Source organism: Pleionea sp. WD8-19, from assembly GCF_055326765.1.
On record NZ_JBUZOU010000021.1, the window covers coordinates 1 to 57,671 of the forward strand.

The window sequence follows — 57,671 nt, forward strand, 5'->3', positions numbered from 1 at the left end:
TACGTGGCGGATGTAGCCGGTAACCAGGCGTACAATGCTAACTATTATTTCCAAACGGCGATCAGTGTGGATAATCAAGTACCGGAAGTGGTCTCCGTAGTACCCGCTGATGGTGCGATGGATATTGGTCCGCATAGCGACGTAGTGATCACTTTCTCGGAGTCGCTTAACAGCAGCACCATTAATAACATTAATTTCGTGGCGCACACCAATGGCCAGGTGATCCGTCCGCAGGTGTATCATTCTTATGATGGACGCACTGTGACGCTGAGAGCACAGTGGCCAGCGGGTTCATTAATTTCAATCGTCATTACCGATGACGTACGTGATTTGGCGGGCAATGCTTTAGCCGATTACGTCAGTGTTTTCTCAACCGCCGTTGTGGATACGGATACATCACGACCCAGTGTGGTGCGCCAATATCCGGTGAACGGCGCCAGTAATGTGGCCGCGAACAGTCGCATTACTTTGTATCTGAACGAGCCAATGAATGCGGCAACTCTGGATGAGGCGTTCCATGTGTCACAAGACGGTGTGTTGATCGAGGGCAGTCTTGCGATCAGTGGTGCCGGTCGAGCCTTGGTGTTTACGCCGAGCGATGCGTTCTTACCAGGCAGTTTGATCCAAGTGTATCTGGAAAGTCTGGCACAGGATGACTCAGGCAATTCGGTGAACAGCTACCAGGGCAGTTTCCGAGTAGGTACGGGCGATCGATTAGGGGTGCGTCCAGCTCCTGCCGCTTATAATCCGACGGCGAACGCTCAGAACACTCCAATCAATCCGAGTATTGAAGTCGCTTATAACCAAAGTTTGAATGCCGATAACCTAGCGCAGCAGGTGTTTTTATACCAAACCAATGGTGGGGGTAATGTTCCCGGTACTGTGGAGCTGGAAGAAAATAACCGTTTGTTGCGTTTTGTTCCTGATAGCCCCTTACTGCCGAACACCCGTTATCAGCTTCAGCTCAGAAGTCAGATCACCGACAACGAGGGTGAAACACAGGGAGGCTACCGTTATTTGTATTTCACGACAGGAGCTTCGGAGCTGAGTGATGACCAATCGCCACAAGTGTTAGCGATGAGCCCTCCGGATGGCACCACAGAAGTCAGTTTGAATCCGCGGTATCATGTGCGTTTTGACGAAGTCATCAATAAGTTGAGTTTTACTCATACGCAAGCGGAAGTGCAATTTGCGGCCGGAGGGCAGGAACTGCTGTACACACCGCACGCGCCACTGGCTGAGAACAGCAGCATTACCGAAACCTTAACGGGCATCGAAGATGTCGCAGGTAATCTGATCACCGACTACAGCACTCACTTTGAAACGGCAGGAGAGCCAGATGTCGAGCGGCCAGGCGTGCGTTCTGTATTGCCGGGCAGTAATCAGACCGTGCCGGTCAATACACTGATACGTGTGGATATGCAGGAGCCGCTGGATCCTTTAAGTGTTGGCTCAGGCAGTATCACGGTACAGGACACCAACAACAACTGGGCCGCGGTAGCAGGGCAGGTCAGCTTAATGGCTGATGGTCGTACTCTGTTCTGGGTTGCGGACGATGGTTTGTTACCGGGCCGACGTTATTACCTGCAAATTAGTGGGCTCTATGATCTGGCCGGTAATGCGGCATCGAGTCGAGCTCACTACTTTAACACCGCATTGGAAACCGATAGTGAAGCACCGCAAATTGAAACCACGTCTGTAACCGATGGTCAGGTTGAAGTACCGACCAACGCTCGTATTCGAGTGCGCTTTAATGAGCCGGTGGATCCGATGACTCTGGCGCAAGTGGTATTGCAGGTTAATGGTCAGCCACTTGAGGTTAAACGGGTGATGAGTGAGGGTAACCGCTTGTTGAACCTGATCCCAAAACAACTGTTGCCAGCGCAATCTCAAGTTGAATTGCAGGTGGCAGGCGTCAGCGATCTGGCCGGCAATAGCTTGGCGGTGCCACTATTACTGACGTTTACCACTGAAGTTGGTGTGGATGTGCGAGTACCTGGAGTTGTCAGCTACTCACCGACGGACAATCAAAGAGATGTAGCGCGTAATTCACTGGTTGAAATGCGTTTTAATGAACGGCTTGATCCGGTAAGTCTGACGAACGATTCTTTCTACTTGTATTCGCAAACCGAAGGTCGACGGATCGACGCAACAGTTACGTTAAGTGAAGCCGGCTCGCGAGTGACGTTAACCCCGGCAGAGCCGTTACCGGCGGGCCACCACTTCCGAGTGCTTGTGGGTTATGGCAATGGTTTGTACGACTTATCTGGAAATGTATTGTCGCGGACGAATCGATACTTCTACACTGGCAACGATACCGATAGTCAAGCTCCAGTAGTGATTACTCATAACTTGATTGGTGAGAATACAAATGTACCCATTAATGCATCTGTTCGTATACGGTTCAATGAACGATTAAATGCGGTGTGTGTGAATGAGTCATCGGTTACTCTTTACCGTGGCGGTGTTAAAGTTAATGGCTCAGTAGTGCTGTCTAGTCTTCAAAAGATAATTTTTACGCCTTCCACCAATTTAGATCCCGACACGAGCTTTCAATTAAGACTCACTAATATTTGCGACTATTCTAGCAATAAGCTGGAAAACTTTACTCTTGATTTTACTACCGGGGCATTGGCAGATACTGTTCGACCAACTCTTGTTTCCATTGATCCTGCACATACCTCAACTGATATCGAGGTTACATCAAAAATAGTGTTAGCCTTTGATGAAGTGCTTGACCCAGTTTACGTGCTTGATGAAATTGAGAATAATGGTATCCGTATTTACACAAGCAATAATTTAACGGGCAGTTGGGAGGTAATTGGAAACCAGATTGAATTTACGCCTGCCAATCCATTACCTTTTAATACACGAATTAATGTATTCTTTAATCGTGTAAGCGATCGAGTCGGTAATCGTAGTTGGAGTGCTTCCAGGTACTTTTTTACTCGAACTAATTAGGTGAAGCTAAATTATGAAAATTAAACTTTTTTCGAGCATAATCGTTATTTTGGTTTTATTGTTAGCTTTTGGATTTTATTTGTCAGATCAAGATCAGTCTCAAGAAAGTAAGACGTCTAAAACATCGTTGACTGAAAGTAAAATGACTGAAAAGCAAGGCGCTTTAATTATGGACCCCAAAGCGCCACCTACAAGTAAAGAAGAGATAGCAAAACATAACGCTAACTTGGAACTGACCTTTAATGACTCCTTAATTGAGCAGGTGGAGAAAGACGCGCAACAGTTGATTGAATTGTACAATCAAAATTTGACTGATCGGGTAATGCGAAAGCAAATAGAGCAGAAGAAAAAGTTATTGATTGAAGACTATAAGAAGGAAGTTTTACTTAAAATTAAAAAAGAAAATGCCATTGCATCGTTGAAAAATTGATCTTTGGCGTATTTATAAGTGAAACTGTTTAATAAATTGTAAAAAGAGTATAACGATTAGAGACAAAATTTAACATAAAAATCGGAGTGCAAAGCCGCATTATGAATTTAACTAAGATCTTTCATTGGTTAATCTTTGCGGCTTTTTTTTTGCTAGTTCTTATCGTTGTTTTTATGGATGCCATTCCTCAAGACCAAAATTATCATAATTTTGCTGACCAAAATGCCTACTTGTTGGTACCTAACTTTTTCAATGTTGTATCAAATTTACCTTTTTTAGCCGTTGGAATATTAGGTGTTTGGTATTTAAGTCGACTAAAGGGTAGTAAGTTAATCTCGGAATTGAAATGGCTTTATTTAGGAATTTATGTAGGCGCCTGTTTGATTGCTATCGGCTCTGGTTATTACCACTTGGCTCCAAGTAATGAAACGTTGTTATGGGACCGTTTGCCGATGACGATAAGCTTTATGGCTTTTTTTGCGGTAGTGATAGGAGAGCATATATCAATACAGCTTGGAAGAACGTTCTTTTTTCCTATGTTGCTTATCGGTGCTGGAAGTGTTTTGTACTGGTATTGGACAGAAACTCAGTTTAGAGGTGATCTACGGACCTATCTACTCGTGCAGTTTCTACCTATGTTGATTACGCCATTTGTTTTATGGTTTTACAAATCACCTTTTGATAGTCACCGTGGTTTTTGGTGGTTGCTGTTTTGGTATTTAATTGCAAAAATATTTGAGTACTTTGATGTGTTCGTTTATGAGTTAACAAGATTTCTTTCTGGGCACACTTTAAAGCACTTGTTTGCCGCATTAGCGCTTTATGTTTTACTGACTCATATTTTAAAGCGAAGGAGAGTCTAGCGCTAGGATAAATAATCTCGACTGAAACTCTCAAGCGATGGAAGAAATTATGAGCTTAACTTCACACAATGAACAAAAATAAAATTACTCGCTTTGATGTAAGGATTTATACTCTGAAGGAACTAAGCCATAATAGGCTTTAAAGCACTTGGTAAAATAATCTTGCGATGAAAAGCCAACATCAAACGCCACTTCTTTGATATGCGAGCCTTTTAATAATAAAGTAGCTCCCTGCTGTAAGCGATAGGTTCTAATGTAATCTGAAACAGATTGCTCAAGCAGCGCCTTTATTTTTCTTTGAAGCTGGCGTTCAGACATGTTGAGTTTGTCAGCTAAAATAGTTGTATTTAGATCGGAGTTTGCGTAAAGGGATGCCACTTGAGATTTAAAGCTGTCAAGAAATTGCTCATCTTTTGACTGGACACCTTCCAGCTTTTCTTGATGCTCCTGATTCAATGTATTGCTCATTCGTTGGCTTAATATTTTGCGAATATTGAGTATATTAACGCATCGTATAAGGAGCTCTTGACTATCGAATGGTTTCTGCAAAAAGTCGTCAATATCAGACTTCCATGCTTTTAATCGAGTTGACCGGTCATTTTTAGCGGTAAGCATGATAATCGGTATGTGAGAAGTCTTTATGTCGTTACGTAACACTTCTGCGACTTCTAAACCCGACTTTAAAGGCATCATAAGGTCCGTGATGATGATATCCGGTACATTATTCAACGCTTTTTCGATGCCATCGGTACCATTGTTCGCAAACTGACACTGAAAGTGAGAGTGAATGGCTTGAGCAATGTAGTTTTGTATATCAATATGATCTTCAATAATGAGTGCCGTGGGTTTAGAAGAATCTACGCTATTTTCCGGTGATATTTCTTCCCAATGGTTCGCCTCGTTCATCTTAAGAATATCCAGCTCTTGTTCTAGAGTATAACTGTTGTTTAGTGGGCTGTGCTCTTTTATCGTATGATTACTAGAGCGGGTGCATAGTGGAAAGCAAACAATAAACTCAGAACCATTTTCAATTTCACTGTTTAATGAAATAGAGCCTTGGAATCGCTCGACAAGTTCTTTAACCAGCGCTAATCCAATGCCTGCTCCTGGTATTCTTTCTTGCTCGTGGTTGTCAACTCTATAGAATCGCTCAAAAACTTTTTCTTGATCCGTGGGTTTAATGCCAACACCAGAGTCCTTCACGATAATTTGAATCGTATCTTGGCGCTTACGGCATTCGAGTGAAATTTTTCCGCCCAAAGGGGTATATTTGATGGCATTGGAAAGTAAGTTAATCAATATTTTTTCGAAGGGTTCTGGTGGTACGTTCGCGAACAACTCCTTCTCAGAATAAACGGATGTGGTAATTTCCTTTTCTTCAAATAGAGAGCTTAGGCTATTGAAAATGGAAACAGAATATTTTTCAATATCGATAACTTGAGTTTGGTTCTCCGGATCGATGTCGAGTCGTGAAAGGTCGATTAACTGGTCAACCATGCGCAATAATCGGTTGGTATTATAAAGAACCGGGCTTAGTATACTTTGAGTCAACTTTGATTTTGATTGGGCGATGTGTTGTTTTATCGGTCCTTGAATCAATGTTAACGGAGTCCGAAATTCGTGTGATACATTGGCAAATAATGTATTTTTTTTGTCTAAAAGAGATTTTACTACTTTTTGTTCATTAGCGAGTTCGATGGTTCGAGCAGCTACTGTTTTTTCTAATTCGATAGCACGCTCTTTAAGGACTTTCGTTCTATAAAAATAAATTGTGAGTAACGCAGAAATGGACAGAATGATATAGAGCAATTTTGCCCACCAAGTGAGCCAAAGGGGTGGAGGAATGTATATGGACAGTTCTTTTGTTGGTCCCCAATTATTTTCCGATTGACCTGCTCTAATTTGAAGCTTGTATTGTCCGGGTGATAAATTGGTGTAGGTTGCAAGTCGACGTTTATAGTCTGTTGAAACCCATTGATCGTTATATCCTAGTAATCGGTATTGATACTCATGATGTTTCGGTGTGACAAAGTCAAATCCTGTAAACTCAAAAGTTATAAGCTTTTTGTTATAGGGGAGTTCAATACGATTTTTATAGATTACCGACTGATTCAATGTGCTGGAAACAGGCTTGTTAAGGATGGTCAGCTTTGTAAACGCAGCATGGGGAAGTAAAAATTGAGACGAGATGTTTAAGGGATTGAAGTCGTTAATACCGTTATTGCCGGTGAAAACGATTCTTTCTTTTTCGATATTAAATGAACCACCGGAATAAAATTCGCTGCCTTGAAGTCCAAGGTGATGAGGAAACGAGTGAACGGTATTATTTTGAATTGAAAGCTTAAACAAGCCATTGGCTGTCGCTCCCCAAAAATTTTGTTGATGGTCCATCGCTAAGCTGAAAACGCTATTACTCGGTAACCCGTCTGTAACGCTATAAGAGGTGAATCGGTTTGAATGTTTATTAAAACGCACAAGTCCAAGCCCTGAAGTGGCTAACCATACGTCTTCTTTGCTCGAAATTAAATCGTAGATTGTTGCGTTTCGCTCTAAATCACTTTCCATATTAAAATTGATGAACGTCTTCGATCGAAGGTTCAGCATTCCTAAGCCACTATTGTCTGAGCCTAACCAAAGCGCTTGATCATCTATTGCTAACGAAAGTACAACATTGCTAGGCAATGAACTAGGGTTATTTGACTCATGAACAAAAGAATTGAAAGTTTGTTGTTCCGGTTCGAATAAGTGCAGTCCACCACCATCCGTTGCGAACCAAAGGTTTCCCTCTATGTCTTCTTCAATATCCATTACGTAATCGGGAATAGTGCCATGAGTTTCATTTGAGGAAAGGGTCTGAATGATATTTGATTCCGTTGATAATCGGTTAATTTTGCCATCGATTGTACCAATCCAAATGTTTTTACGACTGTCTTCAAACAGAGAAAGTACGCTGTTGTCGGAAATAGAAGAGTTATCTACAGTAAAGTGTTTACACTCGTAACCTTTGGTGATTTTGTGAAGTCCAGTATTTTCTCCACCTAACCAAAGCGCTCCAGAACGGTCGATAAGCGCTGTATAGATGCGATTATTCGATAAACAGTCTTTATTATAGGGTGAACTTTGATAGAGTCCGAAGTGTAAAGAGCGTAAGGAGAATCGATCAACTCCACTATCATAGGTACCTACCCAAAGGTTTTGATCGCGATCTTCAAATATTTTCGTAGTTAAATTAGAGGACAGACTATTGAGTTGATTATCTTGGTGATAATAGTGATGAAATTGTAGGTTGTTAATATTAAGGAAATCCAAACCATTTTTGGTGGCAATCCACAGTCGATTATTTGAGTCTTGATGAAGTGATTCAACTAAATTGTCGGCAATGGAGTTTCGATTGTAAGGTTCGTGAAAAAAACGTTGGGTCACTTCGTGCTTATCTGAAAGCAAATATAAACCATGATAAGTTCCGATAAAAACTTCACCTGTCTTTAGAGGCGAAATAGAAGACACAATGTTGGAATTGCTGTCACCACTATTCGAAGAATTCATGGTGACTTTTCTGAAAGTGGAATTAGGTTCTTTAATGTAAAGCCCTTTGTTGGTACCAATATAAATAGTATTCAAATGCGTTTCGATAGACGTAATTTTATGAAAGGGAGCGAGAGAGTTTGATGATGGGTTTTCCAGTTGAATTGGGGCAAACGTTGAACGCTCGATATTAAACTCAACAAGTCCGAAGTTTAAAGTGCCTAACCATAGGGTATTTTGAGAAACCTGATGAATGACCGATATGTTAAAAGGAGAGTTGAAGCTGAAATGAGATTTATCGATGCCAATGCGTTTGAAACTGTCCAGTTCTGGAAGGTAACGGTTTAACCCATTGTCTGTACCGATCCAAATCCGCGCTCGATCATCAATAAAAATAGACTTTACTTTACTGCTCGATAGAGACTGTTCATTTTTAAGCTGTGAATAGTAGGATTTGATTTCGTGACCATCATATCGATTCAGTCCGTCATCGGTAGCAATCCAAACAAACCCTAAATCGTCTTGGACGATACCATAGACTGAGTTATTGGATAAGCCGTCATCGGTTGATAAATGTATAACGTGAGTGAAGGCTTCATTAGCAAGAGCCAGAGAGGTGGAAACCAGTAATAAAATGATCGAACATTGGTTAAAGAATCGAATCATGGCCTTCTGAGTCTGGGGAACAAACGACGTCCATTGTCCCAGACTCAGAATGAAAGTTTCAAGCGTTAGTTAATATTCCCAGTCGAACTGGTTTTGCGAGGGCGGCCGCTTCCTCCGTCATCGTTGCACATAATTCTTGCACCAGTAATTTTAAGTGTTGCGAACATTTCATCACCTTGTTCGTGGAATTCCACTTCTTCACTGAGATCTAACAATCGATACCCTTGATGTTGACACACGTTGTAACCATTCGTATCAAAGTTGATTTTTTCTTTATGCTTGTTTTCGTTTGGAGAACAGTAAGGACGAGGGCCGCCCGTAACAGGAAATGAGTTTTCAGGGCATTCGGGATTCGAATGTGTGCCTTGAGAATCTTGGCACACAATAGTTGTCGTATCACCCGAAATTAATTCTTTGAATCCATCGTGACGATTGCACACTTGAAATCCACTCATATCAATGCTGGGGTGATTTCCTGCGGTGCTACAATAACTTCGAGTGGTAAACCCTGAAACAAACTCTGTTCCTTCTGGACACCACTGCTCTTTCTTGTGACAGCTTAGAAACATGAGCCTGTTACCATCAGTATCCATTCCATTAGTGCAGTATTCAACATAGCTTATATCATTGTTGCAGATGAGCGTTTTGGTACCGTCAAAGTTGTTTCTTAGTTCTCGGGCGCCACCTTTTGTTGAGCACATTGAATTGCCGTGAATATCTTCGTCCATAGTTTCCGTTGTATTTTGTGTTTGAGAGTATGCGCAGAAATTTTGCACAGTTAATCCGTAAATGATCTCGGACGAGTTTGGACAATTAAAGTCACTTACTACGGGTTTCTCTGACCATTCATAGTATTTATTCGGGTCTTTATTTGGTGAACTATCGTATTCCGGTGAAAGGGCATATTTAGTTTCTCCTGTAGAGACAATATCGTCGTTACAATAGAGCGTTTTGCTTCGATCGGCTCGGGTAAAGATATTGAAGAAGCCTCCACGGTTTTCGCATCGATCTTGACCTAATACATCGATAGAGTCACCAGTAAAGGTGCAATAGAAGTTGGTGGAAAAACCGTAAACGCGTTCACTCCCGGTTGGGCAACCTGCGAGTGCAGAAGCATTGACCATCGTGTCGATGGTATTTTCAGAAATTGACTCGTTATAGACACGCACATCACTTAACATACCGTTTACCGGGTAATCCGCTGAATTGCTCCAAGGATAAATTTCACTGCCAATATAGAGGGGCGATTTGACATTATCGACGATGGACGTTGCTGCATACGCTTCATTGTCGAGTTTTCCGTTAATATACAGCTTTAACCAAGTTCCATCGAAAGTAGCTGCGACGTGAAACCAGGTTTTACCGTCTGTAGGGTATTTGAAGTTTGACGCCACGCTTGTTGAAGTATCATTGTTCAGCATGAGCCGAACGTATCCATTTTCGGAAAGGTACATCAGGTATCCACTGTGGGTATCGTAGGATTTTACAATCAGTCCTTGGTAGGCGCGTTTATTCGTTTTAACCCAAGCCATTAATGTTAGCTGCTCATTGTTTGTTAGTGGTGCAAAATCGGGAATGTGAGGTAGGCCCGTTTTTGAACTGGCGGAAGGCGTACAAAAAGGAAACGACGTTGAGTCATTAAGTTCATCGCAAAGTTGAGTGTGAATTGACGATGCGATAGCTGCATTGAATGATAGGAGTACCATTAAGCTGCGTATTATATTTTTAACTTTAAAAGTAAAGCCATTAATTAGAAACATACTCAGTCGCCTTTCTTTTTACCATCTCATTTTTAAATGTGCATCGCTGTTTGTTCAACGAACTGTAACATGAGCCACCCTTACAAGCTCAGTGAGAACGATGTAAATATTACACGTTTTCATTTTCTTTCTGAGCTCGATAGCCTATGCGCAATGCGCTCCTTTACGTTATTAATGGTAACGTTCCAAGATAAAAAAATCATTCTGTAGCCCCAAAAAACATCGTTAAAAACCCTATTAAAAACAATTGGATAGGATTGGTGTCGCTGAGTTACGATAGTTTGTCGCTGAATTATGAATTGAAAATTCCGTGTTGTTTTAAGGTAGGTCAAACGCAGTAAAGTGGAACACGCGAAGTTAAAGTAAGCCTTCTGTTTTATCAATGCGAAACACAAAGTCGGTTCACTCGGTACTCAAGCTTGAATGAAGTTTATCCACCTTATTGTGAGTCATCATCAGCGGTGTTTTTACTCAGGAGTAGTCTAAATGATGTTTGAACGAATTTTTATGCGACTTTTAGTGGCTGGCGCAGCCCTGTTTTTGGGCGCTTGTGGTGGTTCAGGCAACAGTGCTGATGCCAATCGGCAACCCATAGCAAATGCGGGTATCGATATTTCTGTTATTGAAAGTATTGTTGTTGAGTTAGACGGTTCGCAATCTTCCGACTCAGATGGTCAAATTGTGAACTACGAGTGGGCTCAAACCAGTGGCGTGGCTGTTCAGCTCAATAGGGTTCACGCATCGAAAGTGAACTTTACTGCTCCAATGACGACCACAGAAATCACTTTGACGTTTAAGTTGACCGTTACGGATGATAAAGGAGCGACATCATCAGATACCTTAGTAGCTACTATTCTTCCGATTAATTCCCCACCACTGACATTCATCGATGGTTTAACAGAAGCATCGGAAAAAACAGAAATTCAACTGGATGGATCTCAATCCTTTGATACGGATGGAACGATCGAACATTATTTTTGGGAACAACTGGAGGGGCCAACTGTGGAGTTGCAAGCCATAAACGCTTCAGCAATACAGATAACACTCCCCGACGTTGATAGTGATACTCAGCTCTTGTTCCAATTGACAACAACAGACAATGAACAAGCGTCAAGTTCCGAAACCATGAGTGTTACCGTAAAAGACATCACTTTGGCACTTCCTCTGCTTTCTATGGAGCGTTTGTCAGCTCCTGGTCGATTACAGCTCCGTTGGCAAAATGATCCTAATGCAACTCACTACAACCTTTACTCTGCTAAATCACATAATGTGAGCCCTGACAATTATTCAGAGTTAGAAGGGGGGCAGAAGATTGAGCGTGTAGTATCACCTTTGGTTTTACCGGCAGCACTCAATGACTATCAGGAAACTTATTTCATCCTTGAAGCGGTAAACAATGACGGCACTGAAGTGAGCGAAGTAATGTCACCGCGTTTCGATAGGGTTATTTCTGCTCGTTTTCAATCCTGCGGCGTGAATGAAAGCGGGGTAGCTTGCTGGCGTTCAAGAGCGTTAGGTCAAGCGCGACAAACACCTTCCCTGTCCAATGTTTCGTCTGTCAAAGTTAGAGATGAGATGGTGTGCGCTATTGCTGATGGCGAAGTGCATTGTTTTGGTAATGGAATCTACATTGAAAATAACGAAGCACGTTCAATGGAAGACGTCCCTGAGTTATCCGATCCCCAGTCCATTGAACTCGGAAATCAACACGCATGTGTTGTTGATGGAGGAGAACTGGTCTGTTGGGGAAGTTCTGAAGATGGAAGGAGCACACCTCCGGAAGGTATTGTTAGTCCTTCACAAATTGCTGCTGGGTATGATCATACGTGTGCGTTATCGGGTAGTCGTGTTGAATGTTGGGGGAATAATCAGCACGGTCAGAGTGATGCTCCGAATGTTCAAAATGTTGAAAAAATAGGTTCAGGAAAAAGGTTTTCGTGTGCATTTAATAGCGACGGTGTTTTTTGTTGGGGAAACAATCAAAAAGGACAACTGAATGTACCGACTAACATCGGTTCTATTCAAGACTTAATTGTTGGAGAGGCGCACGCTTGTGCTTTGGATAATGGACAAGTGAAATGTTGGGGCGATAACAAAAATGGGCAACTTAATATTCCAGAACTGAACCAACCTACCGAGTTACGGTTAGACGGATATTTTAGAACCTGTGCCAAGGATGATGGCGCGTTTGTATGTTGGGGTTCCATTCCGTATTACCCTGAAACGGAAATTGATTTATCGGGCGCGGAAAAAATTGTTTCGAGTAACACGTTTAATTGTGCGCTTATCAATGAAAAGGTGCGTTGTTGGGATAGTTTAGGGAGTGAGCTCGATTCCACGCCCGACCTAAATAATGTCACTGACTTAGTGGCAGGCACTTCTTTTATGTGTGCCATAAGCAACCAATCGCTTACTTGTTGGCAAAAAGCGGCTCTCTGGCCGCATGTTCCACAATTGAATAACGTAATCGATATTGAGGTGAGTGGCTATACGGCGTGCGTTAAAACATCAAGTGAACTGGCTTGTTATAGCGCCGATTATCGAAAGGATAAATTTACAGTTCCTGTTACCAATCCAACAAATGTCACAAATTATTCTTTGGGTGAGTCCGCCTTATCTCGTCCATCGGTGTGTGTGATTGAAAATGGCGAAGTGAACTGTTGGGAGGAAGATTTTTTTACAGGGGAATGGATTGAACTGTCGGTACCGGAATTTTTAAACCCCACCCAAGTTCGTATAGGAAATAGAGAAGCTTGTGTAATGGACGAGTTAGGTGTGCATTGTTGGAACCTTGGTGAGCACATTAGTAAACGAACATTGGATGACACCATAGGCAGTACACAACTCATTTCCGGTTTACAACACTTTTGCGTTTTGCTCAGTGATAACTCACTAAAGTGTTGGGGTAATGAATTTTCTACAGATGGACAATTGGAAGCACTTCCTTTTGAAAATCCAACTTTGCTTACCGCTAACGATTATTCCAATTGTGTTAAAAGTGCATCAGGTTTTCTTTGTTGGGGTAGGGGGTTTTATAACAGCTATGGATGGCGCTCTATTCCTAAGTGAAGATAAATGGAGGTGGGTGGAATGGTGACGGTGCTACTGCAATTTGTAGCTAGGTTAATGTCAATCGAAAATTTAAAAGTGGTGACGACAAATGAAAATTAAAAAAGAGATTTTAATTTACTTGGTAGCGAGTCTAACTTTCTCGCAAGCAATTGTTTCTGGAACACTTGAAGAAAATAGGCTCTTTCTACATCAGCAGAGCTCTAATTACAACCGTATTACAACATTAAATGATTCTAAGGGAACAATTGTTCGACCAAAGCAGTCATACGATGAGAGCGCGTCTAAAGAGTTTATGGCTAATATTCGAGAGCTGCGTTCTAGAAATCAAAGCCAGAAAATAATTCTCTTTGGTAGCGACCTAGAAAAACTCCCGCCAGTTAAATCCGATAATATTTCTTATTCAGAACATAATGATAACCCGTGGCGACTAGACAGTTATCCTCCCGGAGAGTACGAGATTCGAGAACCTTCAGGTCAAGTTTATACAGTGAAATTAGAAAGTTTGAACGGAAAAACTAGAATTGTTTCCCATGAAGGTGAAGTATACCCGTTTTCAAGAGTAGAGATTCGAAATGATGCTAAAGCACTATTAAACTGGAAAGTGAGCAATCCGATGCTTGCAATTAAAGATCATGAAGGAAAAGTAAACTTAAGCCCCGATGATGCAGGACATATTTTACGCTCAGCCGATGGTGGTGGTTTTCATGCATTTAATGGATTTAGTCAAGACGCCTTTTACAATGAGTTCGGGCCATGGCGTCAGTGGGAACGAAATCTTAAAGCGATGCTCAATGGACTTCGGAATAGCTCCAAATCTTTATATGTAAAGCGTCAATTTGAATATTCTAATTATTTTAAGCGCCCAGATAAAATTAACCTTGAAGTTAAAGCTTCAGATGCCATTGTTTTTGAACTCAGTAACTCGATAGATAATCCAGAGATTAGCGATGAAACCAAGGAAATGAGTCGGATTAACCACGTTATAAATCGAGCAGATTTAAAAACCATATTAGAAGCTCGACCTCCTTTCAGTCTGGGAACATTTACACAATCAGCTCCTCGAGCGACAATCTACAATATGACCAAAAATGAAGCGCTTCATGAGATGGCAAAAATTCGAGAAATGATAGGAATCTCAGATATCTCACTTTTTAACTCGCCATTAGAAAGCGATGGAAAATACTATATTTTTGTGGATGCGGTTACGCCAGATAGAAATTATAGGAAGGAATTTTTTGACTTTGTAAAGGGAAGTGGAATCGAGGTTTACTTTAATGATGGTATTTTTGATTCGTCTGGAAGATTAATTGTAAAAGGAAGGAATGCAACTATTAATAAAGAAATTGAAAGCAAATTAACTGAGCTTTCAAAGTATAATGTTAGCTTTTTTAATGAAAAAATGCCTAAAGACACATATAGTAAACTTAATAAGTACTATAAGGAATTAGTTGAATTTCGAGCTTATACACAATCATTTATAAGCAATTCTTACGACTTCATTGGCCTTTGGAAAGAAAATTTTAGAACGTTTTTGGAGGGAGCAGTTCGAGAAAATATACTTGATTTTGAGGTTGCTAAGGGTCTGTTTTTTTCAGCGGGTTTCATTTGTGCTAATGCATCAAGATCGATGGTGAAGCTATCAAGTGAATCTGCATTATCGAAGTTTAAGTCCTCTCGAGCTGATGCGCGAAATTTAAAATCAGAATCATGTGAGCTGAATATTGGGAAAGAGTCTGATGAAGAATACGTTAAACGAATTAAAAAAGAAGTAGAAATAATCAACTCAAAAGCATTAGGGGTAGAAGTAGCTCTACATGCTATTTCTGACCTGGAAACAATGCAGAAAAAAATATCAAAGGAAGTGAAAAAATATGGTGAAGATTATGAGTTGGTTGCTAATAGTGAGACTTTTGACTCCTCCTCTAACGAGTTTACGGCAAGCCTGGTAAATAAAGAAAACGAAAGCGAAAAAGAAATAAAAATCTCAATCTCAAAAGATGAGCTGATGACTCCAACGATCATTGAAGAAGCAAAACATGTTATTGGAAAATCAAGGAAAGAAGGTACCGGGGTAGGAAGTGCTGCGTTTCTTGCGTACGGCACAATTATGGGAATTAATGGTGCGGTAGAGCAGTTTAAAAAAGGCGATATTGGTAATGGCACCATATCGATCGCTCAAAGTGTTCATGGCATTTTGTCGAGCTCTGAGAATTACAACACTTTAACTAAAAAAGCTTATAAGTCTGCAGCACGCGGATTATCAAAAATATTTTCGCAATCGACTACGGAAGCCGAACAAGCAGCTAGCATGCTGAGTTCGGAAGTGAGTTCTAAAGTCGCTTCCTTTGGTGAGGGTGCTGTAGAAGATATACCGGTAATTGGTACAGCTTTTGGCATATATAATATTACTCAGGATATAAAACAACATTCCGTTCAAGGGTACATTGATGAGGGGTTAGATGTTGCTATTACGGAACTGAGTATTGCTGCGGTCGCTTTTCCACCAATGGAAGCGGTTACTGCTGCACTTACTGCAATTCGAATGAGCTTTGATGGGTTTTACTTAGATATCAGCTCTGAATTAAAGTCACTTCCTAAAGATGCTTCTACAAGTCAAAAAGTAGGTGCTGTATTCAAGGGGTTAGGTGAGGGGATAGAAGACTTTTTTACATTTGGTGCTTTTGGTCAAGAAATTCGACTTAATAGAGCACATGAAAAATTGGAAAAACTACTAACTAGTTTAGAAAATCCAAATAATTACTTTAAAGTAAGCTGTGAAAAAAAGAATACGAGTGATAATGAATGTGCTAATGGATTAATTAACTTTTCTAGTGGTAGTGCATCATGGAATGGAGGAGATATACTCTTTAAACTCGGGCAAGACGGAAAGTCATTTGATGTTTCCTTTAATGTCATTGATAGTGATGGCTCAGAGAGATCAACTTCTGAGCATAGAATTCTAGACTTTGAGCTTAATAATATAATAATGGGTATAGGAGAGTCTCATCAAATAGTTACTAAGGAGCAGGAAGCTAAGTTTTTGTTTTGGACTATTGACTCTGAAAAGGTTATCGACCGGATCAGTAAAGACGATTCTTCTTCATCTCAAAAATACATTGGTAACGATCATAGTAACCAATTTATTGCTATTCAAGAACAACCTAAAGATCTTGATTATAAAATCAGTGAACTTCGATATGAGATCGATGGTCGAGCTGGTGATGATGTTTTTATCAACGGACCACAAAGTATATTTGTTACAGGAGGTCAAGGGCGAGATACTTATGTTGTTAATAAGACTACGCATGATTTAGTAATTAATAATTTTTCGAAGGATTTAGAAAACGATACACTTATATTTTCAAATCTAAATTTCTCTGAAATTTCTGGATGGCGTTCACGTCCAATGGATGATGATGATTTTCTTGCTCATCATGAATTGTTTAGTTCATCTAACTCCAGATTTAACCAACTGACAGAATGCGAAACTATGCCTTTTGATTTCGATTCTGAGATAGGTAATGACTTGGTATTAACTGGTAATGTTGTCGTTAAAAACTGGTTTCAGTCAACATGTTTTCAGCATATGACATTTCTGACTCAAGATAATGTGATTTTTAAGTTTGATGAAAATAATCCTGAATCTAAACCTATTCCTGAAAATATTCTTAGAGCTAGCGGTTGGTCACCACGGAAAATAGTCATTGGTGTAGACTTTACATCTTTTCAGCCTAGCAAAGGTAGTGACGGTGTTAGAATATCACTTTTAGAATTATTTGAACCTTCTCATCCGGAAGCAAAAAAAATCATCGGATCCAACTACGATGATATTTTAATTGGAAACTCTAATTGTAATTTTATTTCACCTGGTAAGGGGAAGGATATTATTAAAGGTGGTAATGGAGGTGATATCTATCAGCTGCAGTTATTAGATTATTTGACTGATGCTGATGGTTATGGTCAGAAAGTTATTAATAATTTTGCTGCTGATAAAGTAGTAGATACAATTACTATTGATATCGAATATGATGATTTAATTTCATATATTGATGGATTGGATTTGAAGCTTAGTGTATTTGGCGAAGATATTGTTCTTATTCAAAACTGGAAAAAAAGTCCTTTGTACAGGCATGTTAATGTTGTAAGTAAAGATGGTGTTGTATTTAACTTCAATCGGTTTGGAGAGAAACAAGTACTTAGTCGAAACTTCAGTGGCAGCAGGCATGGAGTCGAGTTTCACTCTGTTAAAGATGTTGAGCTAGTCAATCTATTTGGTTCTAATTATGGAGATAAACTATACGGAAATGATAACGATAATATTATCGTGTCTGGTGGTGTGGAAAATGCCGGCTTCGATTACTTGGTCGGTGGTAAAGGTAAGGATACTTATTTTGTTGATAAAGGAAAAGTACACATTGATAACTACTCAAATGAAGAAAAGTTAAAGAGTGATGAAGTATATTTGGCTTCAAACTATTCGGATTTGAGTGCTCACTTGTCAGGAAATCACCTTGTTTTAAGCGGACCGGTTCGACAAGATGAAGCAATCATTAACGATATTGAAGTAAGTGTGCTGAATTGGAGTTTAGGTAAAGCGTATCAACATTTGATCATTAGAACATTGGATGGTTTTCAGCTCGGCTTTAACAATGAAAATTTTACTTTAGAGCCTTGGGTGCTGAACTATGATTCACGAAAGTGTCGCTTATTTAAAAGTGCGGAAATGCCAATAAAGGTAGGCTTGGTATTAGATCGATTATCCGAACACTCTCAAACAGAGCAGTTTGAAAACCTAGAGAACAAATGCATCATTTACGATGCACAAAACTATGCTCCAAGTCTTCGAATTTATAAAGGTGCATCTGAAGCAAAGAATTTGATATCAGTTTCTAATGGTGTGAACAACCAAATCAGTGGTGGGAAATATGCTGATTTGTTGATAGGAGGAGACGGAGATGACACGATTAAAGGATTTAGTGGCAATGATATTCTTATTGGCTCGGTTGGACGAGATACAATCAATGGTGGCCTAGGAGATGACTATATTGATGCTGGCGATGGTGATGATTTTATAATTGGTTCGGCAGGTGCAGATACAATTGATGGAGGTAATGGGAAAGACACCTTGCTGTGTGAAATTCGTAAGAATATTGGGTGTACGGTAAACCTTCAAAGTCAATATATGTTGGTCGATAATTATACATCCGGTATTTCCAGTATTGAAAATGTGCAAGGTAGCGAATATTCCGATTTTTTGACGGGCGGTATGCAATCGGTACTCAGTGGTCGAGGCGGTAATGACATTCTAATAGCGATTTCCAGTGGAGACTACCTCATTGGTGGTGATGGAGAGGATACTTATGATCTTTCGAGTGCTACAGGTACTGTTTTCATCGATACGGCTTCAAAGGATAAAGTAACGGATATATTTAAACTTGGTGTTAGGAAAAGTGAGGTGGAGTTCGTTAAGCAAGGAAATAATTTTATTCTCAATGTATCGAGTCAAACTCCAGGCTATCTGGAAAAAGTTGTATTGATCGATTGGTACCTAGATCATAAACACGTCAATGCTGATGGCGAGCCGATTACTAAATTTAACTTTATAGATGGAGATTATAGGCCAACACATGAGAAAAAAGTTTGTTTGCAATTAAAAAATAATAGTGATCTTAAGTGTTATGAGCCTGGAATAGTAAATCTTACCGGAAAGGGCTATGAAGATTTAACGAGTATTGAGATTCCAGCAGGGTTACGTGTGGTTGTTTTTCAGGGAGAGTTTGAAGGCGATTATCTTATTTTAGACGACATTAGTGAATTACCTAATGATTGGCACGGCAGGGTGGTTTCTTTAATTATTGAAGAGCAAGCATTTTCAGAGCCGTATCTTTGTTTCTATGAAGATAAACAATTTATGGGTAAGCGAGACTGCTTTAGAGTGGTTGACGGCGGTGCTCATAAGATAAGCATTTCCCAAATAAAATCAGTCACAATGCCTTATCCATTGCTTGTAATGGTTGGGAGCGAACGTCAATATATCATTGGTAGTCAAGCGCATCTGCAAAGTACGATTTCAATGTCTTCCGTAGAGCAATCTAATGCATCTGCATTTATCTATGACCCATTGGTGAGTAAGAGAAAAGAGCTGCTTTCCACGCCACAAGCTATCATTAGCAAAGACCAACCTTTCTGTTTAGGAAAGCAAACGGATCCGAGTTTAGTAGAAAGTGTCGTTGGTTATGATTCTTGCTCCGCTTCGTTAGATCAATCATTCGTTTTTGAGCAAGTGGAAAGTACAATACATACTTATATAATTCGAAGTCAATCAAACCAGCAGTGCATCCAACATAATCACTTTAATGAGAAGCTAAGTGAAGCTTCGCTTATTGAGTGTAGCTTATTAGATGAAAGCCAACATTGGACATTAATTCCCGGTGAGCTCGGATATTTTAAGATAGTACCTACAGGCCGGTCTGAAAGTAATTTCTCATCATTGCAGTGGTTGATTACAGCAAGAGATGCAAACCTTCAAATAATGGATTCAAGCGGTTGGAAGCAAAACTGTGCTATTTTTAATGATGATAAAATTGATTGTTGGGGAAGTTATTTAGACTCGGGTTCAATTAACTTACCTTGGGGAGAAGAAGCTAAGTCAATCTCTATGAACCAAGATGGCTCTACTTGTATTCTAAAGATGGATAATACGGTTCTTTGCTTTGATTCAAATCAGACCGAAAGATCAAAGTGGCCCTCCGGACAAAAAGTTAAACAAATAGCACATTCGGGTGAACGTATTTGTACATTAGATTGGAGTAATTGGATTTCTTGTTACCATACACCTATAGAGTATTATGAAAACTTTGAAAGTGAGGAATTTGAGCCAGTGCTTACCAGTACGACTCTATCTATTGATGATTCAGTCGTAGAGAGTTCAAGAGATATTTTTGGGACAGAAAATGTATTATTTCATAAACAGTATGGTTGGGTTGTTGAAGGTGTATTTCAGGTAAGAGAGCCTAACGGAGCGGAATTTGTTTTAATTGATAAAGGCGATAGAATTGTTGCGTTTAGTCTTAGTTCTGAGGGGCAATATCAACTTTCTCACGAAATCGATTGCCAGAAATCGAACGAATTCAACTCAATCAGCTGCATTCGATATAACTACTTTACGACGTCTTATTTTACTAAAATTAGAGCGATAGATATTCAAGTAGAAGGAGATGATGTTTGTTATATCACCGAAGATTCATTACTTGAGTGTTATGACTACAAAAATATTGGGAATCACCATTATCGTAGTTTGCGATTCAATCAGAGGCGCTTCGAGACTAAAGATAATTCATTATACGTAAAAGAGTTTATGCTTTTTAGCGAGCATGAATGCGCTATATTGCTTGATGGAACTGGCTTATGTTGGGATCAAAATGGTGTTAGGCAAGTAGGACTTGTAAGTGACATTAGTAAGGGAGATGACTCGAATCAATGTTTCTTAAAACCTTCAGGAGAAATCAAATGTGATTCCTTTGCTGAACCACAATCTTCTGAAGTACCAACGGTTGCTCATGATCTTATCATGAATGATAAATATGGATGCTACGTCGATCATTTATATAAAATTAAGTGTTGGGGAGAATATGAAGAAAATGGCGGACATGAAAGTTTTATAATGCCTCCAGATAAAAAGGTTCGGCATACCGCATCCATGGTTTCGCCGGATTTTGGTAAAAAATTTGGTCCGGTTCTTGGAGACTCGGGAGAAGCAATAACAACTGGGTTAACTTGCCCGAGTTCAGTAATTGGTTTTAAGTTTAGACGTGACTACTCTTCGAGTGGGAAGGCTCCGACTTACCTTGAAATATCTCCAATTTGTTCAGGGAATATCTCGCCAGATTACATAGCAACAGTTAGTGCAAGTGAGCATGGTACTAGTATGCTTTGTCCTAAAAATATGTTTGCTACTGGTGTAGTTGGAGAGTTCAGTAATAGTAAAGTTAAAAATTTTGGTTTGTACTGTCAGGATTATGGAACGGTTAATTTTGCTCGTGTCACTGCTGAGTATAAAGCCGAAACTGAACCTATGATAAGTGAATGGTACTGCCCAGAGAATTATAAATTATCATCTATTAATACTCAGCAAGGTCACAGTTCAATACAACCAGAGTGTGTTAGTGTTGATTGGTCTGTAAGCGAGGACGAGTTAGAACCAAGTACAGAAATGATGACTCCAGTGTTCAATGATCAAAACAGTTGGTTTCAGGTTGGAGCTTTTACGTATGATTCATTGATGAATAAGACACTCGATTTAATCCTTGAAGGAAAATGTGGATTAAATCCGATAAGCTGTTGGTTAGTTATGAGCGCCTCTGGCAATGGTTTTGGACAATATTCTAATTGGAATCGAAGCATGTACAAGGGAGAGTATACAAGCCAGTTAGGTATTTTAAGCAGTGATGTCAATGGAGATGGGCTACAGGATATTGTTTACCGTGGAAAATGCAATTCACCTGGGGTCGATTGCTGGAGGACTCATATTTCCGACGGATACAAATTTGAAAGTGCAGAAAACTGGGGAATTCATAGCAGGTTTGGAAAAGAAACGTTAGCTTTCGGTTTAAGATCTGGGGATTTTGACGGTGATGGATACGGTGATATCACTTACCTTGGTCAATGTGAAAATAGAGATGATACTTGTTGGCGAGTTCATCGCTCAATGGGAAATAAGTTCGAACAGTCAACAGATTGGGGTGACGGAATATACCGTAGTAAAGACACTTTTAAGCTTGGTTTTCAGGTGGGTGATTTTAACGGTGACAAATTATCCGATATTGTTTATAGAGGTAAATGCGGAAGTCCAGGAGTAGAGTGTTGGAGGGTGCAACTGTCGACTGGAGACGAATTTCTAAGAGGTAAAAGTTGGGATGCTACAACGACTAATAGGAATTTAAGCGCTCAGACTTTTGAATATGGATTGTTGTCAGGTGATTTCAATGGAGATGGATTATCGGATATTTTATATCGAGGAACTTGCGAAGCCGGAGTACCTTGTTGGCGTGTTCATTTATCAACTGGAACTTCATTTACTGAAGGGCAGAATTGGGGTAGTGATCATGATGAAAACGAAACTACTAAGCGATTAGGGATGAAAGTTGGAGATTTTAACGGCGATGGATTTGATGACTTGATGTATCGTGGATTGTGTAAAGATTCTGCTTGTTGGAAAGTAGTAAGTTCAGATGGAAGTGGTTTTAATTCTATTGAATGAGATGTAATCAAGTAGCATGGCAGGTCAGATGGTCTGCCATGTTGCTTTCAAAATTAGCATTAATGATACCAAATTACGTAGTTGCTTACAAAAAATTTGAGTGCAATTGAGTTCTGCCTAAGCAAAAGCTTAATGGATGAATGCCTACATAATAAAAATGCGAGCTGGCATATGTTTGTTGCAATAAATAGCCTTCGAAGCACTCATAGTGTAATTCGCGATATCTACTATATCCAATGTCGATGTATTTTAGAAAGAAACTAAAAGTGTAGCTCAAATCTGTATGAATGTTGGCGCTCTATGAGTCAGGTTTTACTTAAATATTTACAACTAGCTAGATTATTTGCGAATTGAATTAGAAAATTACTAAAACATATATAAGAGGTAAGAATGAATAGATTATTCTTTATTTTAACGCTAATTGCTGTTTGTATTTGTCAAGGGGTACATTCGAAAGTTCCAATTTTCTCTGAGGTTTACTGGCCATTTGACAGAAGTTGGGAAGACGAGATTAACGGACGTTCGCTGGAATTATCAAGTGGTGTAAGTCTTGAAGAAGAGTCAGACAATAAAGGTTATTTGTTATTTTATAAATCAGGGCTAGGAGTCGAAGCTGATCTTTCTGAGGAGATATTGATTTCTAAAGGCTTAGTGCTGAGTTTTAGGTATAGGCTAGACGCCAATCAAAGCGCTTTAGATTCTTGGCCACGACTTGTAGGCCTTTATGATGAAAACGGAGATGAACTCGCATTAATTTATGCGAAAAAAGCTGATGGAAAAGTTCGAGCGAGAGAATATGAACAGGATGGAACAAAAAGGTGGCAGGGAGATGGACAAGATACCATGAATGGCTTTTGGCACAAAGCAACTCTAGTAATGAATAGCGACGCAGGATTTGTTTCATTATATATCGATGGAAAGCTCGCTCAAAGAGATCCTTGGAATAATAAAGACACGAGAGTTAATAAAATTAGGCTTGGCGAAAGAATGCTTGGTTCGATTGACGACGTCAGGATTTATAGTCAAAACTATTCAATAGCTGACATAGAATTAAAGGAGGAAGAGCAATTAGATATCAAAAGCTTTCTTACTCAAACTATCGATCTTTCAAGCCCCGGGTTAGAAATGATAAAGGCGACTCTTGATGTAGATAAGCACTATTTAGCCATTAATTATTGGAGAGATTACGTTGTAAGAAAGCTGCGTAAAGAGAAATTGCCTCACTTTGGTGATAAAGATACATTGATGACTGAAAAGAAAACTGTTGTCGCGGATAAACTTATTAAAAATAACGATATTGATAGTCATCTTGAGGAAAGCTATGAGCAATGGAGATATCGTTTCAGAGATTATTATAATCTCTCTAGTGATAATTCAGATGATTTTGACTGGTTTGCTAAGCCAGACAAAGATTTGGAAACGCTAAGTCCAATGGCAGCTCATACATACGGTCAATTTTACTATTTTAGTTTTTTAGCTTCGAAGTACTGGAGTAGTGGTAACATTGAATATGCGAATAAGTGGTTTCAAATCACAGCGGATTTCGCTGCTAATCATAAAAGGCATTTGGATGAAAAGCTTATGCGTGACTCAAGCTTTTTAGATGATTATTATAATGTTGGCGTAGGTAATAGTCGCTGGGATAGCTCCTCGTCCTCTTTACTTTCTCAAAACGCAAGGGTTAACAATATAATTTCAGCGCTAGGTATTTTCTCCAAATCACCCAAAGACTTTGAATCTGTTTTAGGAAAAGATGAGCTATGGGAAATTGCGCTTGAAGAAGATAAAACGCCGGTTACTATTGAAACACTGCAGTTATTTGAGCCTATAGCATTAAAAGATATTGTTTATTCTTTAGTATTCGATCACCCAAAAGCTATTGTCGAAAAATATATTGATAATGGAAAAGGTTCTCCGAATCAGAGGCTCGAAGGTATTAAAGCACTCTTTAATATTGGGAATAACTTTAGAGAAATTAGTGACTCTCAATTATTTATTAATGCAAGAAAAGGACTCATTGATTATATTAGAAAATCAATCTATGATAATGGACCATTTTTGGAAGACTCTCTTAACTATAACCTTGGTGATGCCAATGATATACAAGTTATGCTTGATTCACTAATCGACGCGGCGTGTGAAAGTGATACACAATCTTCAGGAAATAAATATATTACTAGTGAACAATTATTGTTAGCCTGCAGAAAACTTGATAGTTTTCATAAGTTTCATAGATCGACTCAAACTCCTACGGGTGGAGCACCTCAGATCGGAAATAATAACATAGCAATTGCACCTAAGATTTGGACCGACACGTTGCTAGCCGAAAAATGGAAAGAAAGTGTTTATAAGCGGTTTACAGAGAAAGTTCACAAAAAATGGTTGTTAGATTACGTCAATCCGATTAATGATAGTTTCAGCTCAATTAATTATCCGTACGCGGGTTACAGTTTCTTAAGAAATGGTTTTGATCAAGACGACTCCTACTTATTTTTAAAAACAAGTCGCGCTAATAAAGGGAAGAATAATCATGACTATAATTCTATTCAGGTAGTGTCTAAAGGAAGACAGTTTTTGGTAGCTGGAGGGCCTCCAACCTATAATAAACACAGTGAAAGCGATAAGTTGAAATGGAAGCAGCTGAAAGACTATTTCAACGGAAAATCAACCGAAAAGGTTAATTCAATACTCGTTAACGGTGAAGGTCAAAGTAAAGACCAAGAAGAACGGACTACGATATATGGTACACCACTTCATGCACGGTGGCATACATCCGAGTTTTTTGACTATTCAGAGGGATTATATGACTTTGGTTACGGCCCTTCTGAGTCGATCGACCACTCTATATCACATCATAGGAAAATACTATTTTTACGAGATATGGATTTGTGGTTAGTGCTCGATAACATGATTGAACAAGACGGTAGTTTAAGTCCGATTAAACGAGAGTTTTCGCAAGTCTGGAATTTTTTACCTTTCGTAGAAGGGGAAGAAACTATACCAGGATTTAAACATGAACAAGTTGTTATAAGTGCAGAATTACAAGGTATTTTTACTAATGATTCTACAGACTCCGATGAATCAAAAGGCATATATACACCAAATATATTTTTGCACCACTTCGGAAGCTACGGTGATTCGTTGAATTACAAAAAGTACTATGGTGGACAAGATATTTCCGAAAATCCTTCGATGGAAATCAATACACCGAGCAAAACTGCCGGTTGGTACTCTCCAAACAGCGGTGAAATATATCCTGCAGTTGACATTCATACAAATTGGTCCGGAGTAGGAAGCCAGTTATTGATGACCTTAATGGTACCATCATCGTCGGAGTACGATAGAGTCTCGGAAATCGAAAGAAAAGTAGAAGATGAACACTTCTACTATATAAAAGCTTTGCTATGGATGGATGATGGGGTGCATGAAGTCAGGGCTTTTTCATCTATAAATGTTGAGCATATGGCAAAAGGAAAAGTATCATATTTTAAAGGTAAAGATTTGATACTCCATTATTACCCTGATGATTCGATTCGTGGTGTAGCCATCGATGCTTGTGAGTTGGAGTTAGATGGTTCCCATGTTGAAATTACTTCACCGAACTTTGAGTTTTACTGGAATGGTGAAGAAATACTCGATGTTGTGGATATTCATTATCTAGATCAAAGTACAAGTCAGGTTAATTGCGATTAATATATGAGCTATCTAGCAGCTAAAGGAGGACAGGAAAAGGCCGAGTATCGACCATGTTGTGGGCGATACTCTTTAGTAACTATAGAAGAAACCGACAAAGTCCACAACTTCAAAGCTTCACAAACCCATCGACACCGTGAGCCACAAAACGAAGTTGAAAAATAGTGGTTTCGATCAATTGTTTTTTTCGCTCCATACTGGCGTCTAAATACTCTGCACCGTTATTAAAGGTTAATGTGACCAAAGCTTCAGCTTGAATACGTGCGATTTTTTTAGGAAGAGAAGCGGACTGTTGTAAATACTCAGTCAGTTCTGCTGTGAAGTGCTCCACCTCGCGAGCAATGGCATCGCGAAACGCTTTTGAAGTACCGCTGCGTTCGCGAAGAAACAAGCGAAAGATATTCGGGTTTTCTTCCACAAATTCCATAAAGGTTTCAACCGATACCTCAATAATGCTAATGTTTTCATCGAAGCGTTTGCGAGCGCTGCGCATTAATTGACGAAGCGTTACGCCACATTCATCCACAAGTGTTAATCCGAGTTCTTCCATATCTTTAAAGTGACGATAAAAGGAGGTAGGAGCGATACCTGCTTCGCGTGCGACTTCTCGTAAACTTAAATTGGCGAAACTTTGCTCGGCACTGAGCTGTTTGAGAGCGGCATGAATAATCGCCAAACGCGTTTTTTCCTTTTGTTGGGCTCGGATCCCTGTCATAAACTACCTAGTAAGATTGTCTTGCTTGTCAATTATCATAATCCAAGTTATTGAAAATGAACAGTTAATTGCAAGGGCGTGATTTAAATGCTTTTAGAAATTGAAATGCGGGTTGGCAGACTTTATAATCTTGATTCGAGCGAACAAATGTACGCTGAATATTATTAATTACCGAGTTTTTCAATGCTACTGTCTCCAAAATCTCAACCTTCTTTAGAAAATAGCAAACCTAAAATTATCTGGCTAAACGTTTTGGTGTTTACGATTACTAGTTTAGTCGCACTTGTCGGTGTGCCTTTATACGGTTTTGTGTATGGTTTCGATATTTATCATTTAATCGCTACCGTTTTGTGTATCGGTTATTGTGGTATGTCAATTACCGCAGGCTACCATCGGCTTTGGTCGCACAAAACCTATGACGCACATTGGGTTGTTCGGGTAATTTATGCCATTGGTGGGGCGTTTGCGGTTCAAAACAGTGCTTTGCACTGGGCATCGGATCATCGAGTTCACCATCGATTTGTTGATAACAATGAAAAAGATCCTTATTCAGCAAAAAAGGGGTTTTGGTATTCGCATATTGGTTGGATGTTGCGCGAATATCAGGCACATCGTTACGATGATTATTCCAACGCAAAAGATTTGCAGAGAGATCCGATTGTGATGTGGCAACACCGTAATTATTTATGGCTGACACTCGCTGTGAACTTTGGTATTCCTTTATTAATCGGTGTGATACATGGCGATATTTGGGGCATGTTGTTAACGGCTGGATTTTTAAGGCTGGTGATCAGTCACCATGTTACTTTTTTAATCAATTCGTTGGCCCACATTTGGGGTAAACAACCGTACAGCGACCAAAATACTGCGCGAGATAATGGCGTAATAGCGCTGTTAACTTTTGGCGAAGGCTACCACAATTTCCATCATAATTTTCAAAACGATTACCGAAATGGGATCCGTTGGTGGCAATTTGATCCGACCAAATGGTTAATAAAGGTTTTGTCTTGGATTAAATTAACTCGAAACTTGAAGCGAAGTGATGAAATTCGTATTGAATTGGCTCGGCTCGAAATGCAAATGAAGCGAGTTGCAAAAAAATTACATCACTTACCTGACTATGAAGAGTTGATTGAAAAATTAAAGCTCGAATACGAAGAGTATAAGGGAAAGTTACAGGAGTATTATGCGGTAAAGCGTCAGTGGCTACAAACCCAAAAAACACAAATATTGCATAATTGTGAACAGCATGATGTGTACCAGCAATATCAGCACTTAAAATTACGACTACAGCAAGAGCGCGTGCGTTGGGCTGAGTTTATTCAACAGCTGCAGTTGCAAAAACGATACGTAAAAGCCGGTTAATCCGGCTTTTGGTTCAGCACACAATATTTGGTAAAGTCTTTTAATTGGTTAGCAGTCCAGTCACCTTTGGGTTTTTCTTTCATATCTTCACACCACTCGTCACTGCCCACTTCGGGTGAACATGCTGTTAATGTGAATAGGGCAATGATTAATAAACATCTTAATCGATTCATGGTTTACACCGGTTAAATAGGAAGATGGGACGGTAGTGTAACAATAGTCGTTGCTAATATAAATTGCCCGGCGTAGTAAAGTGGTAGCCCAAACAAGCGATCGGTAAATTTAGGTGATTTAAAGCGATGGGTGGCTACAAAAAAGTCAGAAACTAAAAACAATAGTGCACCCAGCCCTATGAGGGTGAACGTTCCATCAATACGTACCGACAATCCCATAGAAGCCATCGCACCCAAAGCTAACATATAGACCGGCACGCCTATTTTTAAATGGGTATTTAATGCGGGTTTAATCCATTTATAGACATAACTCATAGCGAGTAATATAGGGATAAGCCCGGCCATCCATTCCAGCCAGTTGAATGGATATTGTAAAAAGGCACTGATGTAGGCGAAATGGCCAATGAGAAATGCCAACATTCCCGCAAGGAAAAGCTTTTTTGAATGACCAATGAGAAACAAATCGCCAAGGACACCAGCAATAATCGCAAAAAGTATCAACAACGCATAGGTCGATGGGCTGTCCAGATAAAGCAACAATGTGTAGGCTAATAAACAGATCGAGGTAATCGCTTTGAATACTCCCGCTTTTGCTCGATTGTCGAAATAAGCAGCGATTAGAAGAAGTGTCAACGAAACCGAGGCGGCAATGATAAACATAGTGTCATTTATATTGAGCTATTTGAACTCAGTTTATCATGCGCATCAAGTTGAAAAAGAGGGTGTGAATAGTACCATTGAACACATTTTGAGATGACTGCATAATCACCACATCCTGTCAGTAAGCAAATACTGCCAGGTATTAGAGACGATTTGATTGAATCTCTAATTGCTCCCTTTTGCAATTTCGCAGCCTTATTTTAAGGCTGCTTTTTTATTGCATTCTCTTTTCCTTTAACCAAAGACTGGTTGAGTCAGTAATTTATTCGCTGTTTCTAACAATAGCTTACGCTGAAAAAGAAATTGTCGCTTTTTTCCTCCTACTTGTCGCCAGAGTACAGCGGCACGCACTGCAGAAAGCAACAAAGCCCGTATTTTGTCTTGATTTAATTTATTTTGCAGTAACTCAGGTTGGCCATGTACTTGAATACGTAATGGCAAACGACTGATGCTCTGACTGTAACAATCAGCGAGAGAAGCCAACAAGTTAGGGGAGATTAGCTCGTCATAATCCAGTAATCGACGCGTGTGCTCGATTCGTGACGAAAGTACTTGCTGCACTTCTTGGTTAGACACAAATTGTTTTTGTAAAGTAATCAAATTGGCCATATAACGGCCGAACTCGCTGTCGCGCTGACCTCCCGATGGATCCAATTGCGCACGTAGTTGACGTAAACCCGAGGTGAGGTTGGCACTTCCGCTGTAAAGCTCAACAATGGAACCCGAATCAATGCTGAAAATACTTTTGAATAATGGCAGCGCATCGGCTTCATCCATTTGACCTTTCCAGGCAACCTTTTGTACCTGTTGAATGGCTTGAGACATAGCCGCCAGTGCAAGAACAATGTTTTCCATGTGTGTTACTTTACCTTAAACTTTTTCGATGTTTTCGATGATGCCACCACCAAGGCAGACGTCATCTTTATAAAATACTACGGATTGGCCAGGCGTAACGGCGCGTTGTGGTTTTTCGAATTTTACTTGCCATTGATCGTCGCCTAAAGGAATGACTTCACAATCGAAATCTTGTTGGCGATAACGAACTTTGGCAGTAGCCCGAAAGCTTTCGTTAGGCGTATCGCGCGATACCCAATGCAGTTGATTGCAGGTAAGACTCCAGCTCATTAAAAGTGGATGATCATGCCCCTGTCCGACGATTAACGTATTTTTTTCTACGTTTTTGTCTACCACATACCAAGGCTCATCGCTGGCATCTTTCAACCCGCCAATGCCTAAGCCTTTACGTTGCCCAAGCGTATGAAACATTAACCCCTGATGTTCACCGACGCTATTTCCTTCGTCATCCAGAATTGGGCCAGGTTGTGCGGGTAAAAACTGCTCCAGAAAATCTTTGAACTTACGCTCACCAATAAAGCAGATGCCGGTACTGTCTTTTTTTCTTGCATTATCGAAACCCTGTTGTTCTGCAATTTTTCGGACTTCGGTTTTTTCGAGCTCGCCCACTGGAAACAATGTTTTTGCCAGCTGTTCTTGTCCAAGTGTATAAAGAAAATAGCTTTGATCTTTATTATTATCGACACCGCGTAGGAGTCGAAACTTTCCCTCATGATGATCTCGGCGAGTGTAGTGCCCGGTTGCTATGTAATCGGCACCAAGATGGATAGCAAAGTCTAAAAATGCTTTAAACTTGATTTCTTTATTGCACATGATATCGGGATTCGGTGTGCGTCCGGCACGATATTCCTGTAAGAAATATTCAAACACGCGGTCCCAATATTCGGCAGCAAAATTGACCGTGTGCAACTCAATACCGAGTTGATCACATACCGCTTGTGCGTCGGCCAGATCTTCGGCAGCGCTACAATACTCGTCGGTATCGTCTTCTTCCCAGTTTTTCATAAACAACCCTTCGACCGCGTAACCCTGTTGCAACAACAGGTAGGCCGAAACGGACGAGTCGACACCGCCAGACATACCGACAATGACTTTGGGTTTTTGCTCACTCATAAACAGATAATTTTTGATTGAGGGTGGTTCAGGGCAGGCGAGTATAACATAACTCAGCCAGTTTCAATTCATCGTTGAAGCAATGCAGCAAGTCTAGAGGAAAGGATTTTCCGGTGTGGTAATCTTCGAGGCACTTTAATACTAACGCACTTCGCAATTGTCGGCCAAGAGCGGTGATTTCACCTAGGGTCATCCAGTGGGCGGCCAAAATATCGTCGTCCTGCGGCTGTAAGGTATTTGGATTGTCGATTTCACCGCCGAAACAAAAACGAAGGTAATGTTTGCCGTTGGTGGCAGGCGTTAGAAAATAGCAACCGATCAGATAGGCGGGCTTAAATATCAATCCAGTTTCTTCCTCTACCTCTCGGCGAATCGCAGTTTCAATGGCTTCTTTATGTTCCACGTGCCCCGCTGGTTGATTAAAAACGCGCTGGCCAGTCGTTTTATCCATTTCTTCCACCATTAAAAATCGGCCTTGGTGCTCAATGATTGCAGCGACGGTAACACGGATGTTTTGACTCATAACGTGATCACTTAATAAAGATTTTCAAAATGATTCGATTAATCGATATTCACCAGGCTGTAAACGACCTAGATCCCATTGGCCAATGCGAGCTCGAATCAGCCTTAGAGTAGGATGGCCTACTGCAGCAGTCATGCGTCTCACTTGGCGGTTTTTGCCTTCAGAGATGGTGAGTTCCAGCCAGCAAGTGGGAATGTTTTTACGGAATCGAATGGGGGGATTTCTTTCCCAAATTTCAGGAGCCTCAATTAACTTTACTTGAGCGGGTCGAGTGACGCCATCTTTAAGTGCTACCCCTTTGCTCAGTTGCTCCAGAGCCTTTTCATCTGGAATATTTTCAACCTGTACCCAATAAGTTTTTGGCGATTTATGCTTAGGGTCGGTAATTTTATGTTGTAACTTGCCGTCGTTTGTTAATAACAACAACCCTTCGGAATCTTTGTCCAGTCGACCGGCTGCGTAAACACCTTTGATGTCGATAAAATCAGACAGCAGCGAGTCACCCTGTTCACCACTAAACTGGCACAGGGTATTAAACGGTTTATTAAATAATACAATCTTACGTTTACTTTTATTAGGCATCTAAATAACAAATTAATTTCGACTATACTTTTCGCCACACAATTTTATAAAGCAAGTCTTCGTGAGAGGCTTAGCGTTTATTGTAACTCTATAACCTCTTTTGTGCAGTGCAGTTAATTCGATTTTGGCGTATAATGCCGCCGTTTTAATATCGATTCATTCTAATTTCGTAAATGGTTTATATCGTGCGACTTTTCGAGCGGTAAATACAAACCTGAACGAAAATTAACCTGCAAATGGGAATGGCAATGACAACATCAAAAATCATTTATACTCTGACTGACGAAGCGCCTGCTCTGGCGACTTATTCATTTTTACCTATCGTTGAAGCCTTTACAAAAGTTTCCGCCATTGAAATGGAAACGCGAGACATTTCGTTGGCCGGACGAGTCATTGCCAACTTTCCTGAAAAGCTCAACGAAGCGCAAAAGCAATCGGATGATTTGGCTTATCTTGGAGAGCTGGCGAAAAAGCCGGAAGCGAACATCATTAAATTACCCAATATCAGCGCATCCATTCCGCAGTTAAAGGCAACCATCAAAGAGTTGCAGGAAAAAGGCTACGACTTACCGAATTACCCGGAAGAACCTACCACAGACGAAGAAAAGCAAATTAAAGCACGTTACGACAAAATCAAGGGCAGTGCGGTGAATCCGGTTTTGCGTGAAGGTAATTCCGATCGTCGTGCTCCAGCATCTGTTAAACAATATGCGAAAAATAATCCTCATTCTATGGGCGCTTGGTCTTCAAGTTCTAAGTCGCATGTGGCCAGCATGACTCAGGGCGACTTTTTTGGTAGCGAACAATCAGTAACGATTGAACAAGCAACCCGTGTCAATATTGAGTTTATCGATGAGTCGGGTAATGCCCAGGTGCTCAAAGAAAACACACCATTATTGGCTGGCGAAGTGATCGATTGTGCGGCTATGAGTGCAAAGCAATTGCAGCAGTTTATTGCTGAGCAAATTGAGCAATCGAAAGCGGACGATCTGCTGTTTTCCTTACATTTAAAGGCGACCATGATGAAAGTGTCGGACCCCATCATGTTTGGTCATGCGGTAAAAGTATTCTACAAAGACGTATTTGAAAAACACGCGGAGACTTTTGAGTCGATTGGAGTGGATGCCAACAACGGTATTGGCGATGTTTACAACAAGCTGCAACAGTTACCGGAAGACAAACAGGCTGAAATTAAGGCCGATATTGAAAAAGTGTATCAAAATCGTCCAGCTATGGCGATGGTCGATTCTGATAAGGGAATAACTAATTTACATGTGCCGAGCGATGTTATTATCGACGCTTCTATGCCTGCGGCCATTCGCTCATCCGGTCAAATGTGGGGGCCAGATGGCAAACAAAAAGACACCAAGTTTGTGATCCCGGATCGTTGTTATTCCGGGGTGTATCAGGAAACCATTGATTTCTGTAAGCAAAACGGCGCATTTGATCCAGCAACCATGGGATCCGTCTCCAATGTTGGTCTGATGGCACAGAAAGCAGAAGAGTACGGCTCGCACGACAAGACTTTTGAGGCAAAAGGAAAAGGAACCATTCGAGTTGTTGATAATGATGGTAATGTGTTGATGCAGCAACCTGTGGAGCAGGGCGATATCTTCCGTATGTGCCAAGTGAAAGATGCGCCAATCCAGGATTGGGTGAAGCTGGCCGTTAATCGAGCACGCGCAACTGGTAATCCGGCGGTATTCTGGCTCGATGAAAACCGCGCTCATGATGCGCAACTCATCACCAAAGTGAAACAATATTTACCCAATCACGATACTGATGGCCTTGAAATTCATATCATGGCGCCGAAAGAAGCGACTCGCTTTTCGTTGCAGCGCATGAAAGAAGGCAAGGACACCATTTCTGTTACCGGTAATGTATTGCGTGACTACCTAACCGATTTGTTCCCCATTTTAGAGCTGGGCACCAGTGCGAAAATGCTGTCGATCGTGCCTTTGATGAATGGTGGTGGGCTGTTTGAAACTGGGGCAGGTGGTTCTGCGCCTAAGCACGTCCAACAATTTGTAGAGGAAAATCACTTACGCTGGGATTCGCTCGGTGAATTTTTGGCGCTGTCGGTTTCTCTTGAGCATTTGGGGAATCACTTTAATAACCCAAAAGCCACCATTTTAGGTAAAACATTAGATACAGCGACCGGCGAGTTTTTACTGAATAACAAGTCACCTTCGCGCAAGGTTGGTGAGTTAGACAACCGTGGCAGTCACTTTTATCTGACGCTGTATTGGGCAAAGGCATTGGCCTCTCAAACTGAAGACTCAGAGCTTGCAGAACGTTTTAAAGTGCTGGCAAATACCCTTACTGAAAAGGAGTCAGTTATTGTTAAAGAGTTGAACCAGGTTCAAGGGCAGCCGATGGATATTGGCGGCTATTACAAACCGGATGCAGCAAAAGTGTCTGCAGCCATGCGCCCCAGTGCAACCTTCAATCAGGCAATTACCGAACTCTAACAAGGCTATTTGTCGGTATACAACCCTTGTTATGAGTGAAAAAATTAAGGCTCCATACGGAGCCTTAACGCTACTCTTCTTGTCGGTTAGTGGCATGCTTGGGCACAATACCCGAAGCATGTAATCCTTTCGGACCTTCGCTAACTTCAAATTCAACTTCCTGTCCAGCCTTTAGGCTGCGATAACCATCCATGTTTATGGTTGAGTAGTGGACGAAGATATCTTCGTCACCATTGTCGGAACGGATGAATCCGTATCCTTTTGCGTTGTTAAACCATTTGACGGTTCCCGTAGGCATAACTACTTTCCTCTATCCTGAACAGTGATCACATCTCAAACCGCTAACTTTTTGATATTTATTACGATTTGAAGCACCATGACAATGTTTTGCATAAAAAATGTACATTGTCAAGTGGTCAATTAATATACCTGCTTGAAAGTTGCTAATTTGATACCCATTTAACATCAGCCTTATGTTATTCTTAGAGTTTGAACCTCAATACTTTAATTTTATTCGGACAGGCCGATATATCGTATTGCGGTACTCATTTATTATTTTTCAGCAAACTTAGCAGCGGTATTCTAAACTTAATATGAGTCAGCAAGATCAGAACGATTGGGAAATCGATCAGGGATTGGCCGTTGAAGAGTCCAAGCCCGAAGTAAAGCCACCGCCATTGTATAAAGTGGTTTTATTAAACGATGATTATTCACCGATGGACTTTGTAGTCGAGGTTATTATGAAGTTTTTCGGTAAACACAAAGAAGAAGCAACAAAGATTATGCTGCAAGTGCACTACGATGGTAAGGGCGTTTGCGGCGTGTATCGAAGTGAGATAGCGGAAACCAAGGTAGTGCAGGTCAATGAATATGCCCGAGCAAACCAACATCCGCTGCTCTGCATCATGGAAGAGGCATAACAGATGTTCAGCAGTAAGTAGGTGTAGTCATTATGTTGAGTAAAGATCTGGAATTGACATTAAATCTTGCGTTCAAACAGGCACGAGATAAGCGTCATGAGTTTATGACGGTTGAGCATTTGCTGCTCGCTTTGCTCGACAATATGATTGCGTCGAATGTTCTGCAAGCCTGCGGAGCGGAAATTTCCGAGTTGAAAAAACAATTGTCGGAATTTGTCGATGAAACCACTCCGCTCATTCCACAACACGATGAAGGACGCGAAACTCAACCGACTTTAGGTTTCCAGCGAGTTTTGCAACGCGCGGTATTTCATGTCCAGTCATCGGGCAAAAAAGAAGTGACAGGTGCGAATGTTCTGGTTGCTATTTTCAGCGAACAGGAAAGTCAGGCTGTTTATTTCTTGCAACAGCAAAAAATTACCCGGCTCGATATCGTTAACTATATTTCTCACGGTATTTCCAAAGTAGGAGACGAAGAAGTCGAAACCAATTCGTCATCTGATATTGAAGAAGAGGCCAATCCGGAAAATGCCGCTAAATCTCCGCTTGAATCTTTCGCGACAAACTTAAATGCGTTAGCAAAAGAGGGGCGCATTGATCCTTTGGTGGGGCGAGGTGATGAGCTGGAGCGAGCGGTACAGGTGTTGTGTCGACGCCGTAAAAACAATCCTTTATTTGTCGGTGAAGCTGGCGTTGGTAAAACGGCTATCGCGGAAGGTTTGGCCAAACGAATTGTTGATGAAGAAGTACCCGAAGTTATTCAAGATGCGGTCGTTTATGCTCTGGATCTTGGTGCTTTGTTAGCCGGAACTAAATATCGCGGCGATTTTGAAAAGCGGCTTAAAGCGCTACTGGCTGATTTGAAAAAACAAAAACAAGCCATTTTATTTATCGATGAAATTCATACCATTATTGGTGCTGGTGCGGCATCAGGTGGTGTGATGGATGCCTCCAATTTAATTAAACCCATGCTGGCCAGTGGCGAGTTGCGTTGCATGGGGTCAACCACGTTCCAAGAATACCGAGGTATTTTTGAGAAAGATCGTGCTTTAGCTCGTCGTTTCCAGAAAATTGATATTAATGAACCGAGTGTTGAAGAAACCATCAAGATTTTGCAAGGCTTAAAGTCTCGTTACGAAAATCATCACGATGTGAAATACTCGTCTCCAGCTATTCGAGCAGCGGCCGAATTGTCTGCGCGGTATATTAACGATCGCCACTTACCAGATAAAGCCATTGATGTGATCGATGAAGCGGGAGCAAATCAACGTTTACAACCCACATCGAAGCGCAAAAAACTGATTGGCGTTCACGATATTGAAAATATTGTTGCCAAAATAGCAAAAGTTCCACCGAAGACCGTGTCTGCGTCCGATAAGGACTCATTATTGAATTTGGAGCGTAACTTGAAAATGGTGGTGTTTGGACAGGATCAAGCGATTGACACCTTGTCCAATGCAATCAAATTGTCACGTTCTGGATTGGGTGTAGAAGATAAGCCGGTCGGCTCGTTCTTGTTTGCTGGACCTACCGGTGTCGGCAAAACCGAAGTCACTCGTCAACTCGCGAAAGTATTAGGCATTGAGTTGATTCGCTTCGATATGTCGGAGTATATGGAGCGCCACACTGTTTCACGCTTAATCGGCGCGCCTCCTGGGTATGTGGGGTACGATCAAGGTGGCTTATTAACCGAAGCCGTCAGTAAAAACCCGCACGCTGTCGTGTTACTCGATGAAATTGAGAAGGCGCACCCAGATGTTTATAACTTGTTATTACAGGTAATGGATCACGGCACCTTGACGGACAATAACGGGCGAAAAGCAGATTTTCGTAATGTCATCTTAGTTATGACCACTAACGCCGGTGCAGCGGAACTGATCAAGCCGTCGATTGGCTTCCAGCAAAATGAAAAAGAGAATGACAATATCGAAGTGATTAACCGAACTTTTACGCCTGAATTTCGAAATCGTCTCGATGCCATCGTTTGGTTCAAGGGATTGAGTGAAGACGTGCTGTTGTCTGTCGTTGACAAATTTATCGTTGAGTTGCAAACCCAGTTAGATGACAAACACGTAAACCTTGAAGTATCCCAATCTGCCAGAAAGTGGTTATGCGAGAAAGGGTTTGATGCCAATATGGGCGCTCGACCCATGGCTCGGATGATTCGTGAAAAGTTGAAAAAACCATTAGCCGACGAACTGCTGTTTGGTCGATTGGCCAGCGGGGGACAAGTTAAAGTAACCTTGGAAGCTGGCGCTGACGAATTGACTTTTGAAATGCACGGTAAAGAGGAGGTTGCCGTCAGTTAAGCGGGTCACCGTTCATCGAAATCATTTAATTAAGCCTGAAACCTAACCCGTTCCAGGCTTTTTACTTTCTGAAGTGCTTACTACTGAAGTCGGTAAGAATAAGGAATAAGACTCAGAAGCGTGTGGTAAGAAGGGTTATCTTGCTCGGAAAACAATACGACCTTTGGATAAGTCATAGGGCGTCATTTCAACAGTTACTTTATCACCTGTAAGGATCCGAATGTAATTTTTTCGCATTTTGCCAGAAATGTGGGCCGTAACAACATGACCGTTATCCAGTTCTACCCGGAACATAGTATTAGGCAGGGTTTCCAGTACCGTGCCCTCCATTTCTATATGGTCTTCTTTCGCCATCGAGTTTTATAACCTTTTTCACCAAAATTTGAGCGCGTAATGATGCCTTAATGTGCGGAAATAATCAAAATAATTTGATGATTTAACGTACTTTTTGAAACTTAAGCGAAGATTTACAGGTAAAAGAAGCTGTCGAAAATTAATTGAGTTTTATCCAGCGGTTACCAATCAGACAATCTAGAGGGCGATACTCCGACTTATATTTCATTTTGCGACAGTTCTTAACCAGATAACCAAGATAAACAAACTCCAAATCTTGCTCTCGAGCAAGGTTGATTAATGTCAATATAGCCAGTCGACCTAAGCTGTATTTTTCATACTCGGGATCAAAGTAGGTATAAACGGCAGAATAGCCATTATCAAGGATATCGACCACTGAACAGGCGATCAGCTTCGAGCGGTGATAAAACGATAAAAAGCGAGTGGAGGCCCAGTCACTGAATAAAAACTCTTTATACTGTTGCTGAGAGGGAGGGTACATATCGCCATCAGCATGTCGGTTACTCAAGTATCGCTCATACAGTTGATAATGCTGTTCAGAATATGTTGCTGGTTCTAAACGATATTCAAAAGCGGCTCCCTTTTTTTGACACCGTTTTTGAGTTCGATTGGGTTTAAAGCTATGTACCGGAACGCGTACAGGTACGCAGGCTCTGCAAGTTTCACAATGGGGTCTGTATATATGCATTCCGCTACGTCGAAAGCCGGTTTCACTGAGTCGTGTGTAGAGTTTTTTATTGATGATTTTTTCAGGATCGAGAAAAACGGTTGTTGCCTGCTGCTTGGTAATATATGAGCAACTGTGTGCGGGTGTTGCATAAAAAGTTAACTTTAATAACTCATCATTGGGATCTTGTTGCACAACATCGCTTCCTGTTAAAAGTGATACAAGTTACTCAGTTCTTTTTTTAACCAAAAATTCTGTTCGACTTTTTCATCTCGATATTTATAAAGATAGCTTAGAAACTCCTTGCGTGAAACTTCTTTTGCGCCAAGGCTTTTGAGATGCGGATTGGGCAATTGACAGTCGATGATCGGAAAACCTTCTGATAAACAGTGCGCTGCGAGATAATGCAAGGCAACTTTCGAAGCGTCTGTTGCGCGATGAAACATTGACTCTCCGAAAAAAAGACAGCCTAAACTGATACCATAAAGCCCGCCAACCAGTTTGTCGTCGTCCCAAACTTCAACCGAGTGTGCGTACCCAAGGTGGTGTAAACTGGAGTAAGCTTGTTTCATTTCATCGGTGATCCACGTTTCCTGCCGATTAAAATGAGTTTCCGCACAACCGGTAATAACGCCAGTAAAATCTTGATTGAGCGTCACTCTAAAGTGTTGTTTGCGCAGCCGTTTTGCTAAAGACTTGGATGGTTTTAGTGTGTTGAGATAAAACACAGCGCGCGGATCCGGACTCCACCAAAAAACGGGTTCGCCGGGATTAAACCAGGGAAAAATGCCTCGATAATAGGCACCAACAAGAAGCTGGTTGTTTAATCGATCACCAAACGCTAGTAAGCCATTGGGATCATTCATCGCCTGATTTACATCAGGAAAGTCTTCTGTTCTTCTGACTAGAGGTAATTCAATGCCCATCTTTTCTCGTTTACTGTTAAAACAGACTATTATTAAAAGAAATAACTTGATTTTAATAGGAAACCATAACTCGGAATAAGTAAAGTTAAAGGTTAAAGCTGTTAAATGTTTTATTTTTGCCACCATTTAAAGTACCTCTTACGAGCAATGGTTAATAAGTCACCATTGATTTAACCAAAAAAAACGTTTAACAGCTTTTTTGACCATTGAAGACTTATCCCGGTTTGGCGTTAGGAAGTTAACTTTAATGCGATTTTCCGATCTTGGATTAAAAATGGGCGATGTGATGCAGTTGCAGATTTCTGCTGACTCTGAAGTCCGATTTCCAGTTAAGTTGCTCGGTTTTTTACCGGATTATAGCGTTATGATATCGGCGCCATCGGAACGTAAAGGCGTGCCCATTTTTTTAAAAGAAGAGCAAATGGTGACTTTGCGCTTTGTTGTTAGTCACGTTGCCAGTGGATTTTCGGCAAAAGTATTAAAAATGTGTACCAGCCCAAAGCCTTACGTACATCTTGAAATGCCAAAAAGTGTAGAAGCTGTGGAGGTGCGAAATGCTGTTCGGGTGAATACTGAAATTTCGGCCACTATTATTAATGAAACGCACAAAAGTAACCCGATTAAAGTCACCGTTTCTAACTTAAGTGTGTTAGGTGGGCGATTCGAGTGCAATAAAAAAGTAGCTCTGATCGGAGATGAAATCAGTTTGACCATGACGTTAAACCTGGATGAGGTTGAAAAAGTAGTCACTCTGGATTGTGTGGTGAGAAATAAAGGAAAAACCGAAGAAGTGGGCAAACCTGGAACCGACTCGGTCGTCAATTGGTACGGGTTTCACTTTAACTTTACCGATGACGACGATCGGCTTTTGTTAAAGGCATTTGTTTATCAGGAAATTTTACGCTCATTGCATATGTTGTGATTTTATAGAAAGGAGCGGGGAGCGAAGTAAAAGGAAGCTCTTATTTTCAAGTCTTGCGGAACTTGTAGAGTGGATTACGCTATCGCTAATCCACCCTACAGATAGGCTATAATTTTGTAAGAACTTAGAACTTAGAACTTAGAACTTAGAACTTAGAACTTAGAACTTAGAACTTACTTTTCCAAGTCGTCCAAATATTTTTCAGCATCCAATGCCGCCATGCAACCTGCTCCGGCAGAGGTAACCGCTTGGCGATAAACATGATCGGCAACGTCACCGGCAGCAAATACGCCTTCAACGGTTGTCTGAGTCGCATTGCCTTGTAAGCCCGACTCAATTTTCAGATAGCCGCCATTCATTTCCAACTGTCCTTCAAAAATTTGAGTGTTGGGCTGATGACCAATGGCGATAAATACGCCGTGTACACTAAGATCTTCAACAGAGCCATTTTCCGTGCTCTTAATTTTAATACCGGTTACGCCCATATCATCGCCGACGACTTCTTCTAGGGTTCGGTTCCAATGGATGGTGACATTGCCTTTTTCAGCACGTTCTAAAAGTTTATCGCGTAAAATTTTCTCAGAACGTACATCGTCACGCCGGTGGATCAGGTGAACTTCAGACGCAATATTGGAAAGGTATAACGCTTCTTCAACAGCTGTATTTCCACCGCCAATAACGGCGACTTTTTGGTCACGATAGAAAAAACCATCACAAGTAGCACAAGCGGAAACACCTTTACCCATAAAGGCTTTTTCTGATTCAAGACCCAAGTATTTGGCAGAAGCGCCGGTGGCAATAATTAAGGCATCACAGGTGTAGCTGCCCGAATCGCCTTTCAGCTTAAAAGGTCGGTTTTTCAAATCAACTTCGTTTATATGGTCGAAAATGATTTCAGTACCAAAGCGCTTGGCATGACGTTCCATACGTTGCATCAGTTCCGGACCTTGAACACCTTCGTCATCTCCGGGCCAGTTATCGACATCGGTGGTGGTGGTAAGTTGGCCGCCTTGCTGCATACCTGTGATGATTACAGGGTTCAGATTTGCACGTGCACCGTAAACTGCAGCGGTATAACCCGCAGGGCCTGAGCCCAAAATCAACAGGCGACAGTGTTTAACTTCGCTCATTCAATCGCTCCAAACAATATCTGTTTAAATTTAGTGGCTACTATAATGAGTAACTTCGCGAGGGACAATGTTAAAGCGGCGATTTCTGTAATGAATTTTTTCAATGATTGAAGAAATTATTGTTTTTGCTGAGAAGACTAAGCCATCCGGAGATGGCTTAGTCGAAAGCGCGACGGTTGTTAAGTCGCTCAAATTCTTTGCTAAAGGTTATAAACCCAGAGCCTGGCGAGGGTCAACAAACGGGAGTTTTTGACTGTCAGCCACGCTTTGATGAGTGACTTGACCGCGATACACATTCAAGCCGTTTAGCAAATGCGCATCGGCTGCTAAAGCCTGTTTGTAACCTTTATTGGCCAACGCAATGATGTAAGGTAGAGTGGCATTATTCAGCGCAAAAGTCGATGTGAGCGGCACTGCACCGGGCATATTCGCAACGCAATAATGGACGACGTCATCAACGAGGTAGGTCGGTTCAGCATGAGTGGTCGCTTTGGATGTCTCAAAACATCCGCCTTGATCGATAGCAACGTCAACCACCGCGGCACCCGGTTTCATTTGATGGACCATTTCCTGAGTAACCAATTTGGGCGCTGCGGCACCTGGGATCAGTACGCCCCCGATGACTAAGTCAGCTTCTAGAACATGGCGCTCTAAGGCATCCTTACTGGAAAAAACGGTTTCGATTGCGGCACCAAATTGCACATTGACTCGACGTAACACGTCGATGTTTCGATCCAGTAATACGACCTGTGCGCCCATACCAACAGCTATTTGTGCTGCATTGCTACCCACAACACCACCGCCGATGATAACCACTTTAGCAGGCGAAACTCCGGGTACACCTCCTAGCAACATACCGCGTCCCATGCGCGATTTTTCCAAACATTGCGCACCCGCTTGAATGGACATACGACCCGCAACTTCAGACATGGGTGCTAGTAAAGGTAAACCGCCGGTCGTTGAGGTTACCGTTTCATAAGCGATACAGACTGCGCCGCTGTTAATCAGATCCTGAGTTTGTGGAGAATCGGGGGCTAAATGGAGGTAAGTAAAGAGGATTTGTCCTTCTCGAATACGAGCGCGTTCTTCGGCCAACGGCTCTTTTACTTTCACAATCATTTCGGCTTCGGCAAAAACATCTTCCGGCGTTTGTCGAATTTCCGCCCCAACAGCTTGATAATCTGAATCGGTAAAACCAATACCAATACCGGCGTTATGTTCAACGATAACTTGATGGCCATGAGCGATCAGTTCACGCACACTGGCGGGAACCATACCGACACGGTACTCATGGTTTTTGATCTCTTTCGGTACACCAATTAGCATTACTTTCTCCAAAAACGGGCTCTAAAAGATAGGCGCAAGTATAGTCGTAACTGAACAAAATATTTCACTTTAATTACAGTGAAAACAGTATAAAATATTGCTTTTAAGGTAAAATTAAGAGAAAGCGACTGGTATCATGGCTGATAAAGGACGAATCCTCGATAGAATCGATAAGTCGATATTGCGAGAGTTACAACGTGATGGCCGTTTGTCGAATGTTGAACTGGCCAAGCGGGTTGGGCTCAGCGCTACACCCTGCCTGGAACGAGTTAGGCGGCTAGAAAAGGACGGCTTTATTAAAGGATACGGTGCTCGGGTCAACCCACAAAAGCTTGGGTATGGGCTTTTGGTGTTTGTTGAAATTACACTGGAAAAGACTTCTCCGGCGGTTTTTAATGAGTTTAAACACGCCGTGAAGGACTTAAATGAAGTTTTGGAGTGTCACCTAGTTTCCGGTGACTTTGACTACCTGGTTAAGGCCAGAGTTGTTGATATGGCGGCTTATCGAACATTACTTGGTGAAACGTTGCTCACATTACCCGGAGTGAGCGAATCACGAACTTATGTGGTAATGGAAGAGGTGAAGGAAACTTCCGAAATTTATATCGGTTAATAACGAACCTCAACGACAATAAAGAGTCATGTTATTATGCGCTAAGTCAGGTTTAAAAGTACCTGAATAATGCAAACTATGGAACACAATAGAAAAGCAAAATAGGTAGTCAGTTTGTCAAAAAGTAATGCAGTGAATTCAGATCCGGTTCAAACCGCGGCGGCATTAAGTTGGCGATTGCGAGAAGGGCTGGTGATTTGTCTAGGCGCCATGGCTTTGTTTTTGTTATTGGCGTTGGCAACCTATCATCACCAGGATCCTGGTTGGAGTTATACTGGAGCCGGTGAAACCATTCGAAATTCAGCAGGTCGTGCGGGTGCTTGGCTTGCGGATGTCTTTTTACAGCTATTTGGCTATTTGGCTTACGTTTTTCCTTTCATGATTGTCTACCTGGCTTACCTTATTTTTCGTGAACGTAAACTCATTGAGCAACACGATTGGCGCTATTGGGCATTACGCTCCGGAGGGTTTGCATTAACACTCATGGCGGGTACAGCGATTGCGAGCCTTAATTTTGTTGATCCTCTTGTACAACCCAGCTACACGTCGGGCGGAGTTTTTGGTCAGTTAATTGGAGACTTTCTAATTGCTGCCTTTAATGCGCTGGGTACCACACTCATTTTACTTGCCTTGTTTTTAACCGGTTTTACACTCTTTACTGGCTTATCCTGGTTTCGATTGATGGATCAAATAGGCGCAGGCGTCTTAAATGGGTTTAACTGGATAGGTGAAAAGTGGACTGAATTTAAAGAAAAACGCACCGAACAAAAACAGTATCAAGAGAAAAAAGAACAGCGTCAAAAAGCGATCGCTGTTGAACAGGAAAAGCGAGAAACGCGCAAACCGATTCGTATCGAGCCCGTGGTTAATAAAATTGAGCCCAGTGTTCGAGCTGTAAAAGAAAAGCAACAAAAGCTATTTGACGAACCGGTAGTGGGTGAGTTACCACAAATGGATTTATTGGATGAGCCTATGCCTTCAAAACACCCGATCTCAGAAGAGTCATTAGAAGCTATGTCTCGTTTGGTTGAGCTGAAGCTGGCCGATTTTAATGTTCAGGCAGAAGTAGTCGCGGTGCATCCCGGTCCTGTTATCACCCGATTTGAACTGGATCTCGCGCCGGGTGTTAAGGTCGGTAAAATTACAAACCTGGCGAAAGATTTGGCAAGAGCACTGTCTTCGGTGAGTGTGCGTGTGGTGGAGGTGATTCCAGGTAAACCTTATGTCGGTTTGGAAATTCCAAACGAGCATCGTGAAATTGTACGTCTTAAAGAAGTGGTGGGTTCCAAAGAGTTTGACTCATCTAAGTCGAATTTGAGTATGGCCTTAGGTAAGGATATTTCTGGTTTACCGGTGGTCATAGATTTAGCGAAAATGCCACATTTGCTCGTTGCCGGAACCACCGGCTCAGGTAAATCGGTAGGCCTGAATGCCATGCTGCTCAGTATTTTGTACAAGGCTGGTCCGGAAGACGTACGCTTTATTATGATTGACCCTAAAATGCTGGAACTTTCCGTTTATGACGGCATTCCACATTTATTAGCGCCGGTCGTAACCGATATGAAAGAAGCCGCCAATGCATTGCGTTGGGGAGTTGCTGAAATGGAACGCCGCTACCGATTGATGGCTGCAATGGGGGTTCGTAATCTTGCTGGTTTTAACCGTAAAGTTCGTGATGCTGAAAAGGCTGGTGAACCTTTAACCGATCCGCTGTGGACACCAACCGATGATATGAGTGAAGCACCGACCGAACTAGAAACCTTGCCGCAAATTGTCATTGTTATCGATGAACTCGCGGATATGATGATGATAGTCGGTAAGAAGGTGGAAGAGTTGATAGCGCGGATAGCTCAGAAAGCTCGAGCGGCAGGCATACATTTAATTTTGGCGACACAGAGGCCATCGGTGGATGTGATTACAGGGTTGATTAAAGCCAACGTACCATCCCGCATTGCGTTCCAAGTTTCGTCGCGGATTGATTCTCGTACCATTCTCGACCAAATGGGGGCCGAGCAATTGTTAGGGCAGGGGGATATGTTGTATCTGCCCGCTGGGAAAAACATTCCAACTCGTGTTCACGGTGCATTTGTGGATGACGATGAAGTGCATCGAGTTGTGGGTGATTGGCAAAAACGTGGAGAGCCTGAGTATGAAGAAGCCATCACCTGTGGGGTGACGGAAACCGAAATGTTGGGTATTCCGAAAGGCAGTGACGAAGAAGCCAGTGCAGAACGCGATGAGCTCTACGATCAAGCAGTGCAAATTGTCACCGAGTCCAGAAGAGCCTCAATATCTGGTATACAACGTCGACTTAAAATAGGTTACAACCGTGCCGCTCGCATGATTGAAGAAATGGAGGCGGCTGGGGTGGTCAGTGAAATGCAATCAAATGGCATGCGGGAAGTTATTGCTCCCCCACCTCCTAAAGATTAATCCTTAGACACTAGAGAGTTTTAATTAATGACTAAAGTTTGGTTAACCGTTGCCTTTTTGTGCAGTTTAAATGTTTTTGCTTCTGATGTTGCTGAGTTGGTAACAATCACGCAAAAAACGGAAAGTTTCGAAGCGAAGTTTGAACAAAAAATTAAAGATCAATTTAATAATGTGAAGGACAAGTCCAGCGGAATATTTGTGTTAAAAAAGCCGTATCAATTCATCTGGCATACTCAATCACCCTTCGAGCAGAAAATCATTTCCGATGGTGAAAACTTATGGACATTCGATATGGATCTCGATCAAGTTAATATACAAACGCTGAATAAAGCCATGGGTAATACACCGGTTTTTTTATTGGGTGCCGATGCAGAGACTTTGTCGAAAACCTTTGCCATTCAAAAACTGGTGAGTGGCGATGATTCAGCTCAAACTTTCGAGTTAAAACCTCTGGAGCAAGGTTATGCGTTTGAGAGAATGCTGGTGCTATTTAAGGAGCAAAACCTCAAGGAAATTTTGCTGTTCGACACCTTAGGCCAACAAACTGTAGTGGATTTTACCGACGCAAAGTTGAATCAAGATGTCGATAATTCGCGGTTTCAGTTTACACCGCCTGAAGGTGTCGATGTTGTGGACTCGCGAGAAGCCAATTCGCGTTAAACAAATCGACAAGGCAACAAATCAAAATTACTATGGATGATCTATTCCAGACAGAGCAACCTTATCGTCCCTTAGCGGATCGAATGCGTCCTCGAAACTTAAGTGAATATATTGGACAAAGTCACATTCTTTCCGATAGTAAGCCCTTATGGCAATCGATAGAAAACGATCAGCTGCATTCCATGATCCTCTGGGGGCCGCCTGGCGTTGGTAAAACCTCACTGGCCCGACTGATTGCTAATGAAACCCACTCAAAGTTTATTGCCATTTCAGCCATTATGAGCGGTGTTAAAGAGATTCGTGGTGCTGTTGAAACCGCAAAACAAACGCAAGTTCAAGGCACCAAAAGTATCTTATTTGTTGACGAGGTGCACCGCTTTAACAAAGCGCAGCAGGATGCCTTTTTGCCTTTCATAGAAGACGGTACTTTTGTGTTTATTGGGGCGACCACTGAAAACCCATCATTCGAATTAAACAACGCATTACTGTCGCGTGCTCGTGTGTACCGTTTAACCATATTACAGCCCGAAGAACTTCGTAACTTAATGCACAACGCGTTAGATGACGAAGAAAGAGGGCTAGGTAAACTTAATTTAAGTATTTCTGAAAGTGCGAGTGAACTGTTGATAAACGCTTGTCATGGTGACTCAAGGCAACTGTTAAACTATCTCGAAATCGCTTCGGATTTTGTGACCCAAACACAAAACGGAGAAATTAGCGAACAGCATATAATCGAAGTGGTAGGTGAACGAGTTCGCCACTTTGATAAATCGGGCGATTTGTTTTATGAACAAATTTCGGCACTGCATAAATCAGTAAGAGGGTCGGATCCGGATGCCGCTCTTTATTGGTTTTGCCGAATGCTTGATGGAGGATGCGATCCTTTGTACATCGCTCGTCGTGTGGTGCGCATGGCCAGCGAAGAAGTGGGTAACGCCGATCCGCGTGCGTTAACGCTCGCACTCAATGCCTGGGACACTCAGCAACGGCTCGGATCGCCGGAAGGCGAGTTGGCAGTCGCACAAGCCATTTGCTTTTTGGCATCAACGGCCAAAAGTAATGCGGTGTATAAAGCTTATGGAGCTGCTCGCGAGTGGGTGAAGAACGATCCAGGATATGACGTTCCGGTTCACCTGCGAAACGCACCAACATCGTTGATGAAGTCGATGAACTACGGTCAGGCTTATCGCTACTCGCATGATGAGCCTGATGCGTTTTCACCCGGGCAGTGTTATTGGCCCGATGAGGTAAAACCACAAGTGTTTTATCAACCGGTTGATCGTGGCTTAGAAATTCAAATTGGCGAAAAGTTAACCCGTTTTCGTCAGGAAAATCAAAAGCACCGAAAGGACCACAAGTAATGACTCCCCAGTGGATTTATTTGATAGCTGTTGCATTTGGGAGTGCATTAGGTGGCGTTGTTCGTTTTTGGGTTCGAGAATATTTGCCGCACTTGATCCGGTTCGATTTTCCTATAGGGACATTAACGGTTAATGTTGTAGGGTGTTTGGTAGCCGGAATATTGATGGCTTATTGGCAGCAGGCACACGTTTCTCCTGTGCTCAAGGCTGCAGTGATGGTTGGGTTTTTGGGGGCGTTAACCACATTTTCTTCGTTTTCTGTAGACACTTGGGTATTAGTACAGGATAAGCAAATGGTAAAAGCAGCAATAAATGTGCTGCTCAATATGAGTTTTAGTCTGATTGCGGTTTTTTTAGGGGCCTGGATTGGTGGTAGAATAGCGCAATCATAACAAATCAGGACGTAAAGGCTTTCGATGATAGATCCTAAATTATTACGAAATGAACTCGATACCGTGGCAGCGAATTTGGCACGACGCGGTTTTGCACTTGATAAACAACAAATTATCGAGCTGGAAGAGCAACGTAAAAGCATTCAGGTGAAAACTGAAGAGTTGCAAAACCAGAGCAAAACCAAATCGAAAATGATTGGCCAGATCAAAGCGCAAGGCGGTGACGTGCAATCGGTTCTGGACGAAGTCGCCGAACTTAAGAAACAACGTGAGGCTGCAGAGCATCAATTAAAAGAAATTCAACAGCAACTCAGCGATATTCACTTGTCGACACCGAACTTACTGGATGACTCCGTACCCGATGGTAATGATGAAAATGACAATCAGGAAGTGCGCCGTTGGGGTGAGCCAAAGACATTTAATTTTGAAATTCAAGATCATATCGCTTTGGGTGAAATGGATAGTGGGCTTGACTTTGCCGCATCAGCAAAACTGACAGGATCACGATTTGTGGTAATGCGCAATAGGATTGCAAGACTTCATCGCGCCTTGATTCAATTCATGCTCGATGTACATACTAAAAAACATGGTTATCAGGAAGTTTATGTTCCTTATATGGTTAACCGTGACAGTTTGATGGGCACTGGGCAGCTACCCAAGTTTGAAGAAGATTTATTTGCTGTAAAAGGCAGTACCCAAGACAATCGTCCACTTTACTTGATACCAACTGCTGAAGTACCTGTGACCAATTTGGTCAGAGATGAAATTGTTGATATTGAGCAGTTACCATTAAAGTTTGTTGCTCATACCCCTTGTTTTCGTTCTGAAGCCGGATCTTATGGAAAAGATGTGAAAGGTTTGATCCGGCAACATCAGTTTGAAAAAGTGGAGCTGGTGCAAATGGTGCATCCGGATCATTCCATGCAAGCTCTGGATGAGTTAACCAGCCATGCTGAAAATATTCTCAAGTTGTTAGGGCTGCCATTTAGAACGGTATTGCTTTGCGGTGGTGACATAGGTTTTGGTTCGGCTAAAACCTATGACTTGGAGGTTTGGCTACCTGCACAAAACACCTATCGAGAAATTTCATCTTGCAGTAATTTTTGCGATTTTCAGGCGCGTCGAATGCAGGCTCGCTTCAGACAATCCGGTGGGAAACCCGAACTGTTGCACACGTTAAACGGCTCCGGTCTTGCTGTTGGAAGAACCCTTGTCGCCGTTTTAGAAAACTATCAAACCAGTGATGGTCGAATTGAAGTACCTGAAATTTTACAGCCATATTTAGGCGGTGAAGCATTAATTTGATCTAAATAAAGTGATCGTAAGTTTGGGCGGGTTTTAAACCCGTCCTTTAAATCCAGCTTTACTGTTCTTGCGTAGACTCAATCTTTGCCAATAACGCTTCAAAACCATCAGAAACATCCACGCTTTTTAGTTGTTCACGATAGTTTTGCAAAATTTTGATGCCTTCTACTGATATATCCACAACTTTCCAATCTTCATTACCGTTCATGTGTTTTAGAGTATAAATTATGCTAAAGGACTCGTTTTGTTTGGAAACGATTTCGCTGTATACCCATGCCGTTTTTTTACTGGATGAAAAGTCAGTTTTTAGAAAATTAAATTTATGATCATCATAATTAGCCAGGCCCTTAGCGTAGGTTCGGATTAAGTGATTAATGAAAGCATTGGTAAAGCGTACCTGTTGTTCCGCTGTTAAGTTTTTCCACACCTTGCGAGACAATAATCGTTTCCCGAGTCCCTGAGTATCGACCAAAGGCAACAATTGTTCGCGCACTATTTGGTGCGCGAATTTTTCATCGGTTTGTAACTGCTCCCGGTTTTCATCCAATAGTTGAATCATCGAGTCAGCAGCTTGCTGTAATAGCTCTTCGGGAGCTGTTACAGCAAAGCTCAAGCTACTGGAAAAGATAAGCAACGTTGACAGCAGTTTTTTCATAAGTTGCGACCTGGTTAGAATTGTTTTTGACTTCAGGTTTTATTTCAATTCAATTTCGTTGTTTTTCATTTTTTCAATGACAGAATTTAATCCGTCTTTTTGAATTTGCTGGCCGAATTGATTGCGATAACTCGTGGCCATGCTAATCCCTTCGATGCTGACATCCACAACGCGCCATTCGTCCAACCCTTCAGGCTTTTTAAGTAAATAGTCAATCTTAACTGGAGTGCCTTCTTTTTGCTTCATTTCACTTTTTACGCGGGCTGTTTTACCCGATTTGCTGTATTCAGTATCTTCAAATTCGAAAGTTTGACCATCGTATTGCGCAAGACCTTTTGCGTAGGTTTTTATTACCAGATCAACAAATTTTTCGACAAATACTTGTTGTTGACTGGAGGTCGCATTTTTCCACTCTTTGGCCAGAACGCGCCTACCTAAAGCTTCTTGATCGATATAGGGAAGCAGTTCTTTTTTTACTAGGTTAATAGCTAGCGACTCATCTTGTTTGAGTTTGTCTTTGTTGGTCTCTAGGTAGCCCACAATATTGTCAGCCACTTGTTTCAGCATCACTTTGGGTTCCGTTTCAGCCATCGATGCTGTTGCGATAAATAACGAAATGGTTGTAAAAATTACTTTCTTCAAGCAGGTCATTATGGGTTCCTTATTTTCTTGTCGTGGCCAATTGGCCCTCAAGGCATGTAGCCAAAGTTTATTTTAAGAGGATTAACTCAAACTGAACGGTATTTTAAACCTAAATTAATCCGTTGGACAGCATACAGAATGGTTCTGCTAGCTGCAGCTGAATCATTCTGTAGTGAATTGCGGCGCATTTAAGCTATTAAGTATTTCTATATTGTTATCTTACATTTAAAGCGGTTTATTGATTAATTTAGGTTAAATGCAACGTTTCGGTTTAGGAAGTCCCGCAATTTTTGTGGCTTGTTTAGCTGGGCCTTTGGGGAATAATTTATGCAAATAGAGGCTATTGCCTTTATCTGGCCCTAACTCTTTTGCGAGATACTTCACTAAAGGGCGAATCGAAGGGCTGGTTTGGAACTCTTCATAAAATCGACGGACATACCGTACTACCTCCCAGTGATCATCGGTCAATGCAAGGCCATCGGCTTCAGCAATCAAAGGGGCTAGTATTTCACTCCACTGGTTAGGATCCAGCAAATAGCCTTCTTTATCGGTTTTAATCGAGTCTGGTAGAGTGTCTGGCATCAGCAAAAAGTCCAGGTTAAAACTTTATCAAAGCGTGTAACCAGTTTAACCATGGCAGAGTAATCTGCGATTGGCTTAATATGCTCAGAAACGGAGCCAACCCCTCTCATCGTGACATCGGTTGAAAGCACAAAAAGGTTATGTTCAGCAAAAAAATCGTTGTGAACGGCCTGATATACAGCATCTTCGAACAATAAAATAGCGTCACCTTCGTTTAAAGCGCCGTTCAGTCTGTTTTGCTCTTGCTCGGAAAGTATACGATTGATTAGGTGCAAACAACTCACAGGCTAATTACCTTTTGATGATGGTCGATTAATTGTCGAATCGATTCGGAATTTAGCTGCTTTGCTTCAATCATGAGCTGTTGATTTTCTATTTTGTTACGAATGAGGGAGTCCTGACAAACGTAAATATTGTTGATATCGTAAAGTTCCAGAGCGTTAAGTAAACGAGTAAATTCTTTGATGCCGGCCAGTTTGGGAAATTGGTTTTCGACCAAGTTCCAGATACCGTCATCGAAAAATAATAGACTGACTTCGTCATCAAATGCGGCATGCGCCAGCGCCATATCGAGCAACTCTTTAGCGTTGTCCTGACCATAAGGTGGTTTGTTAAATAGAAACAATATTTTCATAACGGACTGGTCAGCTGAAATGAACCGAGTGTTTGCTGGTGTTTAGGGCTGTGACCCAAGCACCAAGGCCATCAATTTCAAACGGAGGAATTACATTATAGTGTTCTAATTTAGCTAAGTCAGCGTCCTCTTTGCTGATAATTCCACGTTTGTTGGCTACTGAAATACATGCTTTAAGTGGGAAGTTGTGTAATGTAGCCAATTGCGCCCAGCGATTACCTAAGTGTGGTTCATCATTGGCCGGATTCAATAAACGGTTGGCCACGTAAACGGCATCACCATAAAAAAATACGCAATTGATTGTATGACCTTGCTGATACACAGCTTCGGCAAAACCTTGAGCGCTAAAATGGGCCTGTGAAGAGTAGGGTGCGCCGGTAACTAATAAGGTGAAGGTTTTGGTCATGCTGATTGGAATGTCTTTTTAACTGTAATTAATTTTATCATAAGGCGTTATTAAAAAACCCGGCTTTGAGCCGGGTTTAATCATTTTGTTCAGGTAAATATTAAATCAATCGTCACCGCTGAAAGCGGAAAGCAAATGAAGAATATTCATAAATAGTACATAGAGGTTAATGAATATATTCATTGCTGCCAGTATATAGTTGGTTTGTTCTCCGCGAATGATTGAGCTAGTATCGTATAAAATATAGCCAGACATCAGCAGAACCATGGCTGCAGAAATGGCAAGACTCAGACCAGACATATACCATCCAAAGAAGTAGTTGCCTACGAAGTAAAGTAACGCGATACCAAATACAACCATCAGGCCTGTAAATAAGAATCCACGCATAAAGGTGAAGTCCTTTTTAGTAGTGAGTACATAGCCTGACAAGCCGAAAAAGATTAAGCCGGTTAAACCGAGCGATTGAACGATTATTTGTGGTCCGAAAGCCATTTGGTAGTAGTTAAGGATCGGGCCTGCATAGAAACCTAAGAATCCAGTGAACAGGAATACCATAAGAATGCCCGCACCACTATTAGCGGTTTTCGCCATAACGAAAGGCAAGCCAATTATTACAGCCAGATAAAGCCAAGGGGAAATAGGAGCAATGTTCATTGCCATCGCCACACCAGCCATGACCCCACTAAATAGAATGGCTGCGCCTAATAAAAGGTAAGTGTTTTTCAATACTTTGTTAATCTCAATGCTGCGAGACCCAGCACGATCAACAACATTCACGTTATGTTCCATAGGGACATTTCTCCGGAATTCAGAAAGTTAAGTTGACAACACAGACAAATATATCAAATTTTTGTTTCATAACAAGTGATATCATGTTGCCGATTATTTCATGGCCGCTTTTGGCTAACTGCTAACCAATGGATGAAAAAACTCGGAAAAAGTTCAATGAAAGGCTTGATTCTCGGCATCTTTCTAGTATTATTCGCCTTCCTCGCGGAGGGATGGCAGAGCGGTTGAATGCACCGGTCTTGAAAACCGATATTGTTTTAAAAAACTTATTTTAAAACAATGGGTTGTACTTCTTGACTTAATTCATACCTCTAATATACCCTCGCGTAAAGTAATTCGGAGAGTTGGCTGAGTGGTTGAAGGCAGCGGTCTTGAAAACCGTCGAGGGTTAATAGCCCTCCGTGAGTTCGAATCTCACACTCTCCGCCATATTTAAAAACCCAGCTATTGCTGGGTTTTTTATTGCCTGCAAGTCAGCATTCGTTGCATATGAAAGTGTCCACTAAGTGATAGAAGTACCAACTACTTTATTAAAAATATACAAGTACAGAATGCTCTTTATTGCTCGCTTTAATGTTTGCATAATAAAAGCACCATTGTTACCGAGTAATTAACTCAGTTAGGAAGTCTATTTCTTGTACGTCTTGAAAATTATTATTTGGCTGCAAATGTGTAAACTCAGTGCCTAGCAATTTAGCTAGGCACTGCCTCTAGTTACAAGTTACGAAAACACAGCTCTATCAGCCTAATAATCCAAGGAATGATCCAGCGCCATCTTTTTGGATTTAACTTTTTTGCTTTGCGCTTATTGGCGCCATGAGTATTAAATACTTTCATAAGTACTCTCGTGCTACACATTGGGCACTTTAAAAGACGAATCAGTTCAACTGGTCCGATTTCTTATAGCATCCTAACGTGCCAGTATGTAGCACATAGGGCAATCCTTGCCTTGTTTTAAAAGTTAGTTGAGCTTTATCTGGCGAGATTCCTCAACTATCAAAGGCCGCTTTGGCGGCTTTTTGCTATTTCTACTTTTTAATTCAATTTTCACCTCCACATTTATCTACAATACTTGGTGCACTATACCAGAAGCTAAATGATAAATGGGTCACTTGACACTGAAAAAACTGGTTTTTTATCGCATTCATTCCGTTTTTTATTGGCTACTTGTATAAGTAGTTGAACATTTTCTTATCATCTATTATCTCGTTTAGCGGTAATTCAAATATTAGAACTATATTGTGGGCAAGAGGTTCAATTAGCTTCTTTTTAAGGTGGTTGACACTTGTGTTGTTATGTGGTAGGGAGTGATGTTAAAAGAGCTGTGAGTTCGCGATGTGATTCGGTGTTACATTGTATTTGAAGTACTTTTCGATGTACTGGGTGCCGTAGAGCTTTTTTCACTTTAACACCTTTTACAAAGTTGAGAACACAATTAATACCAATATCATTAGTAAGTAGGTTTGTTTGAACTTGGTGTAATTTTCACAGTTGCTGATTCAAATTTGGAGCAGTAGGATCTCTCAGCGCTGCGTAAGGAAGCGCGTAATAAACAACAGTTTTTTAGAAGTAATTAAGGAAGTTTTGTGGAACCTACGTTTAAGGATATGAAGATTGTTTGTGAAAACGATTCTGGAAAAATGATTTCAATTTCTTTTATCAATGATCGCTATCATGGCGCTCGTCTTGAAAAACAAATGACCGCGAAAGAAGTGGCGGATCGCCTTCGTCAACTGGCCGATGGGATTGAACGAGATTCGAGGTTAAAAGTTTTTTAAAGCGGCGTTTTATTCCGTTTGATTTTTGATATATCTCAGATAAAAATAAAAACGCAAATAGGCGATTGTCTGTAATCCATTTGAGAGATCTCTTACTTGAGTCAACTTTTCACTTTTGCGATACTTCGCGCCGTCTCATCAGGGAGTTGTTGCTTCACAGGGACTTAAAACAAATAAACGTCTGCGCACAACAAACACAACGCAGACAAAATTTAAATTCAGACTTTTTCTTTCAGGGGACACTCATGCACCGCGTTTTATCTGCGCTCGGTCTGTTTTTGGCCGCGTTTTTTGCTACCACTTTATCGGCTGCTGCGCCTTATCCTGCGACGAATGTCAAAGGGCCGGCTACGGATGCCGATGGCACCTACACCATTACCTATACGCGTTCGAATGCTTACATGTATCGCTTATACGAAAGCAAAAATGGGGGCAGTTACGCGTTTGTTGAAGCCCGTTCGGATAAAAGCAGCTCGTTTACGGTGACCGACCGAGTTGACGGTCGCTATGTTTACACGGTAGAGGCTTGTAACCTCAGTCCCTTCCGTGGACTCGAGTGCAGCATGTCATCACCGAGCAATGTGGTGACGGTGGCATCGTCGCCGAATACGCCCGCTAAACCCACCGGACCTTCCAGCAGTAGCAGTGGCAATTACACGGTTTCTTGGAGTAAACCGGCCGGCACCGTGACTTACTACAGCGTGCAAGAGCGTAAAAATTCCGGTGCTTGGGTGCAGATTTCCAGCAAGCACAGCACGACCAGCATGGCGTTCAGTAATAAAACCAGTGGTACTTACGATTATCGCGTGCGTGCTTGTAACGGTTCGGATGCGATGTGTTCGGCGTACAGCAGCTATTTGCGTGTGACGGTGACCATTGATGCGGGCAGCCTAATCCCTGATGCCACATTGCCAAGCGACTCCATTCCCAACCACGATGCTACTGTTGGTGCACTCGAAGGTGGCGCTGGCGTTTCCGGTGGTGCTGCCACTTACTCCATTCCGATTGCGATTGCGCCAGGAAGAGCGGGCATGCAGCCGGCGGTTTCCCTCAGTTATTCTTCGCGCAGTGGTAATGGCATTGCCGGAGTCGGTTGGAGTTTAAACGCCAGCACTTCATCCATCCATCGTTGTGGGCAAACCGTGGCGCAAGACGGTAAAAACGTAGCGGTGACTTATTCCGCCAGTGACGACCGATTGTGTTTGGACGGTCAGCGATTGATGGTGGTGAGTGGTACTTACGGACAGAGTGGTGCAGTGTATCGTACTGAGCTCGACAGCTTTGTTAAAGTGACACAAACCTACAGCATCAACTCAACGTCGAGCTATTTCGTTGCACAGTTTAAAAACGGACGCACTTACCATTACGGGAGCAGTGACGCACGGCATAAAGCGGGCGGACGCAATGAAGTACTTCGTTGGGCTTTGGATAAAGTTGAAGACCCCTCGGGCAACACCATTCACTTTGATTACAGCCAGTACGGTGAAGGCGAGTGGTTATTGAGCAACATTGATTACACCGGTACCAGTGTGCGTGGTAATCGCAAAGTCAGCTTCACATACGAAACCCGTCCCGATGCCAGTGTGGCATTTTTGGCTGGAGGAAAAACCGAAAGCACCCAACGCTTAAAAGCCATTGAAACTTTCGTTAATACCAGTGATCTCGTGCGTCTTTATACGCTCGAATACGACATCAGTAGTGCAACTCAGCGTAGCTTGCTAAGCAGCGTGCAAGAGTGTTCTTACGTCACCGGTACCAAAACTTGCTTGCCGAAAACGGAATTTAATTGGCAAGACAGTGCGATTCAACTGGAAATGAAAAAAGTGAATGGCCAGTTAAGCCCACTGATAAAAATGTTGTTCAAAACGCTGGGTGATTTGGATGGTGATGGCATTAAGGAAGCAATGACCTACGAATACGCCTGGTCAGGTGCGGAATTAAAACTGTACCGACTGTTTTCGCTCAACGCCGACGGTAGTGAAATTTGGAGTTTTGAGTTTGGCGAAGACGATATCGATTTGGCGATGTCGCTTTGGTCTGGCAATTACCTCGACTTCGATAACGATGGCGTTTCCGAACTGTCGCGCGTAGTCGACAGCGGTCAGGGGAAAGAAAACGTGTTTTATCGCGTGGTGAACACCAATGGCACTATCACGCTCGAGGAAAAGTTTCGAACACAAA

The 57,671-nt window shown here is 41.6% G+C and carries 41 protein-coding genes and 1 tRNA gene (1 of these 42 running past the window's edge); 20 read left to right on the forward strand and 22 right to left on the reverse strand.

The features are described 5' to 3' along the window. From ACTUJY_RS18625 to ACTUJY_RS18635, 3 genes are all read left to right on the forward strand, one after another. The coding region (locus tag ACTUJY_RS18625) for an Ig-like domain-containing domain (RefSeq protein ID WP_463617643.1) at positions 1-2,961 on the forward strand (2,961 nt) is incomplete at its 5' end. Positions 2,962-2,974: 13 nt separating this feature from the next. Continuing rightward, positions 2,975-3,391, forward strand: a complete 417-nt coding sequence (locus tag ACTUJY_RS18630) for a hypothetical protein (RefSeq protein ID WP_463617644.1) — start codon at positions 2,975-2,977, stop codon at positions 3,389-3,391. Positions 3,392-3,492: 101 nt separating this feature from the next. After that, positions 3,493-4,254, forward strand: a complete 762-nt coding sequence (locus ACTUJY_RS18635) for a ceramidase domain-containing protein (protein ID WP_463617645.1) — start codon at positions 3,493-3,495, stop codon at positions 4,252-4,254. Positions 4,255-4,338: 84 nt separating this feature from the next. Here ACTUJY_RS18635 and ACTUJY_RS18640 read toward each other — a convergent pair whose 3' ends face one another. Both ACTUJY_RS18640 and ACTUJY_RS18645 read right to left on the reverse strand, forming a co-directional pair. Then, positions 4,339-8,445, reverse strand: coding sequence for a hybrid sensor histidine kinase/response regulator transcription factor (locus ACTUJY_RS18640; RefSeq protein ID WP_463617646.1), 4,107 nt, complete (start codon positions 8,443-8,445; stop codon positions 4,339-4,341). 65 nt (positions 8,446-8,510) lie between these two features. Further along, positions 8,511-10,205, reverse strand: coding sequence for a LamG domain-containing protein (locus ACTUJY_RS18645; protein ID WP_463617647.1), 1,695 nt, complete (start codon positions 10,203-10,205; stop codon positions 8,511-8,513). A 486-nt stretch (positions 10,206-10,691) separates the two neighbouring features. On the opposite strand from ACTUJY_RS18645, the gene ACTUJY_RS18650 reads away from it, so the two are divergent. From ACTUJY_RS18650 to ACTUJY_RS18660, 3 genes are all read left to right on the forward strand, one after another. Beyond that, entirely contained in the window at positions 10,692-13,274 is a 2,583-nt protein-coding gene (locus ACTUJY_RS18650; protein ID WP_463617648.1) for a PKD domain-containing protein, read from the forward strand. A 91-nt stretch (positions 13,275-13,365) separates the two neighbouring features. Continuing rightward, a complete protein-coding gene (locus tag ACTUJY_RS18655) occupies positions 13,366-22,536 on the forward strand; it encodes a hypothetical protein (RefSeq protein ID WP_463617649.1) in 9,171 nt (3,056 codons plus the stop codon). A 390-nt stretch (positions 22,537-22,926) separates the two neighbouring features. Beyond that, positions 22,927-26,229: a heparinase II/III domain-containing protein gene (locus tag ACTUJY_RS18660; protein ID WP_463617650.1), complete on the forward strand. Its 3,303-nt coding sequence runs from the start codon at positions 22,927-22,929 to the stop codon at positions 26,227-26,229. A gap of 109 nt (positions 26,230-26,338) precedes the next feature. Here ACTUJY_RS18660 and fabR read toward each other — a convergent pair whose 3' ends face one another. Further along, positions 26,339-26,944, reverse strand: a complete 606-nt coding sequence (gene fabR, locus ACTUJY_RS18665) for an HTH-type transcriptional repressor FabR (protein ID WP_463617651.1) — start codon at positions 26,942-26,944, stop codon at positions 26,339-26,341. Positions 26,945-27,127: 183 nt separating this feature from the next. Here fabR and ACTUJY_RS18670 point away from each other — a divergent pair, with 183 nt between their 5' ends. Beyond that, on the forward strand, positions 27,128-28,309 hold the full coding sequence (locus tag ACTUJY_RS18670; protein WP_463617652.1) for an acyl-CoA desaturase: 1,182 nt from the start codon (positions 27,128-27,130) through the stop codon (positions 28,307-28,309). Here the strand turns inward: ACTUJY_RS18670 and ACTUJY_RS18675 are convergent. The 6 genes from ACTUJY_RS18675 to ACTUJY_RS18700 all read right to left on the reverse strand — a co-directional run bounded on the left by ACTUJY_RS18675 (position 28,306) and on the right by ACTUJY_RS18700 (position 32,215). Then, a complete protein-coding gene (locus ACTUJY_RS18675) occupies positions 28,306-28,482 on the reverse strand; it encodes a DUF3012 domain-containing protein (protein WP_463617653.1) in 177 nt (58 codons plus the stop codon). The genes ACTUJY_RS18670 and ACTUJY_RS18675 overlap by 4 nt on opposite strands. A gap of 12 nt (positions 28,483-28,494) precedes the next feature. After that, positions 28,495-29,142, reverse strand: a complete 648-nt coding sequence (locus tag ACTUJY_RS18680; RefSeq protein ID WP_463617654.1) for a lysoplasmalogenase family protein — start codon at positions 29,140-29,142, stop codon at positions 28,495-28,497. A 234-nt stretch (positions 29,143-29,376) separates the two neighbouring features. Further along, a complete protein-coding gene (gene hflD, locus ACTUJY_RS18685; RefSeq protein WP_463617655.1) occupies positions 29,377-29,997 on the reverse strand; it encodes a high frequency lysogenization protein HflD in 621 nt (206 codons plus the stop codon). Between the two features lie 15 nt (positions 29,998-30,012). After that, on the reverse strand, positions 30,013-31,116 hold the full coding sequence (gene mnmA / locus ACTUJY_RS18690; protein ID WP_463617685.1) for a tRNA 2-thiouridine(34) synthase MnmA: 1,104 nt from the start codon (positions 31,114-31,116) through the stop codon (positions 30,013-30,015). A gap of 22 nt (positions 31,117-31,138) precedes the next feature. Further along, positions 31,139-31,633 carry an NUDIX hydrolase gene (locus ACTUJY_RS18695; protein ID WP_463617656.1) on the reverse strand — a complete coding sequence of 165 codons (495 nt, stop codon included), beginning with the start codon at positions 31,631-31,633 and terminating at the stop codon, positions 31,139-31,141. Positions 31,634-31,657: 24 nt separating this feature from the next. Further along, positions 31,658-32,215 carry a pseudouridine synthase gene (locus tag ACTUJY_RS18700; protein ID WP_463617657.1) on the reverse strand — a complete coding sequence of 186 codons (558 nt, stop codon included), beginning with the start codon at positions 32,213-32,215 and terminating at the stop codon, positions 31,658-31,660. A 242-nt stretch (positions 32,216-32,457) separates the two neighbouring features. Here ACTUJY_RS18700 and ACTUJY_RS18705 point away from each other — a divergent pair, with 242 nt between their 5' ends. Then, positions 32,458-34,686, forward strand: coding sequence for an NADP-dependent isocitrate dehydrogenase (locus ACTUJY_RS18705; RefSeq protein WP_463617658.1), 2,229 nt, complete (start codon positions 32,458-32,460; stop codon positions 34,684-34,686). Between the two features lie 70 nt (positions 34,687-34,756). Here the strand turns inward: ACTUJY_RS18705 and cspD are convergent, their stop codons facing one another. Continuing rightward, positions 34,757-34,984: a cold shock domain-containing protein CspD gene (cspD, locus tag ACTUJY_RS18710; RefSeq protein ID WP_463617659.1), complete on the reverse strand. Its 228-nt coding sequence runs from the start codon at positions 34,982-34,984 to the stop codon at positions 34,757-34,759. Positions 34,985-35,279: 295 nt separating this feature from the next. Between cspD and clpS the strand changes: the two genes are divergently transcribed. Both clpS and clpA read left to right on the forward strand, forming a co-directional pair. Beyond that, positions 35,280-35,606 carry an ATP-dependent Clp protease adapter ClpS gene (gene clpS, locus ACTUJY_RS18715; RefSeq protein ID WP_463617660.1) on the forward strand — a complete coding sequence of 109 codons (327 nt, stop codon included), beginning with the start codon at positions 35,280-35,282 and terminating at the stop codon, positions 35,604-35,606. Between the two features lie 32 nt (positions 35,607-35,638). Then, on the forward strand, positions 35,639-37,915 hold the full coding sequence (gene clpA, locus ACTUJY_RS18720) for an ATP-dependent Clp protease ATP-binding subunit ClpA (RefSeq protein WP_463617661.1): 2,277 nt from the start codon (positions 35,639-35,641) through the stop codon (positions 37,913-37,915). A 135-nt stretch (positions 37,916-38,050) separates the two neighbouring features. On the opposite strand, the gene infA is transcribed toward clpA, so the two are convergent. From infA to aat, 3 genes are all read right to left on the reverse strand, one after another. Continuing rightward, positions 38,051-38,269 (reverse strand): translation initiation factor IF-1, encoded by a 219-nt coding sequence (infA, locus tag ACTUJY_RS18725; RefSeq protein ID WP_463617662.1) that lies wholly within the window; start codon positions 38,267-38,269, stop codon positions 38,051-38,053. Positions 38,270-38,408: 139 nt separating this feature from the next. Further along, the gene (locus tag ACTUJY_RS18730) at positions 38,409-39,131 is read right to left on the reverse strand and encodes an arginyltransferase (RefSeq protein WP_463617663.1); all 723 of its coding nucleotides are present in this window, start codon (positions 39,129-39,131) and stop codon (positions 38,409-38,411) included. A gap of 14 nt (positions 39,132-39,145) precedes the next feature. Then, a complete protein-coding gene (gene aat / locus ACTUJY_RS18735) occupies positions 39,146-39,862 on the reverse strand; it encodes a leucyl/phenylalanyl-tRNA--protein transferase (protein WP_463617664.1) in 717 nt (238 codons plus the stop codon). Between the two features lie 247 nt (positions 39,863-40,109). Between aat and ACTUJY_RS18740 the strand changes: the two genes are divergently transcribed. Continuing rightward, positions 40,110-40,784, forward strand: a complete 675-nt coding sequence (locus tag ACTUJY_RS18740) for a flagellar brake protein (protein WP_463617665.1) — start codon at positions 40,110-40,112, stop codon at positions 40,782-40,784. Between the two features lie 173 nt (positions 40,785-40,957). On the opposite strand, the gene trxB is transcribed toward ACTUJY_RS18740, so the two are convergent. Beyond that, positions 40,958-41,914: a thioredoxin-disulfide reductase gene (trxB, locus tag ACTUJY_RS18745; RefSeq protein ID WP_463617666.1), complete on the reverse strand. Its 957-nt coding sequence runs from the start codon at positions 41,912-41,914 to the stop codon at positions 40,958-40,960. A gap of 207 nt (positions 41,915-42,121) precedes the next feature. After that, positions 42,122-43,240: an alanine dehydrogenase gene (gene ald / locus ACTUJY_RS18750; protein ID WP_463617667.1), complete on the reverse strand. Its 1,119-nt coding sequence runs from the start codon at positions 43,238-43,240 to the stop codon at positions 42,122-42,124. Positions 43,241-43,376: 136 nt separating this feature from the next. Here ald and lrp point away from each other — a divergent pair, with 136 nt between their 5' ends. From lrp to serS, 6 genes are all read left to right on the forward strand, one after another. Continuing rightward, on the forward strand, positions 43,377-43,853 hold the full coding sequence (gene lrp / locus ACTUJY_RS18755) for a leucine-responsive transcriptional regulator Lrp (protein ID WP_463617668.1): 477 nt from the start codon (positions 43,377-43,379) through the stop codon (positions 43,851-43,853). Between the two features lie 132 nt (positions 43,854-43,985). After that, a complete protein-coding gene (locus ACTUJY_RS18760) occupies positions 43,986-46,286 on the forward strand; it encodes a DNA translocase FtsK (RefSeq protein WP_463617686.1) in 2,301 nt (766 codons plus the stop codon). Positions 46,287-46,313: 27 nt separating this feature from the next. Then, positions 46,314-46,946: an outer membrane lipoprotein periplasmic chaperone LolA gene (gene lolA / locus ACTUJY_RS18765; protein ID WP_463617669.1), complete on the forward strand. Its 633-nt coding sequence runs from the start codon at positions 46,314-46,316 to the stop codon at positions 46,944-46,946. A 32-nt stretch (positions 46,947-46,978) separates the two neighbouring features. Continuing rightward, a complete protein-coding gene (locus tag ACTUJY_RS18770; RefSeq protein ID WP_463617670.1) occupies positions 46,979-48,307 on the forward strand; it encodes a replication-associated recombination protein A in 1,329 nt (442 codons plus the stop codon). Continuing rightward, positions 48,307-48,699 carry a fluoride efflux transporter CrcB gene (gene crcB, locus ACTUJY_RS18775; RefSeq protein ID WP_463617671.1) on the forward strand — a complete coding sequence of 131 codons (393 nt, stop codon included), beginning with the start codon at positions 48,307-48,309 and terminating at the stop codon, positions 48,697-48,699. Before ACTUJY_RS18770 ends, crcB begins: the two co-directional genes overlap by 1 nt. A gap of 24 nt (positions 48,700-48,723) precedes the next feature. Next, positions 48,724-50,004: a serine--tRNA ligase gene (serS, locus tag ACTUJY_RS18780; protein WP_463617672.1), complete on the forward strand. Its 1,281-nt coding sequence runs from the start codon at positions 48,724-48,726 to the stop codon at positions 50,002-50,004. 58 nt (positions 50,005-50,062) lie between these two features. Here serS and ACTUJY_RS18785 read toward each other — a convergent pair whose 3' ends face one another. From ACTUJY_RS18785 to ACTUJY_RS18815, 7 genes are all read right to left on the reverse strand, one after another. Beyond that, entirely contained in the window at positions 50,063-50,659 is a 597-nt protein-coding gene (locus ACTUJY_RS18785) for an MlaC/ttg2D family ABC transporter substrate-binding protein (RefSeq protein WP_463617673.1), read from the reverse strand. A 39-nt stretch (positions 50,660-50,698) separates the two neighbouring features. Next, positions 50,699-51,310 carry an MlaC/ttg2D family ABC transporter substrate-binding protein gene (locus tag ACTUJY_RS18790; protein WP_463617674.1) on the reverse strand — a complete coding sequence of 204 codons (612 nt, stop codon included), beginning with the start codon at positions 51,308-51,310 and terminating at the stop codon, positions 50,699-50,701. A 243-nt stretch (positions 51,311-51,553) separates the two neighbouring features. Next, positions 51,554-51,883, reverse strand: coding sequence for a TusE/DsrC/DsvC family sulfur relay protein (locus ACTUJY_RS18795; protein WP_463617675.1), 330 nt, complete (start codon positions 51,881-51,883; stop codon positions 51,554-51,556). Then, positions 51,883-52,167: a sulfurtransferase complex subunit TusB gene (gene tusB / locus ACTUJY_RS18800; protein ID WP_463617676.1), complete on the reverse strand. Its 285-nt coding sequence runs from the start codon at positions 52,165-52,167 to the stop codon at positions 51,883-51,885. The genes ACTUJY_RS18795 and tusB overlap by 1 nt, the downstream gene beginning before the upstream one ends. Beyond that, complete coding sequence (gene tusC, locus ACTUJY_RS18805) at positions 52,164-52,517, reverse strand: sulfurtransferase complex subunit TusC (protein WP_463617677.1); 354 nt, start codon at positions 52,515-52,517, stop codon at positions 52,164-52,166. Before tusC ends, tusB begins: the two co-directional genes overlap by 4 nt. A gap of 10 nt (positions 52,518-52,527) precedes the next feature. Then, the gene (gene tusD / locus ACTUJY_RS18810; protein ID WP_463617678.1) at positions 52,528-52,923 is read right to left on the reverse strand and encodes a sulfurtransferase complex subunit TusD; all 396 of its coding nucleotides are present in this window, start codon (positions 52,921-52,923) and stop codon (positions 52,528-52,530) included. Between the two features lie 105 nt (positions 52,924-53,028). After that, positions 53,029-53,712 carry a Bax inhibitor-1/YccA family protein gene (locus tag ACTUJY_RS18815; protein ID WP_463617679.1) on the reverse strand — a complete coding sequence of 228 codons (684 nt, stop codon included), beginning with the start codon at positions 53,710-53,712 and terminating at the stop codon, positions 53,029-53,031. Positions 53,713-54,050: 338 nt separating this feature from the next. Here ACTUJY_RS18815 and ACTUJY_RS18820 point away from each other — a divergent pair. From ACTUJY_RS18820 to ACTUJY_RS18830, 3 genes are all read left to right on the forward strand, one after another. Beyond that, positions 54,051-54,141, forward strand: a tRNA-Ser gene (locus ACTUJY_RS18820). 1,157 nt (positions 54,142-55,298) lie between these two features. Then, positions 55,299-55,490: a hypothetical protein gene (locus ACTUJY_RS18825; protein WP_463617581.1), complete on the forward strand. Its 192-nt coding sequence runs from the start codon at positions 55,299-55,301 to the stop codon at positions 55,488-55,490. A gap of 245 nt (positions 55,491-55,735) precedes the next feature. After that, positions 55,736-57,671 carry the beginning of a GH-E family nuclease gene (locus ACTUJY_RS18830; protein WP_463617680.1) on the forward strand. Its footprint extends 5,429 nt past the window's final position, so the window shows 1,936 of its 7,365 coding nt (coding positions 1-1,936); it begins with the start codon at positions 55,736-55,738; its stop codon lies beyond the right edge, outside the window.

Bases quoted from the DNA above. Each gene is read 5' to 3' on its own strand.
- ACTUJY_RS18645 (WP_463617647.1), bottom strand. From the start codon at position 10,205: ATGTTTCTAATTAATGGCTTTACTTTTAAAGTTAAAAATATAATACGC.
- ACTUJY_RS18790 (WP_463617674.1), bottom strand. From the start codon at position 51,310: ATGACCTGCTTGAAGAAAGTAATTTTTACAACCATTTCGTTATTTATC.
- ACTUJY_RS18795 (WP_463617675.1), bottom strand. From the start codon at position 51,883: ATGCCAGACACTCTACCAGACTCGATTAAAACCGATAAAGAAGGCTAT.
- tusC (WP_463617677.1), bottom strand. From the start codon at position 52,517: ATGAAAATATTGTTTCTATTTAACAAACCACCTTATGGTCAGGACAAC.
- ACTUJY_RS18695 (WP_463617656.1), bottom strand. From the start codon at position 31,633: ATGAGTCAAAACATCCGTGTTACCGTCGCTGCAATCATTGAGCACCAA.
- lolA (WP_463617669.1), top strand. From the start codon at position 46,314: ATGACTAAAGTTTGGTTAACCGTTGCCTTTTTGTGCAGTTTAAATGTT.
- clpA (WP_463617661.1), top strand. From the start codon at position 35,639: ATGTTGAGTAAAGATCTGGAATTGACATTAAATCTTGCGTTCAAACAG.
- ACTUJY_RS18785 (WP_463617673.1), bottom strand. From the start codon at position 50,659: ATGAAAAAACTGCTGTCAACGTTGCTTATCTTTTCCAGTAGCTTGAGC.
- cspD (WP_463617659.1), bottom strand. From the start codon at position 34,984: ATGCCTACGGGAACCGTCAAATGGTTTAACAACGCAAAAGGATACGGA.
- ACTUJY_RS18655 (WP_463617649.1), top strand. From the start codon at position 13,366: ATGAAAATTAAAAAAGAGATTTTAATTTACTTGGTAGCGAGTCTAACT.
- ACTUJY_RS18740 (WP_463617665.1), top strand. From the start codon at position 40,110: ATGCGATTTTCCGATCTTGGATTAAAAATGGGCGATGTGATGCAGTTG.
- ACTUJY_RS18815 (WP_463617679.1), bottom strand. From the start codon at position 53,712: ATGGAACATAACGTGAATGTTGTTGATCGTGCTGGGTCTCGCAGCATT.
- ACTUJY_RS18675 (WP_463617653.1), bottom strand. From the start codon at position 28,482: ATGAATCGATTAAGATGTTTATTAATCATTGCCCTATTCACATTAACA.
- serS (WP_463617672.1), top strand. From the start codon at position 48,724: ATGATAGATCCTAAATTATTACGAAATGAACTCGATACCGTGGCAGCG.
- fabR (WP_463617651.1), bottom strand. From the start codon at position 26,944: ATGACAGGGATCCGAGCCCAACAAAAGGAAAAAACGCGTTTGGCGATT.
- ACTUJY_RS18630 (WP_463617644.1), top strand. From the start codon at position 2,975: ATGAAAATTAAACTTTTTTCGAGCATAATCGTTATTTTGGTTTTATTG.
- ACTUJY_RS18700 (WP_463617657.1), bottom strand. From the start codon at position 32,215: ATGCCTAATAAAAGTAAACGTAAGATTGTATTATTTAATAAACCGTTT.
- ACTUJY_RS18660 (WP_463617650.1), top strand. From the start codon at position 22,927: ATGAATAGATTATTCTTTATTTTAACGCTAATTGCTGTTTGTATTTGT.
- ACTUJY_RS18770 (WP_463617670.1), top strand. From the start codon at position 46,979: ATGGATGATCTATTCCAGACAGAGCAACCTTATCGTCCCTTAGCGGAT.
- hflD (WP_463617655.1), bottom strand. From the start codon at position 29,997: ATGGAAAACATTGTTCTTGCACTGGCGGCTATGTCTCAAGCCATTCAA.
- tusD (WP_463617678.1), bottom strand. From the start codon at position 52,923: ATGACCAAAACCTTCACCTTATTAGTTACCGGCGCACCCTACTCTTCA.
- crcB (WP_463617671.1), top strand. From the start codon at position 48,307: ATGACTCCCCAGTGGATTTATTTGATAGCTGTTGCATTTGGGAGTGCA.
- ald (WP_463617667.1), bottom strand. From the start codon at position 43,240: ATGCTAATTGGTGTACCGAAAGAGATCAAAAACCATGAGTACCGTGTC.
- ACTUJY_RS18635 (WP_463617645.1), top strand. From the start codon at position 3,493: ATGAATTTAACTAAGATCTTTCATTGGTTAATCTTTGCGGCTTTTTTT.
- trxB (WP_463617666.1), bottom strand. From the start codon at position 41,914: ATGAGCGAAGTTAAACACTGTCGCCTGTTGATTTTGGGCTCAGGCCCT.
- ACTUJY_RS18680 (WP_463617654.1), bottom strand. From the start codon at position 29,142: ATGTTTATCATTGCCGCCTCGGTTTCGTTGACACTTCTTCTAATCGCT.
- infA (WP_463617662.1), bottom strand. From the start codon at position 38,269: ATGGCGAAAGAAGACCATATAGAAATGGAGGGCACGGTACTGGAAACC.
- clpS (WP_463617660.1), top strand. From the start codon at position 35,280: ATGAGTCAGCAAGATCAGAACGATTGGGAAATCGATCAGGGATTGGCC.
- lrp (WP_463617668.1), top strand. From the start codon at position 43,377: ATGGCTGATAAAGGACGAATCCTCGATAGAATCGATAAGTCGATATTG.
- ACTUJY_RS18670 (WP_463617652.1), top strand. From the start codon at position 27,128: ATGCTACTGTCTCCAAAATCTCAACCTTCTTTAGAAAATAGCAAACCT.
- ACTUJY_RS18650 (WP_463617648.1), top strand. From the start codon at position 10,692: ATGATGTTTGAACGAATTTTTATGCGACTTTTAGTGGCTGGCGCAGCC.
- ACTUJY_RS18640 (WP_463617646.1), bottom strand. From the start codon at position 8,445: ATGATTCGATTCTTTAACCAATGTTCGATCATTTTATTACTGGTTTCC.
- aat (WP_463617664.1), bottom strand. From the start codon at position 39,862: ATGGGCATTGAATTACCTCTAGTCAGAAGAACAGAAGACTTTCCTGAT.
- ACTUJY_RS18705 (WP_463617658.1), top strand. From the start codon at position 32,458: ATGGCAATGACAACATCAAAAATCATTTATACTCTGACTGACGAAGCG.